Annotated in this window: 57 protein-coding genes and 1 other RNA gene (2 of these 58 running past the window's edge); 25 read left to right on the plus strand and 33 right to left on the minus strand. The window is 61.5% G+C overall.

Annotated features, from left to right (window positions below; translation table 11 throughout):
* Positions 1–146, minus strand: partial view of a hypothetical protein gene (locus VFW72_RS08590; protein ID WP_329673874.1) — the beginning only. The gene continues 1,423 nt to the left of window position 1, outside the view; 146 of the gene's 1,569 nt are visible here — the first part of the coding sequence; its start codon is at positions 144–146; its stop codon lies off the left edge, out of view.
* Positions 147–313: 167 nt separating this feature from the next.
* Here VFW72_RS08590 and VFW72_RS08595 point away from each other — a divergent pair, with 167 nt between their 5' ends.
* Positions 314–1,009, plus strand: coding sequence for a crotonase/enoyl-CoA hydratase family protein (locus VFW72_RS08595; RefSeq protein WP_329673875.1), 696 nt, complete (start codon positions 314–316; stop codon positions 1,007–1,009).
* Positions 1,010–1,063: 54 nt separating this feature from the next.
* Here VFW72_RS08595 and VFW72_RS08600 read toward each other — a convergent pair whose 3' ends face one another.
* Entirely contained in the window at positions 1,064–3,007 is a 1,944-nt protein-coding gene (locus VFW72_RS08600; RefSeq protein ID WP_329673876.1) for an ATP-binding protein, read from the minus strand.
* 49 nt (positions 3,008–3,056) lie between these two features.
* On the opposite strand from VFW72_RS08600, the gene VFW72_RS08605 reads away from it, so the two are divergent.
* The gene (locus tag VFW72_RS08605) at positions 3,057–3,923 is read left to right on the plus strand and encodes a hypothetical protein (protein ID WP_329673877.1); all 867 of its coding nucleotides are present in this window, start codon (positions 3,057–3,059) and stop codon (positions 3,921–3,923) included.
* Here the strand turns inward: VFW72_RS08605 and VFW72_RS08610 are convergent.
* From VFW72_RS08610 to VFW72_RS08635, 6 genes are all read right to left on the minus strand, one after another.
* Positions 3,898–4,995, minus strand: a complete 1,098-nt coding sequence (locus VFW72_RS08610) for a sulfate ABC transporter ATP-binding protein (RefSeq protein WP_329673878.1) — start codon at positions 4,993–4,995, stop codon at positions 3,898–3,900. The two genes, VFW72_RS08605 and VFW72_RS08610, sit on opposite strands and share 26 nt — an antisense overlap.
* A complete protein-coding gene (cysW, locus tag VFW72_RS08615; protein WP_329673879.1) occupies positions 4,992–5,867 on the minus strand; it encodes a sulfate ABC transporter permease subunit CysW in 876 nt (291 codons plus the stop codon). The genes VFW72_RS08610 and cysW overlap by 4 nt, the downstream gene beginning before the upstream one ends.
* Before the next feature lie 3 nt (positions 5,868–5,870).
* Positions 5,871–6,713 carry a sulfate ABC transporter permease subunit CysT gene (gene cysT / locus VFW72_RS08620; protein WP_329673880.1) on the minus strand — a complete coding sequence of 281 codons (843 nt, stop codon included), beginning with the start codon at positions 6,711–6,713 and terminating at the stop codon, positions 5,871–5,873.
* Positions 6,713–7,732: a sulfate ABC transporter substrate-binding protein gene (locus tag VFW72_RS08625; RefSeq protein WP_329673881.1), complete on the minus strand. Its 1,020-nt coding sequence runs from the start codon at positions 7,730–7,732 to the stop codon at positions 6,713–6,715. Before VFW72_RS08625 ends, cysT begins: the two co-directional genes overlap by 1 nt.
* Before the next feature lie 183 nt (positions 7,733–7,915).
* Complete coding sequence (locus VFW72_RS08630; RefSeq protein WP_329673882.1) at positions 7,916–9,202, minus strand: O-acetylhomoserine aminocarboxypropyltransferase/cysteine synthase family protein; 1,287 nt, start codon at positions 9,200–9,202, stop codon at positions 7,916–7,918.
* A 123-nt stretch (positions 9,203–9,325) separates the two neighbouring features.
* On the minus strand, positions 9,326–9,964 hold the full coding sequence (locus VFW72_RS08635) for a Clp protease ClpP (RefSeq protein WP_329673883.1): 639 nt from the start codon (positions 9,962–9,964) through the stop codon (positions 9,326–9,328).
* A 155-nt stretch (positions 9,965–10,119) separates the two neighbouring features.
* On the opposite strand from VFW72_RS08635, the gene VFW72_RS08640 reads away from it, so the two are divergent.
* Together VFW72_RS08640 and VFW72_RS08645 are read left to right on the plus strand one after the other, a co-directional pair.
* The gene (locus tag VFW72_RS08640) at positions 10,120–11,127 is read left to right on the plus strand and encodes a sulfate ABC transporter substrate-binding protein (protein ID WP_329673884.1); all 1,008 of its coding nucleotides are present in this window, start codon (positions 10,120–10,122) and stop codon (positions 11,125–11,127) included.
* Positions 11,128–11,192: 65 nt separating this feature from the next.
* Positions 11,193–11,882, plus strand: a complete 690-nt coding sequence (locus VFW72_RS08645; RefSeq protein WP_329673885.1) for an alpha/beta hydrolase — start codon at positions 11,193–11,195, stop codon at positions 11,880–11,882.
* On the opposite strand, the gene VFW72_RS08650 is transcribed toward VFW72_RS08645, so the two are convergent.
* Positions 11,806–12,630 (minus strand): 5'-methylthioadenosine/adenosylhomocysteine nucleosidase, encoded by an 825-nt coding sequence (locus tag VFW72_RS08650; RefSeq protein ID WP_329673886.1) that lies wholly within the window; start codon positions 12,628–12,630, stop codon positions 11,806–11,808. The genes VFW72_RS08645 and VFW72_RS08650 overlap by 77 nt on opposite strands.
* Positions 12,631–12,740: 110 nt before the next feature.
* Here VFW72_RS08650 and purT point away from each other — a divergent pair, with 110 nt between their 5' ends.
* Both purT and VFW72_RS08660 read left to right on the plus strand, forming a co-directional pair.
* On the plus strand, positions 12,741–13,961 hold the full coding sequence (gene purT, locus VFW72_RS08655; protein ID WP_329673946.1) for a formate-dependent phosphoribosylglycinamide formyltransferase: 1,221 nt from the start codon (positions 12,741–12,743) through the stop codon (positions 13,959–13,961).
* A 194-nt stretch (positions 13,962–14,155) separates the two neighbouring features.
* Positions 14,156–15,055, plus strand: a complete 900-nt coding sequence (locus VFW72_RS08660) for an alpha/beta hydrolase (protein ID WP_329673887.1) — start codon at positions 14,156–14,158, stop codon at positions 15,053–15,055.
* On the opposite strand, the gene VFW72_RS08665 is transcribed toward VFW72_RS08660, so the two are convergent.
* The gene (locus VFW72_RS08665) at positions 15,041–15,820 is read right to left on the minus strand and encodes a Crp/Fnr family transcriptional regulator (RefSeq protein ID WP_329673888.1); all 780 of its coding nucleotides are present in this window, start codon (positions 15,818–15,820) and stop codon (positions 15,041–15,043) included. The genes VFW72_RS08660 and VFW72_RS08665 overlap by 15 nt on opposite strands.
* Positions 15,821–15,992: 172 nt before the next feature.
* Between VFW72_RS08665 and VFW72_RS08670 the strand changes: the two genes are divergently transcribed.
* The gene (locus VFW72_RS08670) at positions 15,993–16,316 is read left to right on the plus strand and encodes a HigA family addiction module antitoxin (protein ID WP_329673889.1); all 324 of its coding nucleotides are present in this window, start codon (positions 15,993–15,995) and stop codon (positions 16,314–16,316) included.
* A gap of 41 nt (positions 16,317–16,357) precedes the next feature.
* Here VFW72_RS08670 and VFW72_RS08675 read toward each other — a convergent pair whose 3' ends face one another.
* The 5 genes from VFW72_RS08675 to VFW72_RS08695 all read right to left on the minus strand — a co-directional run bounded on the left by VFW72_RS08675 (position 16,358) and on the right by VFW72_RS08695 (position 20,568).
* The gene (locus VFW72_RS08675) at positions 16,358–17,857 is read right to left on the minus strand and encodes an AMP nucleosidase (protein WP_329673890.1); all 1,500 of its coding nucleotides are present in this window, start codon (positions 17,855–17,857) and stop codon (positions 16,358–16,360) included.
* Between the two features lie 189 nt (positions 17,858–18,046).
* Complete coding sequence (locus tag VFW72_RS08680; RefSeq protein WP_329673891.1) at positions 18,047–18,496, minus strand: ExbD/TolR family protein; 450 nt, start codon at positions 18,494–18,496, stop codon at positions 18,047–18,049.
* Between the two features lie 6 nt (positions 18,497–18,502).
* A complete protein-coding gene (locus tag VFW72_RS08685; protein WP_329673892.1) occupies positions 18,503–19,153 on the minus strand; it encodes a MotA/TolQ/ExbB proton channel family protein in 651 nt (216 codons plus the stop codon).
* Complete coding sequence (dapB, locus tag VFW72_RS08690; protein ID WP_329673893.1) at positions 19,150–19,974, minus strand: 4-hydroxy-tetrahydrodipicolinate reductase; 825 nt, start codon at positions 19,972–19,974, stop codon at positions 19,150–19,152. Before dapB ends, VFW72_RS08685 begins: the two co-directional genes overlap by 4 nt.
* 39 nt (positions 19,975–20,013) lie before the next feature.
* Positions 20,014–20,568: an outer membrane protein assembly factor BamE gene (locus VFW72_RS08695; RefSeq protein ID WP_329673894.1), complete on the minus strand. Its 555-nt coding sequence runs from the start codon at positions 20,566–20,568 to the stop codon at positions 20,014–20,016.
* A gap of 103 nt (positions 20,569–20,671) precedes the next feature.
* Between VFW72_RS08695 and fur the strand changes: the two genes are divergently transcribed.
* Positions 20,672–21,130, plus strand: coding sequence for a ferric iron uptake transcriptional regulator (gene fur, locus VFW72_RS08700; protein ID WP_329673895.1), 459 nt, complete (start codon positions 20,672–20,674; stop codon positions 21,128–21,130).
* Between the two features lie 9 nt (positions 21,131–21,139).
* Here the strand turns inward: fur and hprK are convergent, their stop codons facing one another.
* From hprK to VFW72_RS08720, 4 genes are all read right to left on the minus strand, one after another.
* The gene (gene hprK / locus VFW72_RS08705; protein ID WP_329673896.1) at positions 21,140–22,099 is read right to left on the minus strand and encodes an HPr(Ser) kinase/phosphatase; all 960 of its coding nucleotides are present in this window, start codon (positions 22,097–22,099) and stop codon (positions 21,140–21,142) included.
* Positions 22,100–22,160: 61 nt separating this feature from the next.
* Positions 22,161–22,631 (minus strand): PTS sugar transporter subunit IIA, encoded by a 471-nt coding sequence (locus VFW72_RS08710; protein ID WP_329673897.1) that lies wholly within the window; start codon positions 22,629–22,631, stop codon positions 22,161–22,163.
* A gap of 352 nt (positions 22,632–22,983) precedes the next feature.
* The gene (gene hpf, locus VFW72_RS08715) at positions 22,984–23,337 is read right to left on the minus strand and encodes a ribosome hibernation-promoting factor, HPF/YfiA family (protein WP_329673898.1); all 354 of its coding nucleotides are present in this window, start codon (positions 23,335–23,337) and stop codon (positions 22,984–22,986) included.
* A 178-nt stretch (positions 23,338–23,515) separates the two neighbouring features.
* Positions 23,516–24,775, minus strand: a complete 1,260-nt coding sequence (locus VFW72_RS08720) for an MFS transporter (protein ID WP_329673899.1) — start codon at positions 24,773–24,775, stop codon at positions 23,516–23,518.
* Positions 24,776–24,855: 80 nt separating this feature from the next.
* Here VFW72_RS08720 and VFW72_RS08725 point away from each other — a divergent pair, with 80 nt between their 5' ends.
* Positions 24,856–26,703 carry a PglL family O-oligosaccharyltransferase gene (locus VFW72_RS08725; protein WP_329673900.1) on the plus strand — a complete coding sequence of 616 codons (1,848 nt, stop codon included), beginning with the start codon at positions 24,856–24,858 and terminating at the stop codon, positions 26,701–26,703.
* On the opposite strand, the gene moaC is transcribed toward VFW72_RS08725, so the two are convergent.
* On the minus strand, positions 26,679–27,161 hold the full coding sequence (moaC, locus tag VFW72_RS08730; protein ID WP_329673901.1) for a cyclic pyranopterin monophosphate synthase MoaC: 483 nt from the start codon (positions 27,159–27,161) through the stop codon (positions 26,679–26,681). The genes VFW72_RS08725 and moaC overlap by 25 nt on opposite strands.
* A 113-nt stretch (positions 27,162–27,274) precedes the next feature.
* On the opposite strand from moaC, the gene VFW72_RS08735 reads away from it, so the two are divergent.
* The 5 genes from VFW72_RS08735 (at position 27,275) to VFW72_RS08755 (ending at position 32,914) form a co-directional block, all read left to right on the plus strand.
* Positions 27,275–28,933 (plus strand): M48 family metalloprotease, encoded by a 1,659-nt coding sequence (locus VFW72_RS08735; protein ID WP_329673902.1) that lies wholly within the window; start codon positions 27,275–27,277, stop codon positions 28,931–28,933.
* 135 nt (positions 28,934–29,068) lie between these two features.
* A complete protein-coding gene (locus VFW72_RS08740) occupies positions 29,069–31,240 on the plus strand; it encodes a TonB-dependent siderophore receptor (RefSeq protein WP_329673903.1) in 2,172 nt (723 codons plus the stop codon).
* Positions 31,241–31,247: 7 nt separating this feature from the next.
* A complete protein-coding gene (locus VFW72_RS08745; protein WP_329673904.1) occupies positions 31,248–31,931 on the plus strand; it encodes a Fe2+-dependent dioxygenase in 684 nt (227 codons plus the stop codon).
* Between the two features lie 220 nt (positions 31,932–32,151).
* Positions 32,152–32,487 (plus strand): SWIB/MDM2 domain-containing protein, encoded by a 336-nt coding sequence (locus tag VFW72_RS08750; protein WP_329673905.1) that lies wholly within the window; start codon positions 32,152–32,154, stop codon positions 32,485–32,487.
* A gap of 214 nt (positions 32,488–32,701) precedes the next feature.
* Positions 32,702–32,914, plus strand: coding sequence for a hypothetical protein (locus tag VFW72_RS08755; RefSeq protein WP_329673906.1), 213 nt, complete (start codon positions 32,702–32,704; stop codon positions 32,912–32,914).
* A gap of 36 nt (positions 32,915–32,950) precedes the next feature.
* Here the strand turns inward: VFW72_RS08755 and VFW72_RS08760 are convergent, their stop codons facing one another.
* The 5 genes from VFW72_RS08760 to argB are packed head-to-tail and all read right to left on the minus strand — an operon-like array spanning position 32,951 to position 36,684.
* Positions 32,951–33,439, minus strand: a complete 489-nt coding sequence (locus VFW72_RS08760) for an NUDIX domain-containing protein (protein WP_329673907.1) — start codon at positions 33,437–33,439, stop codon at positions 32,951–32,953.
* On the minus strand, positions 33,432–34,331 hold the full coding sequence (locus VFW72_RS08765) for an ATP-binding protein (protein ID WP_329673908.1): 900 nt from the start codon (positions 34,329–34,331) through the stop codon (positions 33,432–33,434). Before VFW72_RS08765 ends, VFW72_RS08760 begins: the two co-directional genes overlap by 8 nt.
* Positions 34,332–34,387: 56 nt before the next feature.
* Entirely contained in the window at positions 34,388–35,014 is a 627-nt protein-coding gene (gene slmA / locus VFW72_RS08770; RefSeq protein ID WP_329673909.1) for a nucleoid occlusion factor SlmA, read from the minus strand.
* A 37-nt stretch (positions 35,015–35,051) separates the two neighbouring features.
* Positions 35,052–35,750 carry a pyrimidine 5'-nucleotidase gene (locus VFW72_RS08775; protein ID WP_329673910.1) on the minus strand — a complete coding sequence of 233 codons (699 nt, stop codon included), beginning with the start codon at positions 35,748–35,750 and terminating at the stop codon, positions 35,052–35,054.
* Positions 35,751–35,766: 16 nt separating this feature from the next.
* The gene (gene argB / locus VFW72_RS08780; protein ID WP_329673911.1) at positions 35,767–36,684 is read right to left on the minus strand and encodes an acetylglutamate kinase; all 918 of its coding nucleotides are present in this window, start codon (positions 36,682–36,684) and stop codon (positions 35,767–35,769) included.
* A 201-nt stretch (positions 36,685–36,885) separates the two neighbouring features.
* On the opposite strand from argB, the gene VFW72_RS08785 reads away from it, so the two are divergent.
* Positions 36,886–37,182 (plus strand): copper-binding protein, encoded by a 297-nt coding sequence (locus tag VFW72_RS08785; RefSeq protein ID WP_329673912.1) that lies wholly within the window; start codon positions 36,886–36,888, stop codon positions 37,180–37,182.
* A 249-nt stretch (positions 37,183–37,431) separates the two neighbouring features.
* Here the strand turns inward: VFW72_RS08785 and VFW72_RS08790 are convergent, their stop codons facing one another.
* Entirely contained in the window at positions 37,432–37,938 is a 507-nt protein-coding gene (locus VFW72_RS08790; protein WP_329673913.1) for a YqaA family protein, read from the minus strand.
* A 35-nt stretch (positions 37,939–37,973) separates the two neighbouring features.
* Positions 37,974–39,413, minus strand: a complete 1,440-nt coding sequence (locus tag VFW72_RS08795; protein ID WP_329673914.1) for an esterase-like activity of phytase family protein — start codon at positions 39,411–39,413, stop codon at positions 37,974–37,976.
* A 238-nt stretch (positions 39,414–39,651) separates the two neighbouring features.
* Between VFW72_RS08795 and dusB the strand changes: the two genes are divergently transcribed.
* From dusB to ruvC, 7 genes are all read left to right on the plus strand, one after another.
* Complete coding sequence (dusB, locus tag VFW72_RS08800) at positions 39,652–40,716, plus strand: tRNA dihydrouridine synthase DusB (protein ID WP_329673915.1); 1,065 nt, start codon at positions 39,652–39,654, stop codon at positions 40,714–40,716.
* Between the two features lie 5 nt (positions 40,717–40,721).
* Positions 40,722–40,958, plus strand: a complete 237-nt coding sequence (locus tag VFW72_RS08805) for a Fis family transcriptional regulator (RefSeq protein ID WP_329673916.1) — start codon at positions 40,722–40,724, stop codon at positions 40,956–40,958.
* 41 nt (positions 40,959–40,999) lie between these two features.
* Complete coding sequence (gene purH / locus VFW72_RS08810) at positions 41,000–42,589, plus strand: bifunctional phosphoribosylaminoimidazolecarboxamide formyltransferase/IMP cyclohydrolase (RefSeq protein WP_329673917.1); 1,590 nt, start codon at positions 41,000–41,002, stop codon at positions 42,587–42,589.
* Between the two features lie 121 nt (positions 42,590–42,710).
* A complete protein-coding gene (locus VFW72_RS08815) occupies positions 42,711–43,163 on the plus strand; it encodes a MarR family winged helix-turn-helix transcriptional regulator (RefSeq protein WP_329673918.1) in 453 nt (150 codons plus the stop codon).
* Entirely contained in the window at positions 43,160–44,041 is an 882-nt protein-coding gene (locus tag VFW72_RS08820) for an alpha/beta fold hydrolase (RefSeq protein WP_329673919.1), read from the plus strand. Before VFW72_RS08815 ends, VFW72_RS08820 begins: the two co-directional genes overlap by 4 nt.
* 185 nt (positions 44,042–44,226) lie before the next feature.
* On the plus strand, positions 44,227–45,198 hold the full coding sequence (locus VFW72_RS08825) for a formylglycine-generating enzyme family protein (protein WP_329673920.1): 972 nt from the start codon (positions 44,227–44,229) through the stop codon (positions 45,196–45,198).
* 13 nt (positions 45,199–45,211) lie between these two features.
* Positions 45,212–45,766 (plus strand): crossover junction endodeoxyribonuclease RuvC, encoded by a 555-nt coding sequence (gene ruvC, locus VFW72_RS08830; RefSeq protein WP_329673921.1) that lies wholly within the window; start codon positions 45,212–45,214, stop codon positions 45,764–45,766.
* On the opposite strand, the gene VFW72_RS08835 is transcribed toward ruvC, so the two are convergent.
* From VFW72_RS08835 to dsbD, 3 genes are all read right to left on the minus strand, one after another.
* Positions 45,760–47,016, minus strand: coding sequence for a carbonic anhydrase (locus VFW72_RS08835; RefSeq protein WP_329673922.1), 1,257 nt, complete (start codon positions 47,014–47,016; stop codon positions 45,760–45,762). The two genes, ruvC and VFW72_RS08835, sit on opposite strands and share 7 nt — an antisense overlap.
* Before the next feature lie 74 nt (positions 47,017–47,090).
* Positions 47,091–47,417: RNase P RNA component class A (gene rnpB, locus VFW72_RS08840), an RNA gene on the minus strand.
* A gap of 32 nt (positions 47,418–47,449) precedes the next feature.
* Entirely contained in the window at positions 47,450–49,135 is a 1,686-nt protein-coding gene (gene dsbD, locus VFW72_RS08845; RefSeq protein ID WP_329673923.1) for a protein-disulfide reductase DsbD, read from the minus strand.
* A 70-nt stretch (positions 49,136–49,205) separates the two neighbouring features.
* On the opposite strand from dsbD, the gene cysK reads away from it, so the two are divergent.
* Positions 49,206–50,123: a cysteine synthase A gene (gene cysK, locus VFW72_RS08850; protein WP_329673924.1), complete on the plus strand. Its 918-nt coding sequence runs from the start codon at positions 49,206–49,208 to the stop codon at positions 50,121–50,123.
* Positions 50,124–50,145: 22 nt separating this feature from the next.
* A complete protein-coding gene (locus tag VFW72_RS08855) occupies positions 50,146–50,964 on the plus strand; it encodes a potassium channel family protein (RefSeq protein WP_329673925.1) in 819 nt (272 codons plus the stop codon).
* Positions 50,965–50,973: 9 nt separating this feature from the next.
* Here the strand turns inward: VFW72_RS08855 and pyrC are convergent, their stop codons facing one another.
* Positions 50,974–52,026, minus strand: coding sequence for a dihydroorotase (pyrC, locus tag VFW72_RS08860; RefSeq protein WP_329673926.1), 1,053 nt, complete (start codon positions 52,024–52,026; stop codon positions 50,974–50,976).
* Between the two features lie 124 nt (positions 52,027–52,150).
* On the opposite strand from pyrC, the gene VFW72_RS08865 reads away from it, so the two are divergent.
* Complete coding sequence (locus VFW72_RS08865; RefSeq protein ID WP_329673927.1) at positions 52,151–52,987, plus strand: prohibitin family protein; 837 nt, start codon at positions 52,151–52,153, stop codon at positions 52,985–52,987.
* A gap of 12 nt (positions 52,988–52,999) precedes the next feature.
* On the opposite strand, the gene VFW72_RS08870 is transcribed toward VFW72_RS08865, so the two are convergent.
* Both VFW72_RS08870 and VFW72_RS08875 read right to left on the minus strand, forming a co-directional pair.
* Positions 53,000–53,287, minus strand: a complete 288-nt coding sequence (locus VFW72_RS08870) for a DUF2249 domain-containing protein (RefSeq protein WP_329673928.1) — start codon at positions 53,285–53,287, stop codon at positions 53,000–53,002.
* Between the two features lie 37 nt (positions 53,288–53,324).
* A protein-coding gene (locus VFW72_RS08875; protein WP_329673929.1) for an NnrS family protein crosses the window boundary here: on the minus strand, positions 53,325–54,164 show its 3' portion. It continues 366 nt past the right edge of the window; the window shows 840 of its 1,206 coding nt (coding positions 367–1,206); its start codon lies beyond the right edge, outside the window; it ends in the stop codon at positions 53,325–53,327.

A 54,164-nucleotide genomic window follows, 5' to 3' on the forward strand; every position in this document is an offset into this window, starting at 1 on the left:
GGGTTGACCAACACAAAGTCGCCCGCCAGATCGCTGACATCGCCGCCGCCCTGAATGAAGCGCAACAGATCGTGGGCCGCCATCGGGCTGTAGCCGTGCAGAAAAAGCGCCTGATCCCCACGGAAGGCGGCTGAGGTCACTGTCATCGCGAATTTCCCCGTCTGCTCATTGCTGCACAAATGTGCAGTTGAGGTTTTGTTCAGATGACGACATTAGTGACGCATTCGGACAGGAATATGACAGCCTGTCCCCCTTTCACCGGGGTCTGTGGCCGGCATAATCTGCGGCATCACTGATCCATTCCGAGACCCTCATGAGCGACCTGGTTTCCTACCAACTGCAAGACGGCATCGCCACCCTGACCCTGAACAACGGCAAGGTCAATGCCATTTCCCCCGCTGTGATCGATGCGTTCAACCAGGCGCTCGACCAGGCCACCCAGGACAAAGCGGTGGTGATCATCACCGGTCAGCCCGGCATCTTGTCGGGTGGCTATGACCTCAAGGAAATGATGAAGGGCCCGCAAAACGCGCTGGACCTGGTCGCCAAGGGCAGCACCATGGCGCGCCGCATGCTGTCGCACCCCTTCCCCATCATCGTGGCCTGCCCGGGTCATGCGGTGGCCAAGGGCGCATTCATCCTGCTGTCGGCCGACTACCGCATCGGCGTGGATGGCCCCTTCAATCTGGGCCTCAATGAAGTGCAGATCGGCATGACCATGCACCACGTGGGCATTGAACTGGCGCGTGACCGCCTGACCAAGGCTGTGTTCCAGCGCTCGGTCATCAACGGTGAAATGTTCAACCCGCAAGGCGCCAAGGAAGCCGGCTTCCTCGACGCCGTGGTGGCCACCCCAGAAGAGTTGATGCCCGCCGCCTTGGCCATGGCCCAGCAGCTGAAGAAGATCAACATGACCGCCCACGCCAAGACCAAGCTGAAGTCCCGTCAAGCCCTGCTTGACACGCTGGACAAGGCCATCGAAGTGGACAAGCAGACTGCGCTGAACTGATCCCATCGGTCCGTCTCTCCTGCGAGAGAGACCGCCATGCAACCCTCGCTCGGGTCAAACCGGCGAGGGTTTTTTGTGGGCGGAACCGGTCAGCCAGCTTGCCAAGGTGCCGTAAAAATCATCTACCTGAAATGGCTTGGCAATGTGATCGTTCATGCCCGCTTCCAACGCCCGCTCGCGGGCGCCAACCATGACGTCGGCCGTCATGGCAATGATGGGCAAGTCACGCAGCCCCAACTCGTCCCGAGCCAGGCGGGTGGCTGCATAGCCGTCCATCACGGGCATCTGGCAGTCCATCAAGACCGCATCAAACGACTGCGCTTTGAGGCAGTCCAGGGCGGCACGACCATCTGGCGCCACCGTCACCAACGCGCCGGCCCGATGGAGCAACGCGGCGGCCAGTTCCTGATTGATCAGGTTGTCTTCAACGAGGAGAATGCGTCGCCCTTCGATGACGCGCATCAGCACATCGCGATCCCGCAATGGCACAGCGTCATGGGTCGGCAGCCTGGGCTGGGCAACCCCATCTGTCGGCAAGGCAAAGGCCAGCATAAACTCGAACGTGCTGCCCTGCCCTTCCACACTCTGCACCTGGATTTGCCCCCCCATCTTGTTGACCAGTTGCTGGCTGATGGCCAGCCCCAGACCCGTTCCACCGAAGCGTCGGGTGGTTGAACTGTCACCCTGAGTAAAGGGGGCGAACAGACGCGTGACTTGAGCAGCAGTCATCCCAATGCCGGTGTCTTGCACCTGAAAACGCAGAGAGACCCGATCGGCCTGGTGCGAAGCGACTTGCACCGACAGACGCACCTGCCCCTGGTCTGTGAACTTCACCGCGTTGGACAACAGGTTGAGCAGCACCTGATGAAGGCGCAGCGCATCGCCCACCAGCAAGGTGGGCAGGGCCTGGTCGATGTCCACCAACAGACTCAAGCCCTTTTCTGCCGCCTTGACCCGAGCAAGATCCACCACCGACCGGACGGTTTCAGCCAACCGAAACGGCTGTGCTTCAATGTCCATCTTGCCGGCCTCGATCTTCGAGAAGTCAAGGATGTCATTGATGATGCCCAGCAAAAGCTCGGCTGAAGCCTGCACCGTTTCGATGTAATTGCGCTGGCGCGCATCCAGCGGTGTCATGAGCACCAACTGCGACATGCCCATGATGGCGTTCATGGGGGTTCGGATCTCATGGCTCATGGTGGCCAGGAAGGCGCTCTTGGCCGCATTGGCAATTTCGGCGGCTTCCTTTTCAACCAGCAGTTTCTGACTGCGGTGCTCGGTTTCCAGCCGCCGATTGATCTCCTCTCGCAACGATTCACGCATCGCATTGATGGCCGACGCCAGCGCCTGCATTTCATCGGGTCGATCAACCCGGCGAGACAAGGTCAATGACTGATCCAGATTACCCAAGCGCAAGCCCGAGGCAAAGCGCACGACCTGGTCCAGCGGCCTGAGCACCAACAAACGCATGCCGACCACGATGGCGGCCGCCAGCGCGAGGGCTCGCACCAGCTCGGCAATCAAAATGCCTTGGGCCATGACCGTCAGACGCCGATACAGCCCGGCCAACGACACCACCACGCGCAACTGTGCAACGGTCTGCGGAGGCTCTGCGGTGCCGGGTTCCGAGTACACCAACTCATACACACGGCTCACACTCGGAACCCGCGTCTCCCCATCCACCCCTTCGGGTGTCCAGCCATGCTGACCTCCGGGACGAATGGGAAACGGCAGATCCCCCGTGACACCGGCATAGACCACACCAGGAATCTGGGCAATGCCTTGCAGCTGGTTCTCGATCTGATCACGATCAAGGTTCCAGACACTGGCGGTCAAAGTGGGCACGTGGCTGCTGCGAATCAGCGTCAATCGCTCTTCGACAGAGGCGAGCCCGTTACGCCAGGCCGAGTAAATCTGATAGCCAGCGGCCAGCGCCGCGATCAACAGGCTGATGCCCAGCACCTGCAGGGTCATGCGTCGAGAGATCGAATCACCCATCTGTTGAACTCACGCACTACCCAACGCCATAATGGCGCAGGAGGAAAGTATGCGGCGGCTTGTTGTGTGTCTGGCCATGATATGCGCAAACGTTTGGGCCAAAGAGTTCATCGTTTACCCGCAGCCTGAAGCCCCGGATGACCGCCGCGGCGAATACGCCGTCAAGCTGCTGCAACTTGCACTGAACGAGGCGGGCTCAACAAAGGAATTGAAACCCGCCAGCACCCGCATGATGCAGGACCGCACCTTCGCCGAACTCAAGCGCGGGGGGCAAATCGATGTGATGTGGACGATGACCACACCGCAGCGTGAAGCCGACGCCTTGCCCATTCGTATTCCGATTTACAAGGGCTTGATTGGCTGGCGGGTACCTTTGGTTCATGTCGAACACAGCGACATGCTGGCGCAGGTGACCAACCTCACTCAGCTGTCGAACCTGACGGCAGGGCAAGCCAGCGACTGGCCTGACGCCGACATCCTGCGCGCCAACGGGCTACCCGTCAGCACCACGGCGCTGTACAGCAACCTGTTTCAAATGCTGGGCAAGCAGCGTTTCGACTACATGCCCAGATCGGTGGTGGAGGTTTGGCAAGAAGCCGAGAGCCATCGCTCCGATGGCTTGATTGTGGATCAGCACATCGTGCTGCACTACCCTGCGGCGGTGTACTTCTTCGTCAACAAAAACAACAAAGGCCTGGCTGACACGATCAGCACAGGCCTGGAACGAGCGATTGCAAACGGCAAGTTCAACCAGCTTTTCTACAGCCACCACGCACGCTTCATAGAGCAAGCACGCTTGTCACACCGGGTGGTCATTGAGCTGCACAACCCCCTGCTGCCCAAGGAAACCCCCTTGAACCGCAAAGAGTTGTGGCTGACCTTCCCCTCGGTCAAATCAACGCGCCCGGATCGGTAGCCACGAATTCGGCCTGCCCGGTGCCGCTTCCCGCTGTCGCAATGAACCGGCGAATGCGGCGCGGCTTGAGGTGAACCATGGCGCCACTTTGCAGCACGCCGCTGTCGCGCAACGCGGTGTACTCGCTGCGAGGCAGCTCGACATCGACTTCACCCTGGCCATCGACACGCTTGAACTCCAGGCGGGTGTTGGGGCCCACGGTCAAGGTGTGAACCAGATTCACAGCCAGGCTACCGGGCTCGGGATGCGCCAGCACCTGAATTTCATGCGGGCGCACATAGCTCACGTCGGCCTGCGATGCCTCGGCAGACGCCGAGGTGCCCGGCGCGTGGTCGCGTCCATGGAACAGGTTCACGTCACCCAGGAATTGCAGCACGAAGGGGCTGGCGGGATGGTCGTACACCTCATCAGGCGTGCCTTGCTGTTCAATGCGGCCTTGGTTCATGACCACAATGCGGTCAGCCACTTCCATGGCTTCTTCCTGATCGTGGGTCACGAACACGCTGGTGATGTGCATTTCGTCGTGCAGGCGGCGCAGCCAGCGGCGCAGTTCCTTGCGCACCTTGGCATCGAGCGCACCAAAGGGCTCGTCCAGCAGCAAGACTTTGGGCTCCACGGCCAGAGCACGGGCCAGGGCAATGCGTTGGCGTTGGCCGCCCGACAGCTGGTGCGGATACCGGTCGGCAATCCAGTCGAGCTGGACCAGCTTGAGCAACTCAGTGACCTTGGCGCGAATGGCGGCTTCCGAAGGGCGGGTGGCCTTGGGGCGCACACGCAAGCCAAAAGCCACGTTTTCGAAAATGGTCATGTGCCCGAACAGCGCGTAGTGCTGGAACACGAAGCCCACATTGCGATCGCGAACGGCCACATGAGTGGTGTCTTCCCCATTGAACAGCACGGTGCCCGCATCGGGCTGCTCCAGGCCCGCAATGATGCGCAGCAGCGAGGTCTTGCCCGAGCCGGAGGGGCCCAGCAAGGCCACCAGTTCACCCGAGGGAATGTCGAGGTTCAGGTTGTCACACACGGTGACCTGACCAAAGCGTTTGACGAGGTTTCTGACTTCAATACTCATGCACTTGCTCCAGCATCTTTGGCCTGCGCCAGCTCACGCTGCACCTGACGCTCGACGATGAATTTCAACACCAGGGTCACCAGGGCCAGACCGGCCAGCAGGGAGGCCACCGCAAACGAGGCCGCAAACTGGTATTCGTTGTAGAGGATTTCGATATGCAGGGGCAAGGTGTTGGTCTGACCTCGAATGTGGCCCGACACCACCGACACCGCCCCGAACTCGCCCATGGCTCGGGCATTGCACAAGATCACACCATACAGCAGGGCCCACTTCACATTGGGCAGGGTCACCTTCCAGAAGGTTTGCCAGCCCGATGCACCCAGCACCCGTGCGGCTTCTTCCTGCTCCTGCCCCTGAGCCTGCATCAGCGGAATCAGTTCACGCGCCACGAAGGGGAAGGTCACGAAGATGGTGGCCAACACAATGCCGGGCACCGCAAAGATCACCTTCAGATCGTGGTCGCGCAGCCATTCGCCAAACCAGCCTTGCAGGCCAAAGACCAGCACGTAGATCAAGCCGGCAATGACGGGCGACACAGAGAAGGGCAAGTCGATCAGGGTCAGCAGCACGCTCTTGCCGCGGAAGTCGAACTTGGCAATGGCCCAGGCCGCCGCCACACCAAACACCAGGTTCAGCGGCACCGAAATGGCCGCAGCGATCAAGGTGAGTTTGACTGCCGACAGCGCATCGGGCTCGGTGACGGAGGCGATGTAGACGTCCCACCCCTTCTTGAAGGCTTCGACGAACACCGACACCAGCGGCACAAACAGGAACAAGGAAAGGAAGGCCAAGGCCACCGTGATCAGGGTCCAGCGAACCCAGATGGGCTCCTGCGTGGCCTTGCCGTGGTTGGGAGGAGAAATAGACGACATGATTTACCGCCCTTGACGCTTGCGAGACCAGGCTTGCAAGCCGTTGATGGCCAGCAGCAGGATGAAGGACATCACCAGCATGACCACGGCAATGGCGGTGGCGCCCGCGTAGTCGTACTGCTCCAGCTTGGTGATGATGAGCAGCGGCGTGATCTCCGAGATCATCGGCATGTTGCCGGCAATGAAGATGATGGAACCGTATTCACCCAAAGCCCGAGCAAACGCCAGCGCAAAGCCGGTCAGCAAAGCCGGGGTCAGAATAGGCAGGATGACACGGCTGAAGGTTTGCCAGCGGTTTGCTCCCAGCGTGGCCGAGGCCTCTTCCAGTTCCGAAGCCAGGTCTTCCAGAATGGGCTGCACGGTGCGCACCACGAAAGGCAAACCAATGAAGGTCATGGCCACAAACACCCCCACGGGCGTGAACGCCACCTTCAGCCCCAGCGGCTCAAGCCATTGCCCGATCCAGCCATTGCCAGAATACAAGCCCGTCAGGGTGATGCCGGCCACCGCCGTGGGCAGGGCAAAGGGCAAGTCCACCAGAGCGTCAACCAGGCGACGCCCCGGGAACGGGTAACGCACCAGCACCCAGGCCACCAACAGGCCAAAGACGGCATTGACCAGCGCAGCCAGAATTGACGAACCGAAGGTGAGCTTGTAAGAGGCCACCACGCGCGGCGAGGTGACCACGTCAACAAACTCAGGCCAGGTCAAGGCGGTGGTGCGCAGAAAGGCCGCACCCAGGGGAATCAACACAATCAGGCAGAGGTAGAACAAGGTCAACCCCAAGGCCATGTCAAACCCCGGCAGCACCGAGCGCCGCCGCAGCAGCAGACGAGAGAACAACATCAGCGACGCCCCGCGAAGATCTGGTCGTAGATGCCGCCATCAGCAAAGTGCTCTTTCTGCACCCGGTCCCAGCCGCCAAATACCTCTTGTACGGTGAAGGTCTTGACGGGAGGGAAGTCCTTGGCGAACTGCTGCAGCACCTTGGCCGAGCGCGGACGCAGATGATGGCGCGCCGCAATGGTCTGGCCTTCGTCAGACCACAGGTATTTCAAATAGGCCTCGGCTTGCTTGCGGGTGCCCTTCTTGTCGACGACCTTGTCGACCACGCTGACGGGGTTTTCAGCCAACACGGTGATGTTGGGGTAGACCACATCGAAGTCGCCACCGAACTCGCCCTTGATCAAAGGCACTTCGCTTTCGAAGGTGGCCAGCACATCGCCAATCTGACGCTGCGCGAAGGTGGTGGTGGCGGCACGGCCGCCGCCATCCAGCACGGGCACATTGGCAAAGATGCCACGCACCAGAGCACGGGCGTTGGACTCGCCGCCTCCGCGTTTGATCACCGCACCATAGGCGGCCAGATAGGTGTAGCGGCCGTTACCCGAGGTCTTGGGGTTGGGGATGATGACCGACACCCCTGGGCGGGCCAAGTCCACCCAGTCCGCAATCTTCTTGGGGTTGCCCTTGCGCACCAGCAGCACGGTGACCGAACTGTTGGGCGAGCTGTTGTCGGGCAGGCGCTTGGCCCAGTCGGTGGGAATGAGCTTGCCACGGGTGGCCAGGATGTCGATGTCGCTGGCCTGATTCATGGTGATCACGTCAGCCGCCAGGCCCTCGATCACGCTGTTGGCCTGCTTGCTGGAGCCGCCATGCGACTGGTTGACGACCACGCTTTCCTTGGTGGTGCGCTGCCAGTACTTGGCGAAAGCCGGGTTGTATTCCTTATAGAACTCACGCGTGACGTCGTAGCTCACATTGAGCAGCGTCGTTTGAGCCTGCGCCAGGGGCAGCACGGCCATCAGGGCGGCAGCCAAACCCAAGGCACGACGGGTCAGGAGGGGCTTCAATGAATTTCGCATGAGAACTCCACTTTTGATGCGGTCCGCGAATGTTAGGGAGACCCACCCATCCGGTAAAGCGCGGCTTTTGCATCGGCTTATGCGCATCGCGCATATTCAGCCACCTCCTCGCCCCCCCCCGGAAGACGCCAATGCAAAGGGGCCCCGCAGGGCCCCTGGACGTGACGCACCAACGCTGCCCGATCAGGCTTGGGCCAAGGCCTGCTCCAGGTCAGCCAGCAAGTCATCGATGTGCTCAATGCCAATCGACAAACGAACGGTGTCTTCGGCCACACCGGTCTTGGCCAGCTCTTCGGGCGAGAGCTGACGGTGGGTGGTGGACGCCGGATGGGTGGCCAGCGAACGCACATCGCCAATATTGACCAGGCGCGTGAACAACTGCAGCCCATCGAGGAAACGTGCCCCGCCCTCACGACCACCGGGCACGCCGAAGGTCAGCAAGCCTGACGCTTTGCCTGAGAGGTACTTCTTGACCAGCGGGTTCTCCGGATGGTCTTCCAGGCCAGCGTAGTTCACCCACTTCACACGGGGGTGCTTTTGCAGGTACTGGGCGATCTTGAGCGTGTTTTCGCTGATGCGGTCCATGCGCAAGCTCAAGGTTTCAATGCCCTGCAAAATGAGGAAGGCATTGAAAGGCGAGAGCGCTGCGCCGGTGTTACGCAGAGGCACCACACGCGCACGGCCAATGTAGGCTGCTGGGCCCAAGGCTTCGGTGTAGACCACGCCGTGGTAGCTCACATCGGGCTCGTTCAGGCGCTTGAAGCGTTGCTTGTGTTGCGCCCAGGGGAACTTGCCCGAATCGACAATCGCGCCACCCAGGGTGGTGCCATGCCCGCCCAGGTACTTGGTCAACGAGTGCACGACGATGTCGGCCCCGTGCTCGATGGGGCGACTCAGGTACGGCGATGGCACCGTGTTGTCCACAATCAGCGGCACGCCATGGCGGTGAGCGATCTCGGCAATACGGGCGATGTCGGTGATGTTGCCCGACGGATTGCCCAGCGACTCCACAAACACGGCTTTGGTGCGATCGTCGATCAGCTTGTCAAAGCTGTCAGGATCGCGGTGATCAGCAAACTTGGTGGTGATGCCAAACTGCGGCAGCGTGTGCGCAAACAGGTTGTAGGTGCCCCCGTACAAAGCAGTCGACGACACGATGTTGTCACCCGCCTCGGCAATGGTCTGAATGGCATAGGTCACCGCTGCCTGGCCCGATGCAAGGGCCAGCGCACCAATGCCGCCTTCCAGCGCCGCCACACGCTGCTCCAGCACATCGGTGGTGGGGTTCATGATGCGGGTGTAAATGTTGCCCGGCACCTTCAAGTCGAACAGATCGGCACCATGCTGGGCGCTGTCGAAGGCATAGGCTGCCGTTTGATAGATGGGCACGGCCACCGCTTTGGTGGTGGGGTCGGGGCTGTAGCCAGCGTGCACCGACAAGGTCTCGAATTTCCAGTTGTCTCGGCTCATGAATCACCTCTGATGCTCAAGGAGGTGACAGCCTACCGAAGCCCGAACCAACTGCCAAGCCCGAATTACGCAGGTGTTGATACAACTCACGCATAAGCTCGGCCACCTGGGCGCATCGCCGCTCTACTTCTTCGAACTCGACTTCTTGGCTGCAGCCTTCTTCGCCACAACCTGCGCCTGCGCAAGTGCCAAGCGCTTCAAGCGACGACGGATTTCATCCGAATCGATCCAGAAGTCGCCCCCCATCAGGATGCGAGCAATTTCAGCATCGGACAGGAATGGGGTGCAGATGCGCTGCATGACCTTGCCAAACCATTTACCCACCGCAGCAACTTCGGCCTCTTGTTCATTGCCCTTGCCAGCAAACACGCCTGAGTAGGTGTGGAACATGAGCTGACAGTTGTCATGCACATACATTTCATCGCCGCTGAGGAAGATCAAGGCAGCCATGGAATAGGCCCTCGCTTCCACAATCGTCACGACACGCGCTGGCGACGCTGCCATGTTGTTGATGATTTGAAGCCCTGTATTGAAGTCGCCTCCTGGCGAATTCAAGTGCAAGTAGATCAAGTCGGTTTCAGACGCTGATCGCAGCGTGAAGAACAGCTCGGTGTAGTACTCGGGCTCTTTCAACTCGCCGCAAATGTAGTACGACACCTGGCGCACAGGCACCTGCCGCTCGTAGCGGATCAGTCCCTTGAACTGGATCACCTCGCTATCGCCATCCTCTTCCGATTCGTGGTGCTTGATGCGGTTGGCCATGCTCGACTCCTTGATCATCAACGTTCATTATGAGCGTGACCGCTGCGCTTTGGCTTGAACTCAAAAATCGAGCATGCAACTGCAGTTTTATTCGTTCCGATCTTTCCCCTCACTTTCTACGATGAGCTCACTTCACACACAAAGAGAGCCCATCCATGTCAAACCTCCCTCGCCGCTTCGCCCTTGTCCTGACTGCCGCCGCGCTGCTCGCCCCCCACTTTGCTCAGGCCAAATCCATCGCTCTGCTCAACGTGTCTTACGACCCCACCCGCGAGCTCTATCAGGAATACAACGCAGCGTTCAGCAAGTACTGGAAAGCCAAGACCGGGGATGACCTCACCATCCGCACCTCCCACGGGGGCTCAGGCAAGCAAGCTCGCTCGGTGATCGACGGGCTGGAAGCCGATGTGGTCACCCTGGCGCTGGCCTATGACATTGATGCCATCGCGGACAAGAACCTACTGGCAGCTGATTGGCAAAGGAAGCTCAAGGGCAACAGCGCCCCTTACACCTCGACCATCGTCTTCCTGGTCCGCAAGGGCAACCCCAAAGACCTGAAAGACTGGAGCGACTTGATCAAACCTGGCGTTGGGGTCATCACCCCCAACCCGAAAACCTCGGGTGGCGCACGCTGGAACTACCTGGCTGCGTGGGGCTATGAACAACAGCGCACCAAATCAGAAGCCAAGGCCAAAGAGTTTGTGAGTCGCCTACTGGCCAACGTGCCTGTGCTGGATTCGGGCGCGCGCGGCTCAACCGTGACCTTCGCTGAACGCGGTCAGGGTGACGTGCTGTTGACCTGGGAAAACGAAGCCCATCTGGCCATCAAAGAATTCGGCTCTGGCAAGTTCGACATCGTCTACCCCTCCACCAGCATCTACGCCGAACCGCCTGTAGCGATCGTCGACAAGAACGTTGACAAGAAGGGCACCCGTGCTGTGGCACAGGCTTATCTCGACTATCTGTACTCGGCCGAAGGCCAGGACATTGCCGGCAAGAACTTCTATCGCCCCACCGATGCGAAGGCTGCAGCCAAGTATGCCAAGCAGTTCCCCCCGATCAAGCTGTTCAAGATTGATGAGGTGTTTGGTGGCTGGACTCAGGCACAGAAAACTCACTTTGCCGACGGCGGGGTCTTCGACAAGATCTACACCAAAAAATGACGTCGCGTTGACGAGCCCTCCATGAGCATCACAGCACTTTGACCCATTCAGATGGAGCCGCCACCATGCATCCCAGCATCATCCCCCTGATCCCCCAACTGAATCAACTGTCGACCCGTGTGTTGATCATTCCTGGCCTGCACAACAGCGAAGAAGGCCACTGGCAATCGTGGCTGCAATCGCAATACCGTGGCTCGCGCCGCGTGAACCAGGCATGCTGGCATACCGCAGATCTCGATGCCTGGGCTGACCGCATTGGCGAGACCATTCAGCAAACAGGCCGCCACACCCAATGGGTGGCCGTAGCCCACAGCTTCGGCTGCCTGGCGCTGGCTCGCTACCTTGATCAGCAACGCGCCACCGAACAACCCCATCAGATCGGGTCAGCGCTGTTTGTGGCCCCGGCTGATCCCGTGAAGTTCGACGTTGTGCACCGACTGCCCCAGGAAAGCCTGGGCATCCCTTCGATCCTGATTGGCAGCGAGAACGACCCCTGGATGCCGCTGGAGCGAGCGCAACAGTGGGCCTCACTGTGGGGCGCACGCTTTCGCAACCTCGGCGCGGTGGGGCACATCAATGTCGAATCTGGCTTTGGGCCTTGGCCACTGGCTCGCTACAAGGTAGACCAGATGATTCGCGAACAGCAGCGCCTCAGGCGCCTGGAACGCGATGCGAGCCTCAGCCCGCCTGTTGCAAACGCCGCAACATGGCATCGACCACCGCATGCGACAGCGGGCTGGCCACGGCGCCAATGAAGCGCTGAAAATCCACGTGCGCCGCGTCGTCGGCCCGATCGGAAATGGAGCGGATGATGGTGAAGGGCACGCCATAGTCGTGGCACACCTGTGCCACGGCAGCCCCTTCCATTTCCACTGCCAGCGTAGCGGGAAGGGCATCGCGAATGGCGGCACTGGCCTGCGCAGAGCCAATGAACTGGTCGCCACTGGCAATCAGCCCGCGGTGCACAACCGGCAGGCCAATGCCCAGGTCGTCCAGATCCGCCCGAGACAAGACACCGGCTCCGGCTTGCCCATGGTGGGCCACCGTGGCCAGCACCTCCGTGGCTGACGCGACAGCCAGATCAGACAGCGTGGACGTGGCCCGCATGACCGACACGCCCTTGCCGGGCACCTCGAACCGTGGAAACAAGGGGCGCGCATCCATGTCGTGCTGAACGAGTTCGTCGGCCACCACCACATCGCCCACGCGCACTTGGTCGCCCACGCCGCCGGCCACCCCGGTGAACCACACCTCGCCCGCATGAAAGCGATTGACGAGCAAGGACGTGGTCACCGCCGCCGCCACCTTGCCGATACCCGACAAGGCCGCGATGACGACCTGGCCGTGCCAATGGCCTACCCAGAAGGTGCGACTGGCCAGCTCGACCTGGTGCTCATCGGGCATGGCGTCCAGAAAGGTTTGCAGCTCTTCGGGCATGGCCGCCAGGATGCCAATGCGGCGGGCAGGGCTGCCGCCCAATGGCGTGGATTCGGGTGATGTCATGATCGGGCTCCGGCACGGCTTGTGCATGCGTGCATCTTGCGCCAATCATCCGTGAAAATGGCGACTTCAACCCACCCACAGCACGGCCATCCATGACCCAAGCGCCCCAAATCTGCACACTCGGTACCCCTCTGTCGCCTTCTGCCGTTCGAGTCATGCTGCTTGGCTCGGGCGAACTGGGCAAGGAGGTGCTCATTGCCCTGCAAAGGTTGGGCGTGGAAACCATTGCGGTAGACCGCTACGACCATGCTCCAGGGCAACAAGTGGCTCACCACAGCCACACCATTGCCATGAATGACCCGCAGCAACTGCGGGAGTTGATCTTGCGAGAGAAGCCCGATCTGGTCGTGCCCGAAATCGAGGCGATTGCCACCTCGGTGCTGGAAGAACTGGAAGCCGAAGGCGTGGTGCGCGTGATCCCCACCGCGCGGGCCGCCCGCCTGACGATGGACCGCGAAGGCATTCGCCGCCTGGCCGCCGAAACCCTGGGCCTGCCCACTAGCCCCTATCGTTTCTGTGATTCGCTGGCCGAATTGCAGGCGGCCATCGACACCCACATTGGCTACCCCTGCATGGTCAAACCCTTGATGAGCTCCTCTGGCAAGGGACAAAGCAAGATCAGCTCGCCCGCAGACGTGGCCCCGGCATGGGACTACGCCATGGCCGCTGGACGTGTCAGCCAAGGCCGCGTGATCGTGGAGGGCTTCATCGACTTCGACTATGAAATCACCCAACTCACGGTGCGGGCAGCCGGCCAAGGCGAACAGGCCGGGCAGATCGTGACGCATTTCTGCGACCCCATTGGTCACATCCAGGTGGATGGTGACTACGTGGAAAGCTGGCAGCCCCACCGCATGAACCCTGTGGCCCTGACTCGGGCCCGCGAGATCGCCAAGGCCGTGACCGACAACCTCGGCGGACAAGGCATTTTCGGGGTCGAGCTGTTCGTGAAGGGCGACCAGGTGTGGTTCAGCGAGGTCAGCCCTCGCCCTCACGATACCGGTCTGGTCACGCTGGCCACCCAATACCAAAGCGAGTTTGAACTGCATGCCCGAGCCATCCTGGGACTGCCAGTGCATGCCGCACTGCGCAGCCCTGGTGCATCCGCCGTCATCTATGGCGGCATGGATGCCAAAGACGTCGTCTTCGAAGGTGTGGCGCAAGCCATGAACCACCCTCAAGTTGACGTCCGCTTGTTCGGCAAACCCGAGTGCTACGTCAAGCGTCGCATGGGTGTCGCTGTGGCCTGGGATGCCGATGAAAACAGGGCTCGCGACTTGGCAAAGGCCGCTGCAGCACAAATCAAGCCCCGCACAGGTGGGGCCGTATAAACGCTGATTTCTCGCGCTAACCCCAATCGATGGCTGACCGCGTGTCAGCCATTTTTTTCGCTTGGCTTTTTCAGTCAATCGCTTGGTACTGTGCAGTCAGTGCACCAATCCAACTCGCCTCTTAGCTTGATGAGTGACACGACGCTGATCGTGTCAAACACAAAGACTCATCAACAGGAAAAAGGATACAAGCGATGCACCCCAACAAGCTCTCCGCCCTGGTCTGGGCCACACTGTTGCTATGCAGTGCTGGCGCACACGCTGACACCATCGTCTCCAAAGACAACACCGGGTCAGTCATCAACAGTCAACTGACGATTGCGGGAACCAGCTACAGCGTGGACTGGTATTTGCCAAACGCTAACGCGAGCGGCTTGGTGACGGTACAGCATGGCTTCTCGCGCGGGTGCGGCAACCTGCGTGACACCAGCAAACGCATCATGGCCAATGGCCTGATGGTGCTGTGCGTGAACGCCAACATGAGCGGCGGCAACCCCAGCCTGGCTGAAGCCTTGGCCAATGCCCTGGTGAACGGCCCCATCACCACACCAGACGGCCGCGTGATGCCGTTCAAGATCGCGGTGGGGGGCCATTCAGCTGGCGGACACTTTGCCTCGCGTGTGGGTTGGAAACTCCAGCAGATCGCCCCGGCCCGCCTTGCTGGCGCGGTCTTGTTCGATCCGGTTGCCGCAGAAGGCTTCACGGACAACCTGATGGCCATTTCACAAAACGGCCAACGCCCCATCTATGCGGTGACCTCCAACGGCGGCATCTGCAACAGCTTCAACAATGCATACGGCGCACTCAAGCAGGTACGCAGCTTTGCGGTGTCCAACGGCCGCGATGGATTTGTCGGGCTGCAATTGACCAATGCCTCCACGCACGTGGACTCGGAGGGCAACAACACCAACTTCATTGGCTATTCGGCCTGCCTGCAAGCCCCGCCCAAAGCAGACAACACCGCCTACCTGCGCGACCTGAGCAGCCAGTGGGCGTTTGACATGATCAACAACGTGCGCAACCCTGCCGCCTATCCAGGCGGGAGCTACGTCAACACTTTGTTGACCAACAAACTGGCCTCACTGATTCAGTGATGAGAGGCGGGCCTCGGTCAAGTCCGATACACCTTGGATCAGACCGGGGTCCACCGGCCCCGCGCGCTTGGCCAACGCAGCCAGATCGACGATTTCGATTTCGGCGTAATGCAAGGCCAGCACGCCTTCGTTTTCCAGCATACGCAAGGCCTTGTTGATGGTCTGACGCGACACGCCCAGCATCTTGGCCAAGTATTCCTGAGGCACCCGCACACGGCGGCGAACCGTATCGGCAGTGGCCTGCCCGAAGTTGGTGACGGAAAACAGCAGGCGTCGGGCCAATTGCGTATCGATGGGCAAGGTGGCGTTGTCTTCCAAGGCCGTGAGCATCAGCCGCATCTTGCTGCACGCCAGCCGGGCCAGGTCGCGCCAGTACAGCGGGTGGTCGTTCAACCACGGCTCGATCAAGGCACGCGATACCACCAGCACCGAACAGTCGGTTCCGGCCACCGCATCTTGCGAACGCGGCAAATCGTCTAGCAAAGCCACCTCGCCGAACCAATGGTAGGGCTCGACATACAGATTCAGGCGGTGAGCACCGTCCCGAGGGCTGATCGATCCCAGCATGAGCGCCCCGGCAATCACGCAGTAGAGCCCATCGTGCACATCACCCCGGGCGAACAGCGACTCCCCGGCTTTCAGGTGTCGAATTCGGCCGCGCTCAACCAGCGCCTGCTGCAACTCAGGCGGACAGCTGGCAAACCACAGATGAGATTGCAGAGCCGGCAACAACGCCAGCGGGGAAGAATCAAACCGCCTCTTCATGAATTCGATTAACGTTTACCGGAACGACAACTTTGTCGACAATCGGTGCAAACCCACCTAAATGACGGAGTCTCTTCCCGTCTGATTGTCAAATTTTTGACAATCATATCTCGGCAAACCACATACGATTCGCGCCAGTATCTATGAAAAACCCTTAGGTAGAAATTTCGCAATGAGCAACAATCAAGCCGTCCACCCAGGAGCGATCCTGCGCTCCCAATTCATGGAGCAGCACGGTCTGTCTGCCAGTGGCTTGGCCATTCGCCTGCATGTACCTGCCCCCCGCGTCAACGACATCGTGCGTGAGCGCCGCGGCATCAGCCCCGACTCCGCCCTGCGTCTGGCCCGCTTTTTCGGCACCACCCCGCAGTACTGGATGGACCTGCAAACCGCCTACGATCTGAAAGTGGCAGAAAATCTGGCCGGCGAGCAAATCCGCCGTGAGGTTGCGCCCGTTCAAAGCGCCACTGCCGCCCCCGCACCGCTGGCCGCCTGAGTCCCAGCCCGAGCAGTTGACCCTTCAACTGCCCTGACCTCTCACTGAAAAGCCACCTCGGCGAAGCTGCGCAGCTTACGGCTGTGCAGTTGCCCCGCCCGGTTGGCTCGCAAGCGCTCAATGGCGCGCAAACCGATGCGCAAGTGCTGATCCACCCGTTCGCGGTAAAACTGATTGGCCATGCCCGGTAGCTTCAACTCCCCATGCAGCGGCTTGTCGCTCACGCACAGCAAGGTGCCATACGGCACCCGGAAGCGGAAGCCGTTGGCGGCAATCGTGGCGCTTTCCATGTCCAAGGCCACCGCGCGGCTCTGACTGAAACGCCGCTCCGGGGTTCGCTGAGGTAGCAGTTCCCAATTGCGATTGTCGGTAGACGCCACCGTGCCCGTGCGCATGATGCGTTTGAGCTCGTAGCCGCGCAGTTGCGTCACATCGGCCACCGCCCCCTCCAATGCCAGCTGAATTTCCGCCAAAGGTGGAATCGGCACCCACAGGGGCAGGTCTTCATCGAGCACGTGGTCTTCCCGAACGTAGCCGTGGGCCAGCACGTAGTCGCCCAACTGCTGCGAGTTGCGCAGACCGGCGCAGTGCCCCAGCATGATCCAGGCATGAGGTCGCAAGACCGCAATGTGATCGGTGATGGTTTTCGCGTTAGCCGGCCCCACCCCAATGTTGACCATGGTGATGCCGCTGTGATCCTTGCGCAGCAAGTGATACGCCGGCATCTGGGGCAAGCGCGGCGGCACCGCCCCCAAGGCATCGCCTGGCTCGACCGACTGACCCACGCGCCGCGTGATCACATTCCCCGGCTCGACGAAGGCAATGCAGTCATCGTCGTCTTGCGGATTGGCCGGATCCGGCGCCCGACGCATCAGCTCATGCCCATAGCGCACGAACTCATCGATGTAGAACTGGTAGTTCGTGAACAGCACGAAGTTCTGGAAGTGCGCGGGTGACGTAGCGGTGTAATGCCGCAGCCGATGCAGGGAGTAATCAACCCGAGGCGCAGTGAACAGAGACAAAGGCCCGGCCTGCCCCGGCGGCACCTCATGCGTGCCATTGGCAATGCCATCGTCCATGGCCCCCAGATCGGGCAAATCGAATTGATCGCGCAGCAGCAGGCGCCGATCGGCCGGCATGCTGCCCTCTAGGTGCTGGTGCTCGTCCAGACTGAAGTGCACCGGAATGGGGTCCGCCCCCAGCCCCACTTCCAGATCCACCCCGTGGTTGGCCAACAGCAAGGCAAATTGCTCGCGGTAATAGTCGGCGAACAGATCGGGACGAGTCAGTGTGGTTTCGTAAGTCCCTGGGCCGGCAACGAAACCATAAGACAGTCGCGAGTCGGCCATACGCACGGTGTCGGTGTGTACGCGCACAAAGGGGTAGCGTGCCCGCACGTGATCGCTTAATTGCTCGCCCGCAACAAAGCGTTGCAGTGCCTGCCGCAGGTGGGCGATCTGCGCATCGTAGAGCTGGGTGACGTAATCCAGCGCGGCCTGAGCCTCACTGAAGCGTTGCGTGGGGAACTGAGGGGCAGCCATGCGATTCCTGTCAGCAATCTACATGACCTCATTGTGCGCGTCGGAAGCGCCGCACGGGTGGCGATCACCACCTTGTGCCGAGACTTGTCGTGCTCACCCGACACCGCAGGAGCCCGTTCAGCCAGCCAGGCCCCAACGGGGCTGGATGAGCGAAGCGGAGGGTGAAGAGGGAGATGAGTTCAGCCGCGATCAGGGCTTGGCCGGCTCGGTCGCATCCGCTGCGCCGGGGTCGGTCACAAAGGCGATGCGGTTGAGCCCGGCCTTTTGCAACAGCCCGATCAGATCGGCCACACGCCCGTATGACACCGACTGGTCTGCGCGCAACTGCACTTCGGTATCGGGGTGCTTCTTGGCCTGGTCCTGCGCCTGTTTGACCAGGTCTTCGGGCTTGACCGACTTGTCGTCCAGGTGCATTTCGCCATTGGCGGTCAGCACGATGGTGAGAATGGGCGGCTGCTTGTTGGCGGGCGGCGGTGGGGCATCGGCCTTGGGCAGGTCCAGCTTGAGGCTGGAGGTCATCAAGGGGGCGGTAAGCATGAAGATGACCAGCAACACCAGCATGACGTCAATCAGCGGCGTCATGTTGATTTCACTCATGGGCTGGGTGCCCTGGGGTCGCTCCAGTCGTCCGAAGGCCATGCCGACTTACTCCTTTTCGCTCAGCAAGGTTTCGCGCAGATCGTGCGCAAACCCTTCGAGGTCGGCCTCGCAGGCCGAGACGAATTTGCCGAAGATGTTGTAGGCCAGCACCGCAGGAATGGCCACGGCCAAACCGGCTGCGGTCATGATCAAAGCCTCGCCCACCGGGCCGGCCACCTTGTCGAGGCTGACCGAGCCTTCGGTGCTGATGCTGATCATGGCGTGATAGATGCCCCACACGGTGCCAAACAGGCCCACAAAGGGCGACACGGCGCCAACCGAGGCCAGCAGCACCTGCCCGGCCTGCAAACGCTCCAGCACATCGTGCAGGCTGTCGCGCAAGCGACGGGTCAATTGGGCTTCGCGATCAGACCGCGCTGCCAGGGTGCCTGCCCCCGAGGGCGTGCTGACGGAATCAACCAGGGGCAGCAGCACCGCCTCGCGATCCAGTCCTTGCAAGGCCTGACGGCCCGCAGCCAGGTCACTCGAGTCCCAGAAGGCTTGCGCCCCTTTGACCAGGTCTCGACGCGCGCGGGTCAGCAGCCAGCCTTTCCAGAAGATGACCACCCAGGCGCTGATGGACATCAGCAGCAGCATGAGGGCCACCGCCTTGCCGACGGCATCGCCTTGTTCCCACAGGTGCGTCAAGCCGTTCATGCCATCCCCAGTACGTCGTCCATGCCGAACAGGCCGTGAGGCTGGTGCGCCAGGAAGCGCACGGCACGCAGGCTACCTTGGGCATAGGTGGCACGGCTGGACGACTTGTGGGTGATTTCGATGCGTTCACCAATGCCGGCAAACAGCACGGTGTGGTCGCCCACGATGTCTCCGCCCCGTACGGTGGCAAAGCCAATGGTGCTGGGGTCACGCTCGCCGGTCACGCCTTCGCGGCCATACACCGCACAGGCCTTGAGGTCACGGCCAATGGCTTCGGCCACCACTTCGCCCATCTTCAAAGCGGTGCCACTGGGGGCATCGACCTTGTGGCGATGGTGCGCTTCGATGATTTCGATGTCATAGCCTTCTTTCAGGGCCTTGGCAGCCTGCGCCAGCAACTTCAGCACCACGTTGACCCCCACGCTCATATTGGGCGCCATGACGATGGCGATGTCGCGCGCAGCGTCTTTGATTTCGGCCTTCTGCTCATCGGTGAAGCCCGTGGTGCCAATGATCAGGTTCACACCCAGCTCGCGACACACACGCAGGTGGGCAATCGTGCCCTCGGGGCGGGTGAAGTCGATCAGGTACTTGGCATTCTTCAAGCCCTCGCGCAGGTCGGAGGTGATGTTCACGCCAGAGGTCTGACCCAGGAAGGCCGCCGCATCGGAACCCAAGGCGGGGCTGCCGGCGATGTCGAGGGCACCCGCCAGAACGGCATCATCGGCGTTCTGAACGGCTTCAATCAACATGCGGCCCATACGGCCAGAGGCGCCAGCGATGGCAATGCGGTGTGCGTTGGCAGAAGCGGTAGAAGTCATGCTTGAAAGGATGGGATGTCGCAGTTCGGGCCTGGGGGTTCAACGCGAGGTCGAATCCAGGGAGGGATAGGTTCGGGCAGCCCCCAGCGGGACTTTGGGCGCCGCGGTGTCGTTCTTGGCGGGCACGGGCAAGGCCGCAATCTGCTCGGCGCTCAGGTTGGGCGCCGCAGGCGGCACATCACGAGGCTTGTCGATAGAGGCCACAAACTCGCGCTCAAGCGGCAGGGTTTCCGATTCGAAGCGCTCCACGGCATCGTTCTTGAAGTACACGGTGACGCGTCGCTTCTGATCTGGCACGCCTTGTCGACGAATGGTGAAGACATAGTCCCAGCGGTCGTTGTGGAACACGTCGGTCAGCATGGGGGTGCCCAGAATTTCGCGCACCTGCATGCGCCCAAAGCCCGGTTGAATCTGAGAGATGAATTCCTGCGTGACCACATTGCCCTGCACCACGTCGACCCGGTAGGGTTCGAGCAGGCCAAACAGGGTTTCGGGCTTGGTCAGCGAGACCTGGCTGGTGCTGCTGCAACCAGCCAGCATCAGGATCGCAGGGGCCCACGCCGGCAGGGCGCGGCGAATGAGGTTCAATGTCATGGCAAGCAAGATGACCCCACTTTGCCCAAGTGGCGTCCAAATCGATATGATTGCCCATTCTAGCGGCGCGCTTGCCATGGCGCCGCACCTCGGAGCTTTCCCCATGACCAACGCAGAAGAACTGAAAAGCAGCGGGCTCAAGGCCACGCTGCCCCGCATCAAAATCCTGGAAGTTTTTCAGCGTGCGTCCGAGCAACGTCACATGACGGCCGAAGACGTGTTCAAGGTCTTGCTGGCCGAAGGGTCCGACATTGGCCTGGCCACCGTTTATCGGGTGCTGATGCAGTTCGAACAGGCGGGCATCCTGTCACGCCACCACTTCGAAGCCGGCAAGGCGGTGTTCGAACTGAACGAAGGCAAGCACCACGACCATCTGGTCTGCGTGGTGTGTGGCCGGGTGGAAGAGTTTTACGACCCGGAAATTGAGCGCCGCCAGCAGGAAATTGCAGCCGAACGAGGCTACAAGCTGCACGACCACGCACTGTCTTTGTATGTGGTGTGCAACAAAGACGACTGCAGCGGCAAGCTCAACCACCCTCACAACCGCCAGTTGCTGGGTTAACCACGCAAATTAACCGCCTCGCTCCATCGCGCGCTGATGGCGCTCGATGAATTCCTTGTAGGTGTCAATGCCGCGCAGTTGCAGCACCGTGTTGCGCACAGCGGCTTCGACCAGCACGGCCAAGTTGCGGCCGGCGTCCACGGCAATGACCGCTTTGCGAATGGGCACACCCAGGATCTCTTCGTACAGAGGCTCGTAGGGCAGACGCTCGAATTCACGCTCCATCGTTTCCTTGCGAACCAGGTGCACGATGAGCTTCAGGCGCATCTTGCGACGCACGGCCGTTTCACCAAAGATGGCCTTGATGTCGAGCAGACCAATGCCGCGCACCTCAAGCAGGTTGAGCAGCAGGTCGGGGCAACGGCCTTCAATGGCGGTGCGTGACACGCGATAGAGATCGACCGCGTCGTCGGCCACCAGGCCATGTCCACGGGAAATCAATTCCAGGCCCAGTTCGCTCTTGCCGAGGCCCGACTCGCCAGTGAGCAAGACCCCCAAGCCGAGGATGTCCATGAACACACCGTGTCGGGTGAGTCGCTCAGCAAAATGCTGGGTCAGATAGCTGCGCAGCACGTCGATGACGTGGCCTGCGGGCTCTTCGGTCACGAACAAGGGAATACCTGCTCGGCCGCACATGGCCACCAGCTTGTCAGACGGCGTTTGCGCATCGGCCACGACCACCACGGGTGGCTCAAGGGTGACGATGCGCTGAATGCGGCGTTCCTGATCTTCGGGGCTGGAGCCCGCAAAGTAAGCCGTTTCCCGGCGCCCCACGATCTGGACGCGGTAGGGGTGGATGTAATTCAGGTAACCCACCAGATCGGCGGCGGACTGCGCCATCTGGACGGCCTCTTCGTCGAAGCGGCGCTCCGGGTGGGCGTGACCGGCGATCCATTCCCAGCGCAAGGCGCCTCGGTTGGCTTCAAAAAGCGCTTCAGCGCTGATGATGGCTAGGTCTTTGGCACTCACGAATGGGGCTGCTTGGTCGACGTCAGATCAGCAATGATGCCTCAAGCCGGGCCATACAGACTCAGGCGACCGACTTCAAAGGCTGCCAGCGTTCGATCAGGGCATGAACCTGCGCGGCATCGGGCTCGGTTTTGAGGCGTTCACGCAACTCGCGGTCTGAAAGCAACTCGGCGATTTCAGACAGGATTTCCAGGTGCCGCTGTGTGGCGGCCTCAGGCACGAGCAGGAAGATCAGCAAGCTGACGGGCTCGTCATCGGGGGCATCAAACGGAATGGGGTGAGTCAGGCGGACCACGGCCGCCAGAGGGTTCTTCAGACCTTTGATGCGACCATGAGGAATGGCCACGCCATGGCCCAACCCGGTCGAGCCCAGACGCTCGCGCGCAAAGAGGTTGTCTGTCACCGTCGCTCGGGCAATCGAGTGCTGGTTCTCAAACAGCAAACCCGCGTGCTCGAAGACGCGCTTTTTACTACTGGCGTCCACGTCTACCAGCACTTGGCTGGCAGGAAGGATGGCTGAGAGACGATTCATCTTGATACAAGCAAGGGCGACGGCGTTGCCACCTTGACCCCCGCTCCCGGGACGGACGAGGGGCGGATTATAGAAACCGGATGTAACGACTGGCACATCCAATTCCCACCGGTTTGAGGGATTCTGCCCGGTTTGCTGCACCGCAGCAAGTGGCGTATGCCCTGAAATCGACCCGACGCGCCCCTCGGGCATCGGATGGTCTGACTCTATGCCCCAACCTGCGGCGCAAAAAATGAAAAACGGCCCCGAAGGGCCGTCAACTTGGTGCCTTGCTGCGCAGGCGACCTGCACTCAACTCAGACCAAGCGTGTTCGGTTGATGAAGTCAGGCATACAAGTCAGTGAGGGAAAAATCATTGAAACGCGTCGAATGCCTGGTCGGCATGGCGCTTGTGGGAGGCATGGTGGTGGTTCTGCACCCGGTCCTTGTGGCGACAAACCTGGCGATCCAGCTTGTCCATCAGTTGATCAATGGCGGCGTAGAGGTCTTCGTGAGAGGTTTCTACAAAAATATCCTTGCCCTTGACGTGCAAGTTCACTTCAGCCTTCTGGCGGCGGTCCTTTTCCTTTTGCTTTTCGACCGTAAGCAGGACATTGACGTCCACAACTTGGTCGAAATGACGGGTCACACGGTCCAACTTTGTGAGTACGTACTCACGCAGCGAAGGGGTCACTTCGAGATGATGGCCACTGATCGTCAAATTCATACTGCCTCCTTTCGAGAGCAGGAGAAAGGTTAGAGACAACCCGGTTTACCGCCGGTTCAAAAGCGTCAACCGGAAGACCAGTTTGCCCGGGAGTTTTGAAGATGACAAGGGTGTGACATCGGTGTTTGCATGGAGAAACACATCTGCGTGAACAAACCCCGTAAACTGTTGCCGCACGTCAAGTTCGGGGTTCATTTCGCCCCGACGGCGCCGACTGACTCGCGTGCAGACGCACCTGGCCAACCCACCACAGCAGCAGCACGGTGGTGAATGCGGCCAGCCAACCGCAGTGCTCGTAGCCCTGCACAAGCCCCTGAGGCGAGCGAGAAATCAACAGCCCGCCAATCCATGCCGACACGCCCATGGTGATCGATTGCAAGGCGCCATTCGCACTCATGAAGGCGCCGCGCATCGAGGCCTGCGGCGCAGCGGTCAGCAGCGCCATCCCCGGCACCATGCGACCGGAAACAAACACAAAAAACGCCGTGGTGACGATCAGCACAACCCACAGCGACACCGGCGGCAATTGCGTGAGGGCCAGCATGGGCAGTACGGCCAGCGCGCTGACCAGACGGAAAGTCGCGACCTTGCCCCAGCGATCGCTCAACCACCCCCACAGGCGCGCTGTGAACAGGGTGGCCACCCCACCGGCCAGATAGATCAGCGGCACCTGATCCGCCTTCAACCCGACATTGGCGGTGGTGTAGATCGTGATGTAGGGGATGATGGTGAAGCTGCCGGCCATCATCAAGCATGACAAGGCAAAGGCCCGCCAGTGGTTGGGCTCGGAAAAAACCTGCATCAACCCTTGCCACGCCGATCTGCGTACGGACTGGCCCAGATGTTGCGACAACACCGGCACCGAGCGCGCCGCCATCAGCCCGATTCCGACCGAAGCCGCGGCAATGGCCAGAAACGGCACATGCCAACCTCCCTTGGAGGCCAACCACAATGACAGCGGGACGCCCGCCACCGTCGAGAGCGAAAACGCCGACATGACCACGCCCATGGCCTGCCCGCGCCGCTCGAAGGGAATGGCATCCCCCACGATGGTCTGCACCAGAGCGCCCAGCACGCCCCCGAACACACCGGCAGCGACACGGGCTCCCATCAAGGTGGCATACCCGGGCGCAAGCCCGCAACACAGCGTGGCCAGCGTGAAGCCGGCGTACAGAAACAGCAGGGCACGCTTGCGCTCGAAGCGATCGATGACGGTCGACGCCAGCATGCCCGAAGCCCCGGCTGCCAGCGAATAAGCGGACACGAGGAGGCCGAACTGGGCATCGGAGATGGCGAACAACCGCGTCAATTCGGGTCCCAGCGGCATCATGATCATGAAGTCCACGATGTGCGTGAAGTTGATGGCCGCCAGGCTCCACAGCAGCAGTTTTTCTCGCACCTGCACGCCAGCCGGCGCAGGGGAGGAATGGGAGGGCACAGGGGTCATCGAGTGGGGGAACGGTTGGGTGAGCCACACAGTGTGCCGTAAGGCGACACAGAAGGCCTGACAATGTCGACATGACCCTGAGCAACGCTATCGAATCCCGCACCGCCCCCAGTCTGCCGATGGGGTTGTTGGCTGGCGCCTTGCTGGCCGTTGTGGCCCCAACCTTGATTGCGGCCCATGATCCCCCGTCGATCACGTTCTACAACCAGGTTCTGGCCGTGTGCGGCTGGGGTTTGTGGGTGTGGCTGCTCAATCGCGCCACAGGGGCTCAATCGCGCGGATTCAGACTGCAGCACGGCACGGACCAGGCCATGGCCGGGCTCTTGCTGATGGGTGCCATCCAGGTGGCTCTGGCACTGGGGGCCTGGGCCTGGGGTTCTTTGCCTTTGGGATTGTCGATGATGGGCTCGGGCATGTGCGCCGTCTCGGCCCTGGTCTGCCTGACCGGGTGGCGCAGCGGCCTGACCTGGCAACGTGATGTGGTGTTTGACTTGTTTGCCGCCGCGATGTGCACCGCCGGCGTGCTGAGCATGATCCTCGGTCTGATTCAGGCCTTTCACCCGCAATGGACTGACGGCATGCTGATTGCCGAGCCCACGATGGCGGGCCGTGCCGTGGGCAATTTGCGGCAGCCGAATCACCTCAGCACTTTGTTGGTCTGGGCATCGGCCTCGGCGATCTGGCTAGGCGCACGCAAGCGCTTGCCGTCATTGTGGGCGGTGGCCCTGATGGCTCTGTTCATCTGGGGCATTGTGCTGACCGCCTCGCGCACGGGCATGCTGGCCATGCTGTTCCTGGCTGCGTGGGGCTTGCTGGATCAACGCCTCCCCAAACCCATGCGCGCCGCCTTGATGGGTGCGCCTCTCGTTTATGGCGTGTTCTGGGGGGGCATGTGGATGCTGGCTCACCTGGACCAGAACGTGAACTTCGCGGCTGAAACGCGCCTGCACGACAAGAGTGATATCTCGAGTTCGCGCTTCAAGATCTGGGCCAATGTGCTGACACTGATCCAGCAGCACCCGTGGAGCGGCGTGGGCTATGGCGAATTCAATCTGGCCTGGACCTTCACGCCCTTCCCCACCCGCCCAGTGGCCTTCTTTGACCACACCCACAATCTGGTTCTGCAATGGGCCGTGGAATTCGGCCTGCCCACGGCCGCAGCCCTGGTCTTGCTGAGCCTGGCTGCCTGGCTGTGCCTGGTGTGGCGCCAACGCGGTGATGCCATCACGCCGGCCGGCGCTTGTGGCGTGATCGTGAGCACTGCCTTGCTGCACAGCCTGCTGGAGTACCCGCTGTGGTACAGCTATTTCCTGTTGCCCACGGCCTTTGCCTGGGGCATGGGGTTGGCCAGTCGCGCCCGCCCCGCCGCGCTTGTGCCCCAAGGGAACATCGCGACACCAGTGCATGAGCCGGCGCCCGTTGCAGATGCCCGTGCGCCTTGGGGCATCAGCCTGGCGGGTGCATTGACCATGGCCGGCGCCGTATGGTGTGCACTGGATTACCAGGCTGCAGCCAACATTTACGCGCCTCGCCCCGGCGCTGGCCCCTTGGATGAGCGCATCGCTTTTGGCCAGAAAATGCCTTGGTTCGGCTATCAGGCCGACTACGCCAACGTGACCGTACCCGATGAAGACGAAGCGCCGCTACCGCCGCACGCCTTTGGCCGAACACTGCACAACTTGGTCGACGCACGACTGATGATTGCCTATGCTCGCTCGCTGAATGCCGCAGGCGAAACCGACAAGGCGCGCTACGTCGTGGCCCGGCTCAAGGAGTTTCACAACCCGATGGAAACGGGCTTCCTGAGCCCTTGCACGAAAGGGGCCGCTGACTCGCAGCCCTTCCAGTGCCAGCCACCACAACGCACCTACCACTGGCGCGAGGTGCTGCCCGATCAGTTGGCTTCGCGCACCCAGTGACCGCTCTTGCCGCCTTGCTTTTCCAGCAGAGCGACATCGGTGATCACCATGCCCTTGTCGGCGGCCTTGCACATGTCATAGACCGTGAGCAAGCCCACCTGCACAGCCGTGAGCGCTTCCATCTCAACCCCGGTAGGGCCCACTGTGTGCACCGTGGCACGACAGGTCACACTGCTGGAGGGTTCGTCCAGATCGAACTCGACCGCCACCTTCGACAGAGCCAGGGGATGGCACAAGGGAATCAGGTCTGAGGTCCGCTTTGCGCCCTGAATGGCCGCAATGCGCGCCACACCCAGCACATCGCCTTTGCCGGCCCGGCCCTGGGCCACGATGGCAAAGGTTTCCGGCTTCATGACGATGCGCCCCTGAGCCACGGCCACACGGGTGGTCGCAGGCTTGGCTGAAACGTCGACCATGTGAGCCTGGCCTTGGGCATCGAAGTGGGTGAGTTCGCTCATGTTGGTGTCTGGATGTAAAGATGGACCTTGAGGGCGAACGTCAGGGCGTGTCCCCGGTCCAACCGAGTCAGGATCGCAGCATACTGCGAGGTCCGGCCCAGATTCCTCAGCCCATGCATTTGTCTCGTTTTTTGCGTCAAGGTTTGACCCCGATCCAATGGGCGGTAGCCTGTGCACTGATCTGCGCAGGTCCCAGCCTGCAAGCTCAAGCGCCGCAAGTCAGCCCCGACAGCCGGGAAGGCTACGCTCAAGCTGGAGACACCCTTCCACCCGTTTTACCCGAACTGGGTGACACCGCGAGCCAGGACCTCTCGCCAGCAGCCGAGCGGCGCCTCGGTGATCGCATCATGCGCTCCATCTGGCCGGACCCCTCGGTCATCGACGATCCGCTGGTGCTGGAGTACATCGAACAGGTCTGGCAAACCTTGCTGGCCAGCGCGCGGCAACGCGGCGAGATCACGCAAGACCTCGACAGCGTGTACGCCTGGCGCCCTTTCCTGGTTCAGGACCGCACCATCAACGCCTTTGCGCTGCCCGGGGGCTACATTGGCGTGCACCTGGGTTTGCTGGCCATGACCAGCTCTCCGGATGAGTTGGCCTCGGTGCTGGCGCACGAACTCTCGCACGTCACCCAGCGACACATTGCCCGCACGATCGGCGTGCAGTCACGCCAAAGCTGGGTGAGCCTGGCCTCGATCATTCTGGGTGTGATGGCGGCCTCGCGCAGTCCTCAGGCCGCGCAAGCCGTGATCATGGGCGGTCAAGCGGCCAGCATGCAGGGCCAACTGAACTTCTCGCGCGACATGGAGCGCGAAGCCGACCGCGTGGGCTTCGGCGTGCTGACATCGGGCGGCTTCGAACCCTCGGGCATGGCCCAGATGTTCGAGCACCTGCAAACCGCATCTCGTCTCAATGACGACGGCAGCTACCCTTATTTGCGCACCCACCCTTTGACCACCGAACGGATCGGCGACGCCCGTGCGCGCCTGGGTCCGCAGGCGTGGAATGGCAAAGCCGTGATGGGCGACGCCAGTCGGCCGGTGGTCGCCCGCCACATGCTGATGGCCGCCCGCGCCCGCGTGCTGATGGACCCACGCAGCAGCTTCATTGCCACATTGACTTCCCCCGCGGTGACGCCTCGCACCCCAGCCTTGGAAGCCGTCACCTTGCATTACATGGCGGCCGTGGCCTCGCAACAATTGCGCGACCTCGATCACGCCCAGAACAGCCTCAACCTGGCGCGCAGGCTCGTGCCCCAGTTGCCCGGGCCGCAGGCCACGGAAGTCACCCGATTGCTGACATTGGCCGAAATTGAATTGCATCTGCAAGCCCGCCAAGGCCAACAGGCACGCGAAGACCTCAACGCGCTGTATCGCAACCCGAAGCGAATCCAGCCCCGACCCGAGATGATGCTGGCAGCCCACCTGGCGCTGACCGTGCCAGGACCGGAGCAGGACGCCGCCATGCGACAGGCTGCATCTGACTTGCAAACCCATCTGAGCGACCACCCCTACGACAGCGCCGCCTGGGGTGCCTTGAGCCAGTTGTGGCAACACCTGAACGAGCCCATTCGTGCAGTGCGAGCAGAAGCGGAGGCCAGCGCCGCCCGAGGCGATCTGCCTGGTGCGATCGACCGCGTGCTGGGCGCACACAAGCGCTTCACCCACCCCAGCGGAGCCGACACCATTGAGTTATCGGCCATGGATTCGCGCCTGAAGATCTGGCAGCGTCAGCAACGTGAAGACCTGCGCGAGGACGCCGCTGGGCGCTGACCCCGCCAGCCAGCCGCTCGACGCGCCAAGACATGGCGACGCTTCAACGCGCGCCACCCTTGCATTCGTAAATGCGAACGATTATCATTTGGATATTGATTTATCAACCGCATCCCCTTGCAAGGGAATTTTTCCATGTCACAGAAGAAACAATGGGCCGCTGGCATCGGCTTGTCGCTGTTGGGCTCGGCCGTCTGGGCGCAAACCGATACAGCGCAGGGCACTCGCGCGCCCCAAACTGAATCGCTGCCGGAAGTTGTGGTGCAAGCCCCCAAGCGCGAAGCCACGCCTGACAGCAAGCAGAACTATCAGGCCCTGACCACCACCGCCGGCAAGGGCAAGCAAGCGCTGAAAGACATTCCGCAGTCGGTCACCGTCGTCACCGAAAAGCTGATGGACGACAAGAACGCCGACACCTTGAAGGCGGCCATGCACACCGTCAGCGGCATTGCCTTTGAAGCGGGTGAAGGCGGCGCCATTGGCGACCTGATTCGCCTGCGCGGCTTTACCACCCGTGGCGACATCTTCCAGGACGGCATGCGCGACATTGCCCAGTACAACCGCGACACCTTCAACCAGGACCGCATTGAAGTGCTCCGAGGCTCGGCCTCGATGCTTTACGGCCGCGGCTCCACTGGCGGCGTGATCAACCAAGCCAGCAAGCAGCCCTTCCTGGCTACCCAGCACGAAGTCGAAGCCACCGTGGGCACCGACAACTACGTGCGCCTGACCGGCGACTTCAACATCAAGACCGCCGATGACGCGGCCCTGCGCATCAACGTCATGAAGACCGATGCCGACAGCTTCCGCAACGGCCCCGAAACCCACCGACTGGGCGTGGCCCCCACATTCAGTTGGGGCATTGGCACCGCCAATGAATTCAGCATTGGCGCCTACCACCTGGACTACGACGACGTGCCTGACTATGGCTTCCGCTGGCTCAACGGCCGCCCCGTGGACAAGGCCGTAGACCGTTGGTACGGCGCGCAGTCTGACTACCAGCGCGACTCGGCAGACTATGCCGTGTTCACCCACATCCATCGCTTTGACGATGGCGGCGAACTCAAGAGCAGCGTGCGCGATGGCACCTACAAGCGCGACCTGTGGGCCACCACCGCAGGCTTGGTCACCACAGGCAACAGCCGCGTGACCCATGTCAACCAGATCAACGACAACTCCGGCATCACCCGCGGCAACCAGACCCGCGCCGCCGAAGACCATCACACCTTCTGGCAAACCGATTACTCAGGCAAAGCCCAATGGCTGGGTCTGCGCCATGACTTGCTGGCTGGCGCCGAAGCGGCGCTCGAGCGCACCACGAGCTACACCTACACCGGCACCCCCGCCAAGCCCACCACCACCTGGGGCACGACGGGTGGCACCGCCCCGCTGGCCGACACCCGCGTGCGCACACGCAATGCCAGTTTCGACTCACAAACCACTGGCCTGTATGCCCAAGACACGGTGCATCTGACCTCGCAGTGGAAGCTGCTGGGTGGCGTTCGCCATGACATCTTCGACGGCGAGTACGACCGCACCACCGGCGGCCCGCTGTCGCGCACCGACCGCATGTGGAGCCACCGCGAAGGCGTGCTGTTCCAACCCGATGAACAGTCCACTTACTATCTGTCGCACGGCACCTCGTTCAATGCCTCGGGCGATCTCTATCAATTCGACGCCCGCACCGTCAACACGCCCCCCGAGCAAAGCCGCAACTATGAGCTGGGCGCCAAGTGGGAACTGTTCAACGGCGACCTCAGCATGCGCACGGCCTTGTTCCGCACCATCAAGTACAACGAGCGCAACACCGATGCGGCCAGCGCCAGCCCGACCAACTACTTGCTCAACGGCCAACGTCACACCGACGGCATCGAGTTCGAAGCGGCTGGCCGCATCACCAACCAGTTGGAAGTGTTCACCTCGCTGGCCTTGCAGCGCGGCCTCATTGACAAGGCGGGTGACCCTGCCATCAATGGCTCACAAAACAACGAAGGCAAGACCTCAGGCCTGACACCCCGCTTGAGTGGCGCCATCTGGGCCACCTACAAGATCAACAGCCAATGGCGTGCGGGCGTAGGTGCCGATGGCATGACCGGACGCGTTCCTGCTGCCGGCGAGTCAAGCGGCAACCGGGCTCCCGGCTATGTCAAGGTGGATGCCCTGGTGGAATACGAAACCATGGACTATCGTGTCAAGTTGAACCTGAACAACCTGTTCGACAAGGTCTATGTGGACGGCGTGTACCGCGGCTTCACCGTATGGGGCCCCACCCGTGGCGCCCAGTTGTCTCTGACCCGCACTTTCTGATCGCATCATGCTTTTACATCTTCCCGAGGTGCTGACAGCGCAAGAGCTGCAGCACATGCAACAGGTCCTGGCTCAAGCTCCTTGGGGAGATGGCAAAGTCACGGCCGGCACCCAGTCGGCCCAGGTCAAGAACAACGAACAATTGCCGCAGCAGCACCCCATCACGCAAGAGCTGCAAGAGATCGTGCTGCAGGCACTCAAGCGCAACAAGCTGTTCTTCACGGCCACCTTGCCCAAGGCGGTCTTTCCGCCCCTGTTCAACCGCTATGGTGGCGACACCAACTCGTTTGGCAACCATGTCGACAACGCCATCCGCTTCATCCACGGCAGTGGTGAGCGCGTGCGCACCGATGTGTCGGCCACGCTGTTTCTGGCCAACCCCGATGACTACGATGGCGGCGAACTCGTCATCGAAGACACCTTTGGCACCCAGCGCGTGAAGCTGCCCGCTGGCGACATGGTGATCTACCCCTCATCGAGCGTGCATCGGGTCGAGCCGGTCACACGCGGCGCACGGGTCGCCAGTTTCTTCTGGATCGAAAGCATGGTGCGCTCTGACGAGCAACGCCGGCTACTGTACGACCTGGACATGACCCTGCTCAAGATGCGCAACGACACGGGCGACAACGCCCACACTGTGGCCCTGACCAGCACGTATCACAACTTGCTGCGCATGTGGGCTGACACCTGAAGATATCGGGGTCTCCCTGCATCAAAGTGAGCCCAAAGCCGCCAGAACGGCCATTGCCCCTTGATTTCTTGACGTTCGAGGGCCACAAAGATGCAGAAAGCTGATTTTTGAGAGGGAGAAAGCATTACCATCTCCTACGCGACACCGTACGAGGAACCCTGGCACATAGACCAGCGCCCGCGGTCCGCATCAGATCTGACCCTTGATGGAGTGAATTCACATGGCAACTGCGAAAAAAGCCCCGGCCAAAAAGGCCGCCCCGGCTGAAAAGAAGGCCGCTGCGCCCGCCAAGAAGGCTGCAGCCAAGCGCGCACCGAACGCCGCCTTCCTGAAGCCCCTGACCCCCAGCCCCGCTCTGGCTGCTGTGATCGGCGCAACCCCGCTGCCCCGCACAGAAGTGACCAAGAAGGTCTGGGAATACATCAAGAAGCACAACCTGCAAGACGCCGCCAACAAGCGCAACATCAATGCAGACGACAAGCTCAAGGTGATTTTCAAGAAGCCTCAAGTCACCATGTTCGAGCTGACCAAGCTGATCAGCGACCAACTGAGCTGATACACACCTGGCATGGTGAGCTGACGAGTTCACCAGACCAGATCAAAAGCCCGGCCCCGTGCCGGGCTTTTTTATTTCGGTACTTGCACACGAACCAAGTGTCAGACCAAGGGTAGCCCCCGGGCTGCAGTGACCAGTGACTCATCCACAATGCTTCGCGCTGTTGAAGCGATTTGAAGATCCCTGGTTCGAAGATCCCTATAGGAGAGATGTCATGTGGAAGATGCTCGTGGCTTTTGTGGTGTTTGCAGCCATCGCCATCCTGGTGTTGATGAAGAGTGGCGGCAACGTCGACATGAGCGGCGAAAAGCACGGCATTGATGCCGGCCACACCGAAACCGCTGCATCAGCAGCCAGCGAGCCCGCATCGGCGGCGAGCGAAGCCGCCCCAGCAGCATCGACAGCTGCCAGCGCAGCCTCGAACTGAAGCGCACTCACCCGCTGAACCTGAGTCAGCGGGTGCTCAGCGGGAGCCCTCGGCTTCCTGGTGTGTCAGCCCTGTATGGCCGCGTTCTGCGGCCAACCACTGCAACACCGGCACGGTGCCCGGCAACACGGGCACCACTTCAACTGGCAAGGTCTGCCAGGCCATGTGCTGGCCTTCCTTCATCTCGAACACGCCCTGCCACTCATAGACCTTGCAGAAGTGCAGCCGCACCCGAGCGTGCGGATAGTCCATGATCTCGATCTGCCAAGGGTGCGCCTCGCCAATGGTGATGCCGATTTCTTCGTGCAACTCTCGGCGCAAAGCCTGTTCCACCGTTTCACCGGCCTCCAGCTTGCCACCCGGAAACTCCCAGTAGCCCGCGTAAACCTTGCCTTCGGGGCGTGAGGTCAACAGGAAACGGGTTTCGCGACCTTGCGCATCGCGCTCAATCAACACCCCCACAGCCACCTCGACCGGCGTGCGATCGGTGGGCTCCATCACGTGATACGACTTGCGCTCAGACATGGCCACGCCCCGCATAGTCACGCGCGAACTGATAGGCGACCCGCCCCGATCGCGAGCCGCGCTCAATGGCCCACACCAACGCTTCCGGGCGTGCCGCCTCGATGGCCTCGGCCGACAGGCCCAAGTGGCGCAACCATTGGGCCACGATGGCCAAGTACTCATCCTGGCTGAAGGGGTAGAAGCTGATCCACAAGCCAAACCGTTCGGACAAGGAAATCTTCTCTTCCACGGCTTCGCCTGGGTGCAACTCGCCATCGGCGGTGTGCTTGTAGGTCTTGTTGTCCGAATGGTATTCGGGCAGCAGATGACGACGGTTCGAGGTCGCCACGATCATCACGTTGTCACCGCTGGCAGACACGGTGCCATCGAGGATGGACTTCAGCGCCTTGTAGCCGGCTTCGCCCTCGTCAAAGCTCAGGTCATCGCAGAAGATGATGAACCGCTCTGGGCGTTCGCTGACCAGCTCGATCAGGTCAGGCAGATCAATCATGTCCGCCTTATCGACTTCGATCAAACGCAAGCCCTGTTGAGCATGGGCCTGCAAACCCGCCTTCACCAGTGACGACTTGCCCGTGCCTCGGGCGCCTGACAACAAGACATTGTTGGCGGTCTTGCCCGCCACGAACTGCGCCAGATTGCGTGCAAAGCGTTCCTTTTGCGTATCGACTTCTTGCAGATCGGCGTAGTCGATGCGCGCCACATGGCGTACTGGCTCCAGCCACCCGGCAACCCAGGCAGCCGAGGTGCGCTTGCGGTAGCGATATGCCACCGATGCCGACCAGTCAGGCTCGGCGATGGCTTGTTGGTGCGAAGGCAGCAAGGCATCGAGCCGCGCCACCAGGGACTCGGCTCGTTGCAGCAATTGGATCAGGGCGGGGTCTAGCGTCGACATGCGCGAAGTGTACAGACCCCCGCCCGTCGCTGCTGGCTCAGCGCCTAAGCCCTCGTTCAGCGCAACAATTGCTGCACCGCGGCGTCCAGGTGCTCGGTGGGCATCCGCTTGAAGCCACTGCGGTTGAAACGCTGCATGCGCCCCAACAGCACAGCCACGGCCAGCGAGGCCGCCGCTTGCGCATCAACGGTGGGCGTGGGCACCTGGCGCGCATCGGCCAGGGCCTTGTAGGCCTGGCGCAGCACCGATTCCAGTCGATCCCAGAACTGGTTCATGCGAGCCCCGAGTCGCTCGTGCTCCAGCAACAGGGCATCCCCCGCCATCACGCGGCACATGCCGGGATTCTTCTGCGCAAACTGCAGCACCATGCCGAGCAATCGGGCCACCTGCTGCTCGGGTGCGGGCTCGCGCTCGATGATCTGATTGGCCAGGGTGAAAACGCTTTGCTCGATGAACTCGATCAAGCCCTCGAACATCTGGGCCTTGCTGGCAAAGTGGCGGTACAGGGCCGCTTCGCTGACGTCCAATTGCGCCGCCAAAGCTGCGGTGGTGATGCGGTCGTTCTGGGGTTGCTCGAGCATGGCGGCCAAGGCCTGCAGGATCTGGATGCGGCGCTCACCCGGCTTGGGGCGCTTGCGCGCAGTCACGGCCCCGACTTCTTCAGACCGAACTTCCTCACCCATGGCCCACCACCTTGTGCTTGTCAGATCAACTTGCCGATCACCTTGCCGCCTGGGTTCGCCACTGGTGCAGCGACCTCAGCTTTTTGATTCTGACACACACCCAAGGTGGCCGACCGTGCAGACCCATCCCGGCTTCCGGGCCATGGGGGTTGTCTTTGAGGTAATGCTGCATCCACACCGTGCGCAAGCCCAACTGATGCGCACTGCGCAAGTTGGCCACGGTGTCTTCCACCAGCACACAGCGGTGAGCCGGCAGCTTGTGGCGAGCCAGCACAACGCGCAGCATGCGCACATCGGGCTTGGGTCGCAAGTCACCAAACACCCGCATGCCTTCGATGGCAATGATGCCTTCAAAGCACCCGGCGAGATCGAGCGCCGTTAGCACGCGCTTGGCATAGTCAGCCGGCGCATTGGTCAACAGGAATTTGCGGCCCGGCAATCGCTTGAGGGCCACCCTGTCTACCGTGGGCATGTGCAACTGCCCCTCCAGCCCCTCGAGCACATGGGTCTGGGCCAGGAAATGGGCCGCGCGAATGCCATGGTGCTTTTCGAGGCCCAGCAAAGTGGCACCGTAACGGCGCCAGTAGTGAACCCGCAAGCGATCTGCCTCATCACGAGGCAGTTTGAGATGCTGCTCGATGTAGTCCGTCATCGAGGTGTTCAACCGCCAGAACACCGCACGACTGGCGTCATGCAAGGTGTTGTCGAGGTCGAACAGCCAGATGGGGCCAGACATCGGCGCAGCCCGCACCTCAGTGCGAGCGGATCATGGTGCCGTAAGCCTGCTCGGTGAGGATTTCCAGCAGCATGGCGTGGGGCACGCGGCCATCCACGATGTGAACGGCATTGACGCCGCTCTTGGCAGCATCCAGCGCACCAGCGATCTTGGGGATCATGCCGCCGCTGATGGTGCCGTCTGCGATCAGCTCATCGATCTGACGGGCGGTCAGGTCGGTCAGCAAGTTGCCTTCCTTGTCGAGCACGCCCTTGATGTTGGTCAGCAGCATGAGCTTTTCAGCCTTGAGCACTTCCGCCAGCTTCGAGGCTACCAGGTCGGCATTGATGTTGTAGCTTTCGTTTTGCACACCAAAGCCAATGGGGCTGATGACCGGAATGAACTGATCGTCTTGCAGTGCCTTGACCACGCTGGGGTCGATCGATTCGATCTCGCCCACCTGGCCCACGTCGTGTTCCTTGCTGGGGTCGTGAATGTCTTGCAGCTTGAGCTTGCGCGCGCGGATCAAACCACCGTCACGGCCGGTCAGGCCCACGGCCTTGCCGCCGGCGGCATTGATCAAGCCCACGATGTCTTGCTGCACTTCACCGGCCAGCACCCACTCCACCACTTCCATGGTTTCTTCATCGGTGACACGCATACCCTGGATGAACTGGCCCTTTTTGCCAATCTTGTTGAGGGCGGCATCGATTTGCGGGCCACCACCGTGCACCACCACCGGGTTCAAGCCCACCAGCTTGAGCAGCACCACGTCTTCGGCAAAGTCGGCCTGCAGTTCAGGATCGGTCATGGCGTTGCCGCCGTATTTGATGACGATGGTTTTGCCGTGGAACTTGCGGATGTAGGGCAATGCCTGGGCCAGGATCTCGGCCTTGTCGCGCGGGGCGATGTTTTCAACGGAAGCAGATGAGGCCGTGGGGTGGGAGGCAGTCATGGCAGGCAGGGGGTGGATTGGAAAAGTCGAATCTGCGTATTTTAGAAGGCAAGTGCGGCCTCAGGCCTGCTCAGACCCGATGAGACGCCCTTCGTCTTGTCAACCAATGCGCATGCTCGCGCGTCAAGCAATGCGTGTGAGGACACAAGCGTTCATACTCAAGGCTTGTTCACCCATCACCCGCTTATTCAGGAGCACACCATGCGCGCCCCGACCCTGACCGCCTTGTCACGACTGGCCGCCGGCCTGGCTTTGACCTTCGGGCTGACCTCTGTGGCCCTGGCCGAGGATGGCGAAGTCAAGAAAATCGACCCCGAAGCCGCCAAGATCACGCTCAAGCACAACGGCATCAAGAACCTCGACATGCCCGCCATGCAGATGGCGTTTCGCGTATCGGACCCCGCCTGGCTCAAAAGCCTGCAAGTGGGTGACAAGGTGACGTTTTCTGCCGCCAAGGTGGATGGCCAATACACCGTGACCGCAATTTCAAAGAAATAACTCGGAAAACAAAAAAATACGGGTTCCAGCCTTGCAACTGGAACCCGTTTGAATCGAACCCCTCCCCGGGATTTCAATCTCTGGTTTTGTATTCGTTTCTGCGCGTTTTGATTTCTTTTGTCACCTCGGCGCTTGAATGATTTGATTCTAGTGGCGGTTTCTGTCAAGCCAATCCCCGCACAGGAGGGGGAATCGTTACCAAATGCAATTGTGATGTTCGCATCACATCACGCTTTCCACAATACAAAATCAAATACCTGACCAAAGCAGTGCGCTGGTCATGACCCAATAGCGAGCCCATTTCCCGATGGCCATGTAAAAAACACAAGGCCACAGAGGAAAATGCATCCAGCCGGCTACCGCGCAAATGGGGTCGCCAACCACCGGCAGCCATGAAAGCAGACAGGTTTTAGGCCCGAAGCGCTGTAACCAGCGGGTGGCCAGTGGGTGAGCATGCGGGGGATGAGCATGCGACACAGGATGGGCATGTCGCCACATGTCGGCGGCCTGTCGGGCACCTCGCCCCATCCACCAGGTCACCGCGCCCCCCAAGGTATTGCCGGCGGTGGCCACAAAGATGGCCGGCCAGAACAAGTCGGGTCGGAGTTTGACCAGGGCAAAAACGGCCGGCTCAGAGCCCATCGGCAGCAAAGTGGCTGACACAAAGGCGATCACAAAGATGGCGCCCAAGCCAACCTGGGGAATGGCCAACCAAGCCAGCAAGGCGGTGACCGCGGACTCCAAGAGATGCGTCATGTCGACCATTGTGGCCGACACAACGCATGGGTCGGTTATGACTGGCGACGGCGGCGAGCCATCACACCCAGAACCGCCAGACTGCCCATGGACAGAGCGAGGCCGGAAGGCTCGGGCACAGGCGCAGAAATCGACTGGTTCGCAAATGCACCCAGGCCCTTGGCGGCCAGATCGGCATCGGTAAAACGGAACACGAAGAACTTGTTGTCACCGGCCACATCGGGCACGAAATCGTTGTCGTTGGCGATGTACAGGGTGTGATAGGTCTGGCCACCGTCCACGATGTCTTCACCAAATGCCATGCCTTCGATCTTGGCCGGGATGGCTGCGTCGGCAAAGCCGGCCGCATTCAGCGCCGATTTGACGTCGAGTACCAAAGTCTTGCTGGGCGCCGCGGCCAGCAAGGACGCCTGACCGGACAGGTTGCTGACATCGGTCGCGCCGCTGAGGTTCACCGACCAGATCTGCTTGACCTTCGCAGCCGAGCCATCGCCCAGCCCCTTGCCGTCGCGCTCCAGCACCCAGAACTCATGGTCGTTGAGGGCCAGAATTTCGCTGCTGTTGTAGGCCTTACCGCCAATCACGTTGTTGAACGAGTACTGGCGAACGTCTCCCGAAGCGATGTCAATCGACACGATGCGGTTGGCCGAACCGCCATCGCCACCGTCTTGCGCCAAAGGACTTTGCATGAAGCCAAACAGCGTCCTGCCATCTGGCGTGATGCTCAGGCCTTCCATGCCCTTGTTGGCCACGCGGCCGGTGGTGTTGCCAGAGATTTCTGTCGCACCCAAGGCGCTGAGGTTCGATGCGGCAAAGGTGTTGGGCAGCGAGAAGGTCTTCAGGCGCTGGCCCGTGGTGCGGTCAAACTGATAGACGTAGGGGCCGTATTCGTCCGACACGAACACGCTCTTGCCATCGGCTGACACGCGCAAGCCTTCGGGATCCAGGCGGGCGTTGTTCGGATTGGTCGACAAGCCTGTCGCAAAACCGTCAGAACGACCGGTGAAGTAGTACTTGCCTGTCGTGTTGGTTGCGGGGGTCGCCGAAGCCAGACCTGCGGTGCTGCCGTAATTCAGGGCGGTTTGGCTATACAGCAAGGTGGTGCCTTGCAGCGAGGGGGTCAGGGTGTAGGGCAGACCACCGGTGGCCGACTTGGTCAAGTCAAGAGTCACGGTGTGGAAGCGCGAGATGTACGACTGGGTGTTGTCCACCAGCGAGCCATTGGTGTAGGCCGTGGCGTTGGGGCCGCGGTCAGGCAACGCCAGGAAGGTGTTGCCACCCGCCCAGGCCAGCGCCGACCCCATGCCGCCGAGGATGCTGGCCGAAGCGCCACTTTCCAGCGTGCCATTCAAACCCGACAGATCCGATGAGCCAGACAGCGAACCCACCGCGATGAGCTCAAAACCCGCGTGGGCAGGCGAAGCCAAGGAAGCCAGCAAGGCCAGGCCGGCCAAAGGACGAAGAGGAAACAACATGCGACAACTCCGGGAAAAATGCACAAATGGCGTGAACCCCGCAGATTGACTGGCTCGCGTGACAAGTCATTGACAGACGGACTAGCCCTGAGACCGCCAAAAAGACGCACGGTGGCGCGGAGAAGCGCATGTTTTTGAGGCCAAGGGGTACCCAGCCGCCGGGCAGACCGGCTATACTCTGCCTCCTTTTTAAGCAACCCTGATCGCTCACGCGGTCGGGGTTTTCGCATCTTGCAGCATGTTCATTGGCCCGCATGAGCTCCCCAACCGACTGTTTGTCGCCCCCATGGCCGGGGTGACCGACCGTCCATTCCGCCAGTTGTGCAAACAACTGGGGGCGGGCTATGCCGTCAGTGAAATGGTCACCTCGCGCAAGGACCTGTGGAACAGCCTGAAGACCTCGCGCCGGGCCAACCACGAGGGCGAGACCGCGCCCATCGCCGTGCAGATTGCTGGCACCGATGCGGCCATGATGGCCGAGGCCGCCGCCTACAACATCGACCGCGGCGCCCAGATCATCGACATCAACATGGGTTGCCCCGCCAAGAAGGTGTGCAACAAATGGGCCGGCTCGGCCCTGATGCAAGACGAGCCATTGGCTTTGGAGATCGTGCAAGCCGTGGTGGCCGCCTGCGCCCCTCACAACGTGCCCGTGACCTTGAAAATGCGCACCGGCTGGAGCCAGGAAAACAAGAACGCCGTGCGCATTGCCCGCGCCGCGGAAGCCGCGGGCGTGGCCATGCTGACCGTGCATGGTCGCACTCGCGAACAAGGCTACAAGGGCCAGGCCGAATACGACACCATTGCGGCCGTCAAGGCCGCAGTGAAGGTGCCGGTCGTGGCCAATGGCGACATCACTTCGCCTGAAAAAGCCCAAGCCGTGCTGGCCTACACCGGCGCCGACGCCATCATGATTGGCCGCGCCGCCCAAGGCCGCCCCTGGATTTTTGGCGACATTGCGCATTACCTGGCCACAGGCCAGCACCGCGCGGCGCCGATGACCCAACAAGTCAAACAGTGGTTGCTCGATCACCTCGACGACCACTATTCCCTTTACGGCGAATTTGCCGGCGTGCGCACCGCACGCAAACACATTGGATGGGCCGTCAGAGCCCTGCCTGGGGGCGAGGATTTCCGCGCCCACATGAACACGCTGGAAACCTGCGCGAGCCAAGTGCAGGCGGTAGCCGACTTTTTCGACGCCCTGAGTGTGGAGCACGACCGCTTGCCTTTGGTCGACACCACCATGGACGACGACGAGGCCGCGCAGGATGCCAGGGAGGCCGCCTGCACAGCGAACTGAACACCATGAGTAAAAAGAACATTCACGACTGCATCAAAGACAACCTGGAGGGCTACTTCCAGGACCTCAAAGGCGCCGAGCCCGACGCGGTGTACGACATGGTCGTGCGCGCTGTCGAACGCCCCATGCTGGAAGTGGTCATGACCCGCGCCGAGGGCAATCAGTCCAAGGCAGCCGACTGGCTGGGCATCAACCGCAACACCCTGCGCCGCAAGCTGCTTGAGCACAAGCTCATCAAGTAAACGATTTCTGACTCCACGCTCTTTGCATTAAAGGAAGAACCATGGCCCTGACCGCCCTTCTGTCCGTGTCCGACAAGACCGGCATCGTTGAATTTGCCCAGGCGCTGCACGCGCAAGGCGTGCGCCTGCTGTCCACCGGCGGCACCGCCAAGCTGCTGGCCGAAAAGGGCCTGCCCGTGACCGAGGTGTCGGAAATCACCGGCTTCCCAGAAATGCTGGACGGCCGCGTCAAGACCCTGCACCCCCGCGTACACGGCGGCATCCTGGCTCGTCGCGACCTGCCCGAGCACATGGCCGCCCTGAAGGAACACGGCATTGACACCATCGACATGCTGGTGGTCAACCTCTACCCCTTCGCCCAAGCCACCGCCAAGGCCGACTGCACCCTGGAAAACGCCATCGAAAACATCGACATCGGCGGCCCCACCATGCTGCGCGCTGCCGCCAAGAACTGGCAAGACGTGGCCGTGATCATCGACCCAGTCGACTACGAACAAGTGCTGTCGGAAATGAAGGCCGACGGCATCACCCGTTCGACCAAGTTCATGCTGGCCAAGAAGGTGTTTGCCCACACCGCCGCCTACGACGGCATGATCACCAACTACCTGACTTCGCTGGAAGCCGGTGCCGAGTTGGCCACCGAAGCCGTGCCTGCCAAGGCCGAGTACCCCGCCGTCTACAACCTGCAACTGCACAAGGTGCAAGGCATGCGTTACGGCGAGAACCCCCACCAGTCGGCCGCGTTCTACCGTGAAGCCGCCCCTGTGGTGTCCACCCTGGCCAACTGGACCCAGATCCAGGGCAAGGAGCTGAGCTTCAACAACATCGCCGACGCCGATGCGGCCTGGGAATGTGTGAAGGCTTTTGAAGCGCCTGCTTGCGTGATCATCAAGCACGCCAACCCCTGCGGCGTGGCCGTGGGCGCCGGCCCCCTGGAGGCCTATACCAAGGCCCTGAAGACCGACCCCACCAGCGCGTTTGGCGGCATCATGGCCTTCAACCGCGTGGTCGATGCCGACGTGATCGACGCCATCAACACCAACAAGCAGTTCGTGGAAGTGGTGATCGCACCGAAGTTCACCGACGCCGCTCGCGCTGCTTATGCCTCCAAGCAAAACGTGCGCTTGCTGGAAGTGCCGCTGGACGACGCCACCCGCAAGCTGGGCAATGCCCTGGACTTCAAACGCGTGGGCGGCGGCATGCTGCTGCAATCGGCTGACAACATCGACATCGTGGGCGACATCAAGGTCGTGACCAAGCTGCAGCCCACCGAGCAGCAAATGAAGGACATGCTGTTTGCCTGGACCGTGGCCCGCTTCGTCAAGAGCAACGCCATCGTATTCTGCAAGGACGGCATGACCATGGGCGTGGGTGCCGGCCAGATGAGCCGCCTGGACTCGGCTCGCATCGCCTCGATCAAGGCCCAGCACGCTGGCCTGACCCTGCAAGGCACCGCCGTGGCGTCAGACGCTTTCTTCCCGTTCCGTGACGGTCTGGACGTGGTGGTCGATGCAGGCGCCACCTGCGTGATCCATCCCGGTGGTTCGGTGCGCGACGACGAAGTCATCGCCGCTGCTGACGAGCGTGGCATTGCGATGGTCTTCACTGGCACGCGTCACTTCCGTCATTGATCACAGCCGCTGATCTCCGTCTTTGATCGCATGGCCTGCGATCAGACAAGCCGGCCCAACCATCCAGGTTGCGCCGGTTTTTTGTTTCGCATATATTTCGCATGCGAAATAAAATCCAACCATGTCAAGCCGCCCCCCGAAGCTCATCTTTCTGCTCAACACCGCGCAGCGTCGTCTGCAGCAATGGATGGCCGAGCAGCAAGCCAATATCACGGCAGCCAACCACACCCCCATCACGCCTGCCCAAAGCGGCGTCTTGTTTGTTCTAGAGAAAAGCGATGGCGCCACGATGGGGCAACTGGCGCAGGCGCTCGACCTGGCGCCCTCTGCCGTGTCTGGCCTCATTCAGCGTATGGAAGGACTCGACTGGGTGCAGCGCCGTCCATGCGAACACGACGCCCGCACCCAACGCGTGTGGCTGCGCCCCACCGGGCATGCACAACTACCCGCCTTGCATCAGGCTCTGGTTCGGATCAACCGCGAACTGACACAAGGCTTCTCTCCTGAAGAACTGATGACCGTGGCCCGCTGGCTGCGTCATATTCAACAACTCGACACCCCGAAACCACCATGAACACCGCCGTCCACCCAGCCCAAGAAGCCGTCGAGATCACCTGCGCAGATGGCGTTCGCCTGCACGGTCATTTCGTGCGTGCCCATGGCCAAGCCCCCAAAGGCCTGCCTGTGTTGCTGTGTCCGGCCACCGGGGTCAAACAGCATTACTACCTGAAGTTTGTGTCCTGGCTGGCCGGGCAAGGCCACGACATTCTGGTGTTTGACTACCGCGGCATTGGCCTGTCGCTCAAGGGCCCCCTGAAGCACTGCCGCGCCACCCTGGCTGAGTGGGGCCAGCAAGATCAAGTCGCCGCTCTGGAGTGGCTGCTGGCGCGAACCGGCGCAGAGCAAGTTCTGCTGCTGGGGCACAGTGCAGGGGGGCAGATGATTGGCTTGCTGCCCAACCACCACCGCGTGGCCCGTCTGGTCGGCGTATCGGCCTCGACCGGCTGGCTGCGCGGCATGCGCCCAAGCTTTCGCATGAAGGCTTGGTTCGGCTTGCGCGGGGTGATTCCTGTGGGCGCATTGATCAAAGGCTATGCCCCCACGGCGGCCATTGGCCTGGGCGAGAACCTGCCAACTGGGGTGGGCCTGCAGTGGGGCCAGTGGTGTGCCGCTGGCGGTTATGCCACCAATGCGGTTCGCCACCACCCCGACCGCGATTTCCACGCCCAGGTTCGCACGCCCATCACCGTGCTGCACGCGGAAGACGACGACATCGCCACCCCCACCACGGTGGCCGATTTGTTGCGCACCTTCCCGGCCGCGCCCAAGCAAGCCCACCGCATCAAGCCCAGCCAACATGGGCTGAAAAGCCTGGGACACATCGACTGGTTCCGCTCATCACATCAAGCGGTGTGGCCGACGATCGCTGCCGCGCTCCACGAACAAGCTTGAACTCTAGGGGTGCAGATGGGCTTAAGCTCCCGCCTGTGCAAAGCAGTTTGAAGGGAATCGAGATGCAGGCGGGCGACGCTGCCACACGGTGGCTCAGGGCTGGGGCAACCGCGATCGGGCTGACGGGCCTTGCAGGCTTGGCTGCCTGCGCCGGACCATCACCAACGCCCAACGTGGCGCCCGTTATGGAACCGCTCAGGGAAGCTTCTCCGCGCCTGGTCACCAACTCGGTCGGCATGAAACTGGTCTGGATTCCTGCAGGCACTTTTCTGATGGGCAGCGATGAGCCCCCCGAGGTCCTGGCAAAAGACTTTCCTGGTCTGGAGGAAACCCGCTTTTCGCAATTGCAAGACGAAGGCCCGGTCCACGAAGTGGCCATCACCCGAGCGTTCTATCTGGGCCAGCATGAGGTCACCGTGGGGCAATTTCGCCGTTTTGTGGAAGCGAGCGGCTATGTGCCCCAGTCCATTGCCGATGGCACAGGGGGGTATGGCTACAACCCCGATTACGTGAGCCGGCGCCAGCCTCATCAGGACGCCTTCGAGGGACGCGACATCCGTTACTCGTGGCGCAACCCCGGCTTTGCACAAACAGACAACGACCCCGTGGTCAACGTGAGCTGGAACGATGCACAAGCCATGGCGCGCTGGCTGAGCCGAACTGAAGGCCGCACCTACCGACTGCCGACTGAAGCCGAGTGGGAATACGCCTGTCGCGCAGGCACGCAGACCCGCTATCACAGCGGCAATCGCCCTGAGTCACTGACAGGCGTGGCCAACGTATTCGATGCCAGCGCCCGCCCGCACTGGCCGGCTTGGGAGAAGCATGCACTGAACGGCACCGACGGCTTTGCCTTCACCGCGCCAGTAGGTCAATTCGCCCCCAACGCTTTTGGCCTGCATGACATGCATGGCAATGTATGGGAGTGGACATCCGACTGGCACGACGAAGGGTACTACGCCCAATCGCCCAGACAGAACCCGACCGGCCCACAGGACGGCAGCGTGCATGTGAGACGCGGCGGCTCCTGGCACACCTGGCCGTTTTATGCCCGCTGCAGCTATCGCAACTGGAATTCGGCCTCAACCCGCTACACGCTGGTCGGATTTCGGTTGGTCATGGAGGCCCCTCAGACTATCGCGGCCCCCATCCGTTAAGCTTGGGCCCAACATGAGAATTCTTGGCATTGACCCCGGCTTGCAGACCACTGGCTTCGGCATCATCGAATCTGATGGTCCGCGCCTGCACTACATTGCCAGCGGCACCATCAAGACAAAGGAGGCCGCGCAGGGTGACTTGCCCAACCGGCTCAAGCTGATCTTTGAAGGGGTGCGCGAGGTGGTGGCGCGCTATGAACCGGCCGAAGCCTCGGTCGAAATCGTGTTCGTGAACGTGAACCCGCAGTCCACCCTGCTGCTGGGTCAAGCGCGCGGCGCGGCCATTGCCGGTCTGCTGTCGGGCCCCTCTTCCCCATCGGTGTCGGAATACACCGCGCTGCAAATGAAGAAAGCCGTGGTGGGCCACGGCCACGCAGCCAAGGCCCAGATTCGTCACATGGTCATGCGCCTGCTGAATCTGCCACGCGAACCGAACAACGACGCCAGCGATGCGCTGGGCTTGGCTATTTGCCATGCCCACGCCGGTCACGCCATGTCGCAGATGGCCCGCGCCACCGAACTGACGCGCCGCACCCATGCCCAGATCAAGGGCGGACGGGTTTACTGACCGTCTTTGATCATGCGCCCCTGAGCCGACTGCACCGGCCGGGCATTCATCGGGTACATGCGCGCAAAGATGTTGATCTGGTCTCGCGACATCTGGGCGGGTTGCTTCATCACCATCCACAGCACGCCTTCGGTGCAAGGCGGCGTGGTCAGTGACCCCATGTAGGTGAAGTAGGTCTTGCGCTCCGGCAAGATCGAATTCAAATCAATGGGCACCGACGAAATTTGCTCAGTGCCTTTTTCCAGCGGCAAGGCGTTCCATACCAGCTGCAAGGCCGGATGCGCATTGCCCTGCTCAATCAGCACCGCAATCACCGCCAGCTTGCCTTCGGCATCTTTGTGAACCAGGTGGGCCACCATGTCGAATTGCTTGCCGTTGACCCGCTCCTCGCTGGGACGATGGAAATGGAACTGAACCAACTCATAACGCCGGCCTTGCAGCGTGATGCTGTTGCCCGGGTCCACATTGGCTTGAATCGTGTGGCCGTTGTCGATCACCCGAAAACCCGAGGGGCGGTAGTCGAAGGCGATGGGATCGAGTTGAACAGGCAGCCCGTCGCGAATGTCGATCGGGCTTTGGCGCTTGCCCAACATGCATTGCTGGAACTCAGGCTTGAGCATGCCCCAGCTTTCCGGCCCGGTGTCGCCACTGTAGGCCCAATGCACATCGTGCCCGTTCGGGTTCAAGCGGTCATGCACGGCGCGCCCACCAGCCGATGACACCCTGGGGGCCCCGTGAGGCGTGGGGATGCTGCCTTCACGCCCAGGCGTGAACATGGCGGGCTGAACAGGCGACTTCGGCTTCGAAGGCTTCGCCCGGATCTGCACCACCGGGGCGGCTGCCTGCCGGGCGCGAACCTCGGCCACCTTCTGATCGATCAGGTCCCGCAAGTCTGACATGGACACACCCGACTTGGGATCGGTCGGATCGACCGTGGTGCCCTTACCAGGCGCCTTTGCCGCGCTCTTGCTGGGCGCCTTCCCGGGCTCTTTGGCTGAATCTGCTGTGGGTTCTTTGCTGGCCTCTCGAGTCGACGGCTCTGGCGACTCCGCCCGACGCTCGTTCTTTTTGGCCAAGGCCTTCAGATTCGGACGGATGTCGGGCTCGCCCGCGCTGCGCGAGGCCCCCGGTTCTGCCTTCGCTGGCTCGCCATGGTCATGCCCTTCTGCCGCATAGGCACCGACCACCAGGGTCATGCCACAAGTCAAGGCCAGCGACTGAAACAAACGAAGGGAAAGCGGGGCAAACATGGACACTCCAGTCAGGAATACCCGATGTTTTTCGGCAGAAGAAACGCCCAGCTTGAATCTGGCGCGTGAAATAGTTGTGAAGTCAACCGATAGGCCGGATTCTGTGCGGCTCCGTGTCTCGCGACGCTGAACCGTGACCGTCATTCCTCTGGGCCGCCTGTCGCCAGAACGGCTCGATGCCACCTACCCGCACACTCCCCGGGCCAGGTCGTCGTGTGCCTATTTGGTGTTGCTGCGCGTAGAGATTGCCCGTTTCACCCAAACTGAATTGGCTCGTCTCTGTTGCTCTGATCCTCACCTTACGGTGGAGAGGTGTTACCTCCTACGCTGCCCTGTGCAGTCCGGACCTTCCTCCAGTACGCCCTTTCGAGCCTTGTACCAGCGACGATCTAGCTGACTTCACGGGCCCGATTATCCTCCGGCTGGCAGGGGTTCACAAGCCGGCGCGCTGCAAGCTGGCCAGAAAATCTGCCGGGGCCTGGTAGCCAATGACGCGCTGCGCCACCTGCTCACGGCCCTGTCGGTCGTAAAAGATGATGCCCGGCGGGCCAAACAACTGGAAACGCTGCAGCAGCGCACGGTCGGATTCGGTGTTGGCGGTCACATCGGCCTGCAAGAGGCGCACAGGCTTGAGCCGCGCCCGCACGGCCGGGTCGGCAAAGGTCTGGTGCTCCATTTCCAGGCACGAGGTGCACCAGTCGGCATAGAAATCGAGCATCACCGGCTGCCCCGCTTCGCGAGCCTGCGCCAAGGCCGACTCCAACTCAGACACCGTGCGCACACGCTCAAACGGCAACACGCTGCGGTGCGTGGACACCACCGCATCGGCCCCCTTGACCTGCGCGACCAGAAACGGCCAGGCCGGGCGGCTCACCCACACGGCCATGGCCAGCATGATCAGCCCGAACAAGGCCTTGACGGCCTTCATCCACGGCCCCGTGCGAGGCAAAAGGCTGCCCGCCGACAAGCCCACCAGCAACAAGGGCAAGCTCATGCCCCAGGCCATGGCGTACAGGGCCGAGCCGCCCAGCACCACGTCATGGGTCTGGCTGATGTAGAGCAACGCCCCCGCCAGCGGCGCCGAGACGCAAGGGCTGACCACCAGCGCCGACACCGCGCCCATGGCAAACACGCTCACAAAACGCCCCCCAGGCAAGTGGCTGCTGCCCGAGCCCAGCCAACTCTGCACCGCAGCCGGCAGTTGCAACTCGTACAGGCCAAACATCGACAGAGACAACAGCACCATCAGGGCTGCAAATAACAGAACCACCGTAGGGTGCTGCAAATAGGCAGCCAAGCCTTGCCCCAGCAAACCCGCAGCCACACCCAGACCGGTGTAGACCAGCGCCATGCCTTGCGAGTAACTCAGCGCCAGGAGGAAACCGCGCCCACGGCTGACCTGTGTGCCATGGCCCACGATGATGGAAGACAGGATGGGCACCATGGGCAACACGCAGGGCGTCAAGGACAACAGCACACCAGCAAGCAGGAACACTGGCACGATGACCAGCAAGCGACCCGACGCCAAGGCAGACGCGATGCGGTCATCTGCCCCCCCGGAAACAGTTGTCGCGCCCCCCAAAGCTCCAGCAGCAGCCCCCGATCGGTTCGCCCCGGGCGCCGCCATGGGGGTGACGTCCAGAACCTCGCCCTGTGGGCTGAGCTTGAGCTCGAAATAGCGATGCTGTGGGGGGTAGCAAATGCCGGCATCCGCACACCCTTGATACGACACTTTCAGCTGCCGAGTCCCCGAGGCCTCGGCCGGCAAAGCCAAACGCGCAGCCAGGTCGTGGTGGTAGACCTCAACCTCTTTGTCGAAATTCGGGTCATGCTTGACCTCACCGGGGGGCAAAGACCACTCCAGCGCCACGCCTTCGCCCGCGCCGTTGAGCAACTGTGCTGCCATGCGCTCACGGTACAGGTAGGTGCCCTTGGCCACCGTCAGCCGGGCTTCCAACTGCCTGGGGCCTGCACCGGCCACGTCCAGACCAAAAGCCTGGTCAGCAGGTAAAAATTGCTGCGCATGAGCAACAGCGCCAATAGACAGCAGCACAATCAGAAAGATACTGAAAAGCGACGCTGCGCCGCGGCGCGGCAAAAACCTGATCAAAGCATTCATGGTCAACGATTCTGCCTGCAGCAGAGAAATCTCCTTATGCGTTGACCACATAACCACACCGGAGTTCAGCATGAAAGCCCAAAACGTACTGGAAACCATTGGCCGCACCCCCCACATCCGCATGAACCGCCTGTTCGGCCCACAGGCTCAGGTGTGGATCAAGGCAGAACGCGTCAACCCCGGCGGCTCGATCAAAGACCGCATCGCCTTGTCGATGGTGGAAGAAGCCGAACGCCAGGGCATCCTGAAACCGGGCGGCACCATCATTGAGCCCACCTCGGGCAACACTGGCGTGGGCCTGGCCATGGTGGCCGCGGTGAAAGGCTACAAGCTGATTCTGGTCATGCCCGACAGCATGTCGATCGAGCGCCGCCGCCTCATGCTGGCCTACGGCGCCACCTTCGACCTGACCCCACGCGAAAAGGGCATGAAGGGTGCGATTGCCCGTGCCCAGGAATTGGCCGCCGGCATTCCCGGCGCCTGGATTCCGCAGCAGTTTGAAAACCCCGCCAACATCGCGGTGCACGAGCAAACCACGGCACAGGAAATCCTGGCCGACTTCCCCGAAGGGCTGGATGTGCTGATCACCGGCGTGGGCACGGGCGGACACATCACCGGCTGCGCCCGCGTGCTGAAAAAAGCCTGGCCGAACTTGAAGGTGTTTGCGGTAGAACCCACCGCGTCGCCCGTGATCTCGGGCGGCTCGCCGGCCCCCCACCCCATTCAAGGCATTGGCGCGGGCTTCATTCCCGCCAACCTGGAAACTGGCCTGCTCGATGGCGTGATTCAGGTTGAAGCCGAAGCAGCTCGCGAGTTTGGCCGCCGCTCGGCCCGCGAAGAAGGCATGCTGGTGGGCATTTCCTCTGGCGCCACCCTGGCGGCCATTGCGCAAAAGCTGCCAGAACTGCCCGCCAACGCCAAGGTGCTGGGTTTCTGCTACGACACCGGCGAGCGCTACCTGTCGGTTGAAGGTTACCTGCCCGCTTGAACCGTTAACCCGCTACACCGCCATGCAACACCGTCGTCGGCGAGATGACAACATCTCGCCCTGGCCCATGCTGATCGCGCTGATCGCCAGCGTGCCCGCGTTTTACGACTCGATGATGCCCACCCCGGCCACCTGGGCCACGTGGATGTATCTGGTCAGTGGCATCGTGCTCCTGGCATCGGCCTGGCATGTGCAGCGCAGCTTGAGCCAAGCCTCGCCATTGCCCAGTCGGGGGCGTTGGGGCGACCGCCCAGGTCAACTCAAGCTCGACGTGTTCCTGGGTGTGGCCCTGATGGCCAATGCGGTTCTACCCCAAAGCAATGAATCCGAGCCAGCCCTGATCTGGCGTCTGCTCATTGCGGTGCTGATGCTCTACCGGCTGCTGAAAATCAGCCAGGCCCTGTTTACCGAAACGGGCCTGGCACGCTTGCTGGTGATGGGCTCCAGCGTGTTGGTACTGTGCGGCATCGGTTTTTACTGGCTGGACCCAGAAGTCAAAACCATTCACGATGGCCTCTGGCTGGCCTTCTCCACCGCCGCCACCGTGGGCTATGGCGACATGGTGCCCAGCTCCACCGCCTCACGGATTTTTTCGGTGTTCGTGGTGCTGCTGGGCTACGGCATTCTGTCGCTGGTCACGGCGTCGATTGCTGCCATGTTCGTGGGCACGCAAGAACGCAAGGTCGAGCAAGACATCTTGCGCGACATGCACCGGGAAATGCGTGAGTTACGGCAGGAACTGGATCGCCTGCGCCAGGATGTTCGGCAGGAGCTGCGAGCCAACGCAGACCAGCAGGCTGGCGCCAGCAAGCCCTCCACTGGCCCGGACCAGCCCGCCTGACGTTAATGATTAAACGAACTTCCAGTTCAAGGTCTCGCCACCGCGCAGGGGCTTGATCTCGGCCTCGCCAAACGGCAAGGTTTCGGGCACCACCCAACTTTCGCGCACCAGGGTGACCTGATCGGTGTTGCGCGGCAGGTTGTAGAAATCGGGGCCATAGAAGCTGGCGAACGCTTCGAGCTTGTCGAGCGCGCCCGCAGCCTCGAAGGCCTCAGCATACAACTCCAGCGCCAAGGGGGCGGTGTAGCAACCCGCGCAACCCGAGGCATGCTCTTTCAGGTGCGAAGCGTGCGGGGCACTGTCGGTGCCCAAGAAGAACTTGCTCAGGCCGCTGGTGGCCGCCTGCACCAGGGCCACACGGTGTTCCTCGCGCTTGAGGATGGGCAAGCAGTAGTAGTGCGGGCGAATGCCGCCGGTGAAGATGGCATTGCGGTTGTACAGCAAGTGCTGCGGCGTGATCGTGGCGCCCACAAAGCGGTCGGCCTCAGTCACATACTGGGCCGCTTCCTTGGTGGTGATGTGCTCGAACACGATCTTCAACTCAGGGAAGTCGCGGCGCAGCGGAATGAGCTTGTCGTCAATGAATGCCTTTTCGCGATCGAACACATCGACATCGCTGTCGGTGACCTCGCCGTGCACGCAAAACACCAGCCCCTCCTTTTGCATGGCTTCCAGCACCGGGTAGGTGGCACGCAAATCGGTCACGCCCGCATCGCTGTTGGTCGTCGCCCCAGCGGGGTACAGCTTGAATGCCACCACGCCAGCCGCCTTGGCTCGCGCCACTTCTGCCGCAGGCGTGGCATTGGTGAGGTACAGCACCATCAGCGGATCGAACTTCAGCCCGGCAGGCACCGCCGCACGGATGCGATCTCGGTAGGCCACCGCCTGCTCGGCCGTGGTCACCGGCGGACGCAGGTTGGGCATGATGATGGCGCGACCAAATTGACGCGCCGTAGCCGGCACCACCGAGGCCATGGCCGCCCCGTCGCGCACATGCAGGTGCCAGTCGTCAGGACGGGTCAAAACCAGTTTGTTCACAGCAGAGGGGGTGGCAGCAGTCATAAGAGAGAGGCGCAGGTCAATTCAATCGAAGAATGTGATTGTGGCATCCCGGCAAGCTCTGCCTTTTCGCCATGCAGTTTTCTCGGCAGAATGAGCCGAGAACTCACACTGCAGAAAGGGAACCATGCCGATCATCGAAGCCGCCCCGTCAGCGGGAAAGAAATTGTTCAAAGCCTTGGTGATCGGGGCTGCCGGCCTCATGGCGCTGAGCATGCTCAGCCCCATCGTCATCATTTCTGCCGGCGAACGCGGGGTGATGACCACCTTCGGCAAGCCCGACGAGGTGGTTCATGAACCCGGCATCCACTTCCGCATTCCGCTGGCGCAAACCATGCATCTGATGGACGTGCGCATTCAAAAGGGTGAAGGCGAAGGCGACGCGGCCTCAAAAGACCTGCAGTCGGTGCACACCCGCATTGCCATCAACTACCACCTCGACCCGAAGCAGGTGGTCAATGTGTTCAAGAACATTGGCCCCAGCACCGACATTGCGGCTGACCGCATCATCATCCCTGCAGCACAGGAAGCCGTCAAAGCCATCACGGCCCGCTTCACAGCGGAAGAGTTGATTTCCCGCCGCACGGAAGTACGCGACGCCATCGGCGCGCTGCTGCGAGAAAAGATGCAGCGCCACGGCCTGCTGCTGGACGAATTCGCCATCGTGAACTTCGCGTTCTCGCGCTCGTTCTCGGAAGCGATTGAAGCCAAGGTCAAAGCCGAGCAGGAAAAACTCAAGGCCGAACGCGACCTGCAGCGCATTGAAGTCGAAGCCAAGCAGAAGGTGGCCAGCGCCAAGGCCGAAGCCGATGCCCTGGCCTTGCAGCGTCAACAAATCACATCGGACTTGCTGCACCTGCGCAAGATCGAAAACGAACGCGAGGCCATTCGCAAATGGGATGGCAAGCTGCCCCAGGTCACCGGGGGCACCGTGCCATTCATTCAGGTTGGCGGCAAAGACTGACCGCCAGCGGCATCAGCCGCAGCATGCCCCACCGGAGCAGCAGGAGTCAGCGCCGGTGATGGGCACCAGCTTGGTGATCTGGATGCGCCACTCCTGAGGCCCCTGCTCCAGGTACGCCCACTGGAATTGGCCCGGCGAGCGCAGCTCGAACTGCTGATGCAAAGGCGCCGGATCGTGGTCGTTGACCAGTTGCAAAGATCCGCCCTTTGGCAAGGCATCGAAGCGATTGAAGATCAGCGCGTGGCGTTCGCGTGGCGCGATGGCACGAACGTCAATGGTGTCGGATACGCGAGCAGACATGGGACTTCCTTTCGTGAATACAAGGGAATGAGTGGACTCAACCGTCTTTGCCATCGAGCCGGGTGGTGACCAACCACGGCGCATAGACAAAGAGGTAAAGCGCAAAAGCAAGAGACCAGGCCACAGCGGCGGCCACCAGGCACAGCACCAGGCCTTGCGGCCACAAAATGGGCAGAACCACGCGCAGCAGGGCCGCCGCCATCACCAGCGCATACGCGGTCACTTCGAGAGGAGAGGCCTTCATCTCACGTCCGGTATGGCCTCGGGCGGTGCGCGTGATCATGCCGATGATCAAGCCACCCGTGACGCCAACGGTGAGGGCATGCACGCCCAGCGACACCGAGACCCCACCGAACTGCGCCGCCCCCAGCAGGGCAAAACCCAGAGGCATCCACAGATACGCGGCATGCAAGATCCACAAGATCGGGCGGCGGCGTGTCACCCATGATTGCCAGCGCACCAGGCGTGCGGCATGCAAGACTGCGGCAGCCATCAGCAGCAGGCCGCAGATCCATGGCACGATGTCTGCCACCCATGTCAGGAGTGCCGCAGCCGTGATCCCCATGGTGACGTGCTCAAGCCAAGGTCGGGCCTTGATGTTCAAACCAGGAATGACATTGCCTGTGAAGACGGGCACCACACGGCCTGCGATCACGCATTCGATGAGCACGATCAAGGCCAAAGCCATATGCAGCACTTGCAAAGGCGACACCGATAACCCCCCTGCGGCCGACAAGTGAAATGCCAGATTGCTGAACGACAGCAAGACCAGGATGCCCCCGATGGGCAGATTGCGATGGTTCCCGGCTCGAATCAACAGACGCAGGAACACGATGGCCACGATCGGCAGCAACACCAGATCCAGCAGCGCATACAA

The sequence above is a fragment of the Aquabacterium sp. genome, assembly GCF_036273115.1.
GTDB lineage: Bacteria > Pseudomonadota > Gammaproteobacteria > Burkholderiales > Burkholderiaceae_C > Aquabacterium.

Excerpts from the sequence above, each read along its gene's own strand:
- VFW72_RS08595 (WP_329673875.1), top strand. The coding sequence starts at position 314 with ATGAGCGACCTGGTTTCCTACCAACTGCAAGACGGCATCGCCACCCTG.
- VFW72_RS08600 (WP_329673876.1), bottom strand. The coding sequence starts at position 3,007 with ATGGGTGATTCGATCTCTCGACGCATGACCCTGCAGGTGCTGGGCATC.
- VFW72_RS08605 (WP_329673877.1), top strand. The coding sequence starts at position 3,057 with ATGCGGCGGCTTGTTGTGTGTCTGGCCATGATATGCGCAAACGTTTGG.
- VFW72_RS08610 (WP_329673878.1), bottom strand. The coding sequence starts at position 4,995 with ATGAGTATTGAAGTCAGAAACCTCGTCAAACGCTTTGGTCAGGTCACC.
- cysW (WP_329673879.1), bottom strand. The coding sequence starts at position 5,867 with ATGTCGTCTATTTCTCCTCCCAACCACGGCAAGGCCACGCAGGAGCCC.
- cysT (WP_329673880.1), bottom strand. The coding sequence starts at position 6,713 with ATGTTGTTCTCTCGTCTGCTGCTGCGGCGGCGCTCGGTGCTGCCGGGG.
- VFW72_RS08625 (WP_329673881.1), bottom strand. The coding sequence starts at position 7,732 with ATGCGAAATTCATTGAAGCCCCTCCTGACCCGTCGTGCCTTGGGTTTG.
- VFW72_RS08630 (WP_329673882.1), bottom strand. The coding sequence starts at position 9,202 with ATGAGCCGAGACAACTGGAAATTCGAGACCTTGTCGGTGCACGCTGGC.
- VFW72_RS08635 (WP_329673883.1), bottom strand. The coding sequence starts at position 9,964 with ATGGCCAACCGCATCAAGCACCACGAATCGGAAGAGGATGGCGATAGC.
- VFW72_RS08640 (WP_329673884.1), top strand. The coding sequence starts at position 10,120 with ATGTCAAACCTCCCTCGCCGCTTCGCCCTTGTCCTGACTGCCGCCGCG.
- VFW72_RS08645 (WP_329673885.1), top strand. The coding sequence starts at position 11,193 with ATGCATCCCAGCATCATCCCCCTGATCCCCCAACTGAATCAACTGTCG.
- VFW72_RS08650 (WP_329673886.1), bottom strand. The coding sequence starts at position 12,630 with ATGACATCACCCGAATCCACGCCATTGGGCGGCAGCCCTGCCCGCCGC.
- VFW72_RS08660 (WP_329673887.1), top strand. The coding sequence starts at position 14,156 with ATGCACCCCAACAAGCTCTCCGCCCTGGTCTGGGCCACACTGTTGCTA.
- VFW72_RS08665 (WP_329673888.1), bottom strand. The coding sequence starts at position 15,820 with ATGAAGAGGCGGTTTGATTCTTCCCCGCTGGCGTTGTTGCCGGCTCTG.
- VFW72_RS08670 (WP_329673889.1), top strand. The coding sequence starts at position 15,993 with ATGAGCAACAATCAAGCCGTCCACCCAGGAGCGATCCTGCGCTCCCAA.
- VFW72_RS08675 (WP_329673890.1), bottom strand. The coding sequence starts at position 17,857 with ATGGCTGCCCCTCAGTTCCCCACGCAACGCTTCAGTGAGGCTCAGGCC.
- VFW72_RS08680 (WP_329673891.1), bottom strand. The coding sequence starts at position 18,496 with ATGGCCTTCGGACGACTGGAGCGACCCCAGGGCACCCAGCCCATGAGT.
- VFW72_RS08685 (WP_329673892.1), bottom strand. The coding sequence starts at position 19,153 with ATGAACGGCTTGACGCACCTGTGGGAACAAGGCGATGCCGTCGGCAAG.
- dapB (WP_329673893.1), bottom strand. The coding sequence starts at position 19,974 with ATGACTTCTACCGCTTCTGCCAACGCACACCGCATTGCCATCGCTGGC.
- VFW72_RS08695 (WP_329673894.1), bottom strand. The coding sequence starts at position 20,568 with ATGACATTGAACCTCATTCGCCGCGCCCTGCCGGCGTGGGCCCCTGCG.
- fur (WP_329673895.1), top strand. The coding sequence starts at position 20,672 with ATGACCAACGCAGAAGAACTGAAAAGCAGCGGGCTCAAGGCCACGCTG.
- VFW72_RS08710 (WP_329673897.1), bottom strand. The coding sequence starts at position 22,631 with ATGAATCGTCTCTCAGCCATCCTTCCTGCCAGCCAAGTGCTGGTAGAC.
- hpf (WP_329673898.1), bottom strand. The coding sequence starts at position 23,337 with ATGAATTTGACGATCAGTGGCCATCATCTCGAAGTGACCCCTTCGCTG.
- VFW72_RS08725 (WP_329673900.1), top strand. The coding sequence starts at position 24,856 with ATGACCCTGAGCAACGCTATCGAATCCCGCACCGCCCCCAGTCTGCCG.
- moaC (WP_329673901.1), bottom strand. The coding sequence starts at position 27,161 with ATGAGCGAACTCACCCACTTCGATGCCCAAGGCCAGGCTCACATGGTC.
- VFW72_RS08735 (WP_329673902.1), top strand. The coding sequence starts at position 27,275 with ATGCATTTGTCTCGTTTTTTGCGTCAAGGTTTGACCCCGATCCAATGG.
- VFW72_RS08740 (WP_329673903.1), top strand. The coding sequence starts at position 29,069 with ATGTCACAGAAGAAACAATGGGCCGCTGGCATCGGCTTGTCGCTGTTG.
- VFW72_RS08745 (WP_329673904.1), top strand. The coding sequence starts at position 31,248 with ATGCTTTTACATCTTCCCGAGGTGCTGACAGCGCAAGAGCTGCAGCAC.
- VFW72_RS08750 (WP_329673905.1), top strand. The coding sequence starts at position 32,152 with ATGGCAACTGCGAAAAAAGCCCCGGCCAAAAAGGCCGCCCCGGCTGAA.
- VFW72_RS08755 (WP_329673906.1), top strand. The coding sequence starts at position 32,702 with ATGTGGAAGATGCTCGTGGCTTTTGTGGTGTTTGCAGCCATCGCCATC.
- VFW72_RS08760 (WP_329673907.1), bottom strand. The coding sequence starts at position 33,439 with ATGTCTGAGCGCAAGTCGTATCACGTGATGGAGCCCACCGATCGCACG.
- VFW72_RS08765 (WP_329673908.1), bottom strand. The coding sequence starts at position 34,331 with ATGTCGACGCTAGACCCCGCCCTGATCCAATTGCTGCAACGAGCCGAG.
- slmA (WP_329673909.1), bottom strand. The coding sequence starts at position 35,014 with ATGGGTGAGGAAGTTCGGTCTGAAGAAGTCGGGGCCGTGACTGCGCGC.
- VFW72_RS08775 (WP_329673910.1), bottom strand. The coding sequence starts at position 35,750 with ATGTCTGGCCCCATCTGGCTGTTCGACCTCGACAACACCTTGCATGAC.
- argB (WP_329673911.1), bottom strand. The coding sequence starts at position 36,684 with ATGACTGCCTCCCACCCCACGGCCTCATCTGCTTCCGTTGAAAACATC.
- VFW72_RS08785 (WP_329673912.1), top strand. The coding sequence starts at position 36,886 with ATGCGCGCCCCGACCCTGACCGCCTTGTCACGACTGGCCGCCGGCCTG.
- VFW72_RS08790 (WP_329673913.1), bottom strand. The coding sequence starts at position 37,938 with ATGACGCATCTCTTGGAGTCCGCGGTCACCGCCTTGCTGGCTTGGTTG.
- VFW72_RS08795 (WP_329673914.1), bottom strand. The coding sequence starts at position 39,413 with ATGTTGTTTCCTCTTCGTCCTTTGGCCGGCCTGGCCTTGCTGGCTTCC.
- dusB (WP_329673915.1), top strand. The coding sequence starts at position 39,652 with ATGTTCATTGGCCCGCATGAGCTCCCCAACCGACTGTTTGTCGCCCCC.
- VFW72_RS08805 (WP_329673916.1), top strand. The coding sequence starts at position 40,722 with ATGAGTAAAAAGAACATTCACGACTGCATCAAAGACAACCTGGAGGGC.
- purH (WP_329673917.1), top strand. The coding sequence starts at position 41,000 with ATGGCCCTGACCGCCCTTCTGTCCGTGTCCGACAAGACCGGCATCGTT.
- VFW72_RS08815 (WP_329673918.1), top strand. The coding sequence starts at position 42,711 with ATGTCAAGCCGCCCCCCGAAGCTCATCTTTCTGCTCAACACCGCGCAG.
- VFW72_RS08820 (WP_329673919.1), top strand. The coding sequence starts at position 43,160 with ATGAACACCGCCGTCCACCCAGCCCAAGAAGCCGTCGAGATCACCTGC.
- VFW72_RS08825 (WP_329673920.1), top strand. The coding sequence starts at position 44,227 with ATGGAACCGCTCAGGGAAGCTTCTCCGCGCCTGGTCACCAACTCGGTC.
- ruvC (WP_329673921.1), top strand. The coding sequence starts at position 45,212 with ATGAGAATTCTTGGCATTGACCCCGGCTTGCAGACCACTGGCTTCGGC.
- VFW72_RS08835 (WP_329673922.1), bottom strand. The coding sequence starts at position 47,016 with ATGTTTGCCCCGCTTTCCCTTCGTTTGTTTCAGTCGCTGGCCTTGACT.
- dsbD (WP_329673923.1), bottom strand. The coding sequence starts at position 49,135 with ATGAATGCTTTGATCAGGTTTTTGCCGCGCCGCGGCGCAGCGTCGCTT.
- cysK (WP_329673924.1), top strand. The coding sequence starts at position 49,206 with ATGAAAGCCCAAAACGTACTGGAAACCATTGGCCGCACCCCCCACATC.
- VFW72_RS08855 (WP_329673925.1), top strand. The coding sequence starts at position 50,146 with ATGCAACACCGTCGTCGGCGAGATGACAACATCTCGCCCTGGCCCATG.
- pyrC (WP_329673926.1), bottom strand. The coding sequence starts at position 52,026 with ATGACTGCTGCCACCCCCTCTGCTGTGAACAAACTGGTTTTGACCCGT.
- VFW72_RS08865 (WP_329673927.1), top strand. The coding sequence starts at position 52,151 with ATGCCGATCATCGAAGCCGCCCCGTCAGCGGGAAAGAAATTGTTCAAA.
- VFW72_RS08870 (WP_329673928.1), bottom strand. The coding sequence starts at position 53,287 with ATGTCTGCTCGCGTATCCGACACCATTGACGTTCGTGCCATCGCGCCA.